Annotated in this window: 53 protein-coding genes (2 of these 53 cut by a window edge); 31 read left to right on the top strand and 22 right to left on the bottom strand. The window is 47.8% G+C overall.

Features of this window, described 5'->3' with window-relative positions; genetic code table 11:
* Both E1919_RS16845 and E1919_RS16840 read left to right on the top strand, forming a co-directional pair.
* On the top strand, positions 1-375 hold the 3' portion of the coding sequence (locus E1919_RS16845; protein WP_162054572.1) for an amidohydrolase family protein. Its footprint begins 459 nt before the window's first position; 375 of the gene's 834 nt are visible here — the last part of the coding sequence; its start codon lies off the left edge, out of view; the stop codon is at positions 373-375.
* Between the two features lie 14 nt (positions 376-389).
* Positions 390-1,178 (top strand): L-fucose dehydrogenase, encoded by a 789-nt coding sequence (locus E1919_RS16840; protein ID WP_162054571.1) that lies wholly within the window; start codon positions 390-392, stop codon positions 1,176-1,178.
* A 270-nt stretch (positions 1,179-1,448) separates the two neighbouring features.
* Here E1919_RS16840 and E1919_RS16835 read toward each other — a convergent pair whose 3' ends face one another.
* Positions 1,449-3,218 carry an SLC13 family permease gene (locus tag E1919_RS16835; RefSeq protein WP_162054570.1) on the bottom strand — a complete coding sequence of 590 codons (1,770 nt, stop codon included), beginning with the start codon at positions 3,216-3,218 and terminating at the stop codon, positions 1,449-1,451.
* Between the two features lie 373 nt (positions 3,219-3,591).
* Here E1919_RS16835 and E1919_RS16830 point away from each other — a divergent pair, with 373 nt between their 5' ends.
* The gene (locus tag E1919_RS16830; RefSeq protein WP_162054569.1) at positions 3,592-4,308 is read left to right on the top strand and encodes an FkbM family methyltransferase; all 717 of its coding nucleotides are present in this window, start codon (positions 3,592-3,594) and stop codon (positions 4,306-4,308) included.
* Between the two features lie 182 nt (positions 4,309-4,490).
* On the opposite strand, the gene E1919_RS16825 is transcribed toward E1919_RS16830, so the two are convergent.
* Both E1919_RS16825 and E1919_RS16820 read right to left on the bottom strand, forming a co-directional pair.
* A complete protein-coding gene (locus E1919_RS16825; protein WP_162054568.1) occupies positions 4,491-4,982 on the bottom strand; it encodes a DUF2231 domain-containing protein in 492 nt (163 codons plus the stop codon).
* A 1-nt stretch (position 4,983) separates the two neighbouring features.
* Positions 4,984-5,301, bottom strand: a complete 318-nt coding sequence (locus tag E1919_RS16820; RefSeq protein WP_162054567.1) for a hypothetical protein — start codon at positions 5,299-5,301, stop codon at positions 4,984-4,986.
* Positions 5,302-5,652: 351 nt separating this feature from the next.
* Here E1919_RS16820 and E1919_RS16815 point away from each other — a divergent pair, with 351 nt between their 5' ends.
* The 5 genes from E1919_RS16815 to E1919_RS16795 all read left to right on the top strand — a co-directional run bounded on the left by E1919_RS16815 (position 5,653) and on the right by E1919_RS16795 (position 13,224).
* Positions 5,653-6,756, top strand: a complete 1,104-nt coding sequence (locus E1919_RS16815; protein ID WP_162054566.1) for a DUF4856 domain-containing protein — start codon at positions 5,653-5,655, stop codon at positions 6,754-6,756.
* A gap of 93 nt (positions 6,757-6,849) precedes the next feature.
* The gene (locus E1919_RS16810; protein WP_162054565.1) at positions 6,850-7,962 is read left to right on the top strand and encodes an imelysin family protein; all 1,113 of its coding nucleotides are present in this window, start codon (positions 6,850-6,852) and stop codon (positions 7,960-7,962) included.
* 149 nt (positions 7,963-8,111) lie between these two features.
* Complete coding sequence (locus E1919_RS16805) at positions 8,112-9,485, top strand: HTTM domain-containing protein (RefSeq protein ID WP_162054564.1); 1,374 nt, start codon at positions 8,112-8,114, stop codon at positions 9,483-9,485.
* Between the two features lie 6 nt (positions 9,486-9,491).
* Positions 9,492-11,903 (top strand): TonB-dependent receptor, encoded by a 2,412-nt coding sequence (locus E1919_RS16800; protein ID WP_162054563.1) that lies wholly within the window; start codon positions 9,492-9,494, stop codon positions 11,901-11,903.
* A gap of 196 nt (positions 11,904-12,099) precedes the next feature.
* Positions 12,100-13,224, top strand: coding sequence for a sugar phosphate isomerase/epimerase family protein (locus E1919_RS16795; protein ID WP_162054562.1), 1,125 nt, complete (start codon positions 12,100-12,102; stop codon positions 13,222-13,224).
* A 385-nt stretch (positions 13,225-13,609) separates the two neighbouring features.
* On the opposite strand, the gene E1919_RS16790 is transcribed toward E1919_RS16795, so the two are convergent.
* The 4 genes from E1919_RS16790 to E1919_RS16770 all read right to left on the bottom strand — a co-directional run bounded on the left by E1919_RS16790 (position 13,610) and on the right by E1919_RS16770 (position 19,088).
* The gene (locus E1919_RS16790) at positions 13,610-15,037 is read right to left on the bottom strand and encodes a Gfo/Idh/MocA family protein (RefSeq protein WP_162054561.1); all 1,428 of its coding nucleotides are present in this window, start codon (positions 15,035-15,037) and stop codon (positions 13,610-13,612) included.
* A 301-nt stretch (positions 15,038-15,338) separates the two neighbouring features.
* The gene (locus tag E1919_RS16785; protein WP_162054560.1) at positions 15,339-15,989 is read right to left on the bottom strand and encodes a carbohydrate-binding family 9-like protein; all 651 of its coding nucleotides are present in this window, start codon (positions 15,987-15,989) and stop codon (positions 15,339-15,341) included.
* 11 nt (positions 15,990-16,000) lie between these two features.
* Entirely contained in the window at positions 16,001-18,073 is a 2,073-nt protein-coding gene (locus E1919_RS27350; RefSeq protein WP_202915926.1) for a phosphotransferase, read from the bottom strand.
* A 253-nt stretch (positions 18,074-18,326) separates the two neighbouring features.
* Entirely contained in the window at positions 18,327-19,088 is a 762-nt protein-coding gene (locus tag E1919_RS16770) for a DUF2490 domain-containing protein (protein WP_162054559.1), read from the bottom strand.
* Positions 19,089-19,358: 270 nt separating this feature from the next.
* On the opposite strand from E1919_RS16770, the gene thrA reads away from it, so the two are divergent.
* Entirely contained in the window at positions 19,359-21,755 is a 2,397-nt protein-coding gene (thrA, locus tag E1919_RS16765; protein WP_162054558.1) for a bifunctional aspartate kinase/homoserine dehydrogenase I, read from the top strand.
* Positions 21,756-21,912: 157 nt separating this feature from the next.
* Here the strand turns inward: thrA and E1919_RS16760 are convergent, their stop codons facing one another.
* On the bottom strand, positions 21,913-22,116 hold the full coding sequence (locus E1919_RS16760; RefSeq protein ID WP_162054557.1) for a hypothetical protein: 204 nt from the start codon (positions 22,114-22,116) through the stop codon (positions 21,913-21,915).
* 313 nt (positions 22,117-22,429) lie between these two features.
* On the opposite strand from E1919_RS16760, the gene E1919_RS16755 reads away from it, so the two are divergent.
* Both E1919_RS16755 and E1919_RS16750 read left to right on the top strand, forming a co-directional pair.
* The gene (locus tag E1919_RS16755; protein WP_162054556.1) at positions 22,430-24,265 is read left to right on the top strand and encodes a sulfatase-like hydrolase/transferase; all 1,836 of its coding nucleotides are present in this window, start codon (positions 22,430-22,432) and stop codon (positions 24,263-24,265) included.
* Positions 24,266-24,845: 580 nt separating this feature from the next.
* A complete protein-coding gene (locus tag E1919_RS16750) occupies positions 24,846-25,295 on the top strand; it encodes a hypothetical protein (RefSeq protein WP_237144539.1) in 450 nt (149 codons plus the stop codon).
* Positions 25,296-25,387: 92 nt separating this feature from the next.
* Here E1919_RS16750 and E1919_RS16745 read toward each other — a convergent pair whose 3' ends face one another.
* From E1919_RS16745 to E1919_RS16710, 8 genes are all read right to left on the bottom strand, one after another.
* A complete protein-coding gene (locus E1919_RS16745) occupies positions 25,388-26,638 on the bottom strand; it encodes a hypothetical protein (RefSeq protein ID WP_162054555.1) in 1,251 nt (416 codons plus the stop codon).
* Positions 26,639-27,223: 585 nt separating this feature from the next.
* Positions 27,224-28,294: an alpha/beta hydrolase gene (locus tag E1919_RS16740; RefSeq protein ID WP_162054554.1), complete on the bottom strand. Its 1,071-nt coding sequence runs from the start codon at positions 28,292-28,294 to the stop codon at positions 27,224-27,226.
* Between the two features lie 258 nt (positions 28,295-28,552).
* Complete coding sequence (locus E1919_RS16735; RefSeq protein ID WP_162054553.1) at positions 28,553-28,717, bottom strand: hypothetical protein; 165 nt, start codon at positions 28,715-28,717, stop codon at positions 28,553-28,555.
* 93 nt (positions 28,718-28,810) lie between these two features.
* A complete protein-coding gene (locus E1919_RS16730) occupies positions 28,811-29,446 on the bottom strand; it encodes an intradiol ring-cleavage dioxygenase (protein WP_162054552.1) in 636 nt (211 codons plus the stop codon).
* Positions 29,447-29,534: 88 nt separating this feature from the next.
* Positions 29,535-29,681 carry a LytTR family DNA-binding domain-containing protein gene (locus E1919_RS28110; RefSeq protein WP_162054582.1) on the bottom strand — a complete coding sequence of 49 codons (147 nt, stop codon included), beginning with the start codon at positions 29,679-29,681 and terminating at the stop codon, positions 29,535-29,537.
* A gap of 493 nt (positions 29,682-30,174) precedes the next feature.
* Positions 30,175-31,683, bottom strand: a complete 1,509-nt coding sequence (locus E1919_RS16720; protein WP_162054551.1) for an RNA-binding domain-containing protein — start codon at positions 31,681-31,683, stop codon at positions 30,175-30,177.
* Between the two features lie 77 nt (positions 31,684-31,760).
* The gene (locus E1919_RS16715) at positions 31,761-33,146 is read right to left on the bottom strand and encodes a phage integrase SAM-like domain-containing protein (protein ID WP_162054550.1); all 1,386 of its coding nucleotides are present in this window, start codon (positions 33,144-33,146) and stop codon (positions 31,761-31,763) included.
* Positions 33,147-33,337: 191 nt separating this feature from the next.
* Positions 33,338-33,766: a helix-turn-helix domain-containing protein gene (locus tag E1919_RS16710; RefSeq protein WP_162054549.1), complete on the bottom strand. Its 429-nt coding sequence runs from the start codon at positions 33,764-33,766 to the stop codon at positions 33,338-33,340.
* A 139-nt stretch (positions 33,767-33,905) separates the two neighbouring features.
* On the opposite strand from E1919_RS16710, the gene E1919_RS16705 reads away from it, so the two are divergent.
* The 7 genes from E1919_RS16705 (at position 33,906) to E1919_RS16675 (ending at position 37,345) form a co-directional block, all read left to right on the top strand.
* A complete protein-coding gene (locus E1919_RS16705) occupies positions 33,906-34,250 on the top strand; it encodes a hypothetical protein (protein WP_162054548.1) in 345 nt (114 codons plus the stop codon).
* Positions 34,251-34,318: 68 nt separating this feature from the next.
* Positions 34,319-34,660, top strand: a complete 342-nt coding sequence (locus E1919_RS16700) for a hypothetical protein (protein ID WP_162054547.1) — start codon at positions 34,319-34,321, stop codon at positions 34,658-34,660.
* 24 nt (positions 34,661-34,684) lie between these two features.
* The gene (locus tag E1919_RS16695) at positions 34,685-34,948 is read left to right on the top strand and encodes a hypothetical protein (protein ID WP_162054546.1); all 264 of its coding nucleotides are present in this window, start codon (positions 34,685-34,687) and stop codon (positions 34,946-34,948) included.
* Positions 34,949-35,028: 80 nt separating this feature from the next.
* The gene (locus E1919_RS16690; protein WP_162054545.1) at positions 35,029-36,309 is read left to right on the top strand and encodes a hypothetical protein; all 1,281 of its coding nucleotides are present in this window, start codon (positions 35,029-35,031) and stop codon (positions 36,307-36,309) included.
* 40 nt (positions 36,310-36,349) lie between these two features.
* Positions 36,350-36,625 (top strand): hypothetical protein, encoded by a 276-nt coding sequence (locus E1919_RS16685; RefSeq protein WP_162054544.1) that lies wholly within the window; start codon positions 36,350-36,352, stop codon positions 36,623-36,625.
* On the top strand, positions 36,622-36,966 hold the full coding sequence (locus tag E1919_RS16680) for a hypothetical protein (protein ID WP_162054543.1): 345 nt from the start codon (positions 36,622-36,624) through the stop codon (positions 36,964-36,966). Before E1919_RS16685 ends, E1919_RS16680 begins: the two co-directional genes overlap by 4 nt.
* A gap of 13 nt (positions 36,967-36,979) precedes the next feature.
* Positions 36,980-37,345, top strand: coding sequence for a hypothetical protein (locus tag E1919_RS16675; protein WP_162054542.1), 366 nt, complete (start codon positions 36,980-36,982; stop codon positions 37,343-37,345).
* A 402-nt stretch (positions 37,346-37,747) separates the two neighbouring features.
* Here E1919_RS16675 and E1919_RS16670 read toward each other — a convergent pair whose 3' ends face one another.
* From E1919_RS16670 to E1919_RS16655, 4 genes are read right to left on the bottom strand one after another with little or no spacing between them, the layout of a single operon-like run.
* The gene (locus tag E1919_RS16670; protein WP_162054541.1) at positions 37,748-40,846 is read right to left on the bottom strand and encodes an HsdR family type I site-specific deoxyribonuclease; all 3,099 of its coding nucleotides are present in this window, start codon (positions 40,844-40,846) and stop codon (positions 37,748-37,750) included.
* A 27-nt stretch (positions 40,847-40,873) separates the two neighbouring features.
* Positions 40,874-42,001 carry an AAA family ATPase gene (locus E1919_RS16665; RefSeq protein WP_162054540.1) on the bottom strand — a complete coding sequence of 376 codons (1,128 nt, stop codon included), beginning with the start codon at positions 41,999-42,001 and terminating at the stop codon, positions 40,874-40,876.
* Between the two features lies 1 nt (position 42,002).
* Positions 42,003-43,253 (bottom strand): restriction endonuclease subunit S, encoded by a 1,251-nt coding sequence (locus E1919_RS16660; RefSeq protein ID WP_202915925.1) that lies wholly within the window; start codon positions 43,251-43,253, stop codon positions 42,003-42,005.
* Positions 43,250-44,797: a type I restriction-modification system subunit M gene (locus E1919_RS16655; RefSeq protein ID WP_162054539.1), complete on the bottom strand. Its 1,548-nt coding sequence runs from the start codon at positions 44,795-44,797 to the stop codon at positions 43,250-43,252. Before E1919_RS16655 ends, E1919_RS16660 begins: the two co-directional genes overlap by 4 nt.
* Positions 44,798-45,446: 649 nt before the next feature.
* On the opposite strand from E1919_RS16655, the gene E1919_RS16650 reads away from it, so the two are divergent.
* From E1919_RS16650 to E1919_RS16640, 3 genes are all read left to right on the top strand, one after another.
* Positions 45,447-46,265, top strand: a complete 819-nt coding sequence (locus E1919_RS16650; RefSeq protein ID WP_237144537.1) for a tyrosine-type recombinase/integrase — start codon at positions 45,447-45,449, stop codon at positions 46,263-46,265.
* A complete protein-coding gene (locus E1919_RS16645; RefSeq protein ID WP_162054538.1) occupies positions 46,265-47,407 on the top strand; it encodes an IS91 family transposase in 1,143 nt (380 codons plus the stop codon). The genes E1919_RS16650 and E1919_RS16645 overlap by 1 nt, the downstream gene beginning before the upstream one ends.
* A gap of 389 nt (positions 47,408-47,796) precedes the next feature.
* Entirely contained in the window at positions 47,797-48,423 is a 627-nt protein-coding gene (locus tag E1919_RS16640; protein WP_162054537.1) for a recombinase family protein, read from the top strand.
* A 472-nt stretch (positions 48,424-48,895) separates the two neighbouring features.
* Here E1919_RS16640 and E1919_RS16635 read toward each other — a convergent pair whose 3' ends face one another.
* Together E1919_RS16635 and E1919_RS16630 are read right to left on the bottom strand one after the other, a co-directional pair.
* Positions 48,896-49,588, bottom strand: coding sequence for a flotillin-like FloA family protein (locus E1919_RS16635; RefSeq protein WP_162054536.1), 693 nt, complete (start codon positions 49,586-49,588; stop codon positions 48,896-48,898).
* A 50-nt stretch (positions 49,589-49,638) separates the two neighbouring features.
* The gene (locus E1919_RS16630) at positions 49,639-50,130 is read right to left on the bottom strand and encodes a hypothetical protein (RefSeq protein WP_162054535.1); all 492 of its coding nucleotides are present in this window, start codon (positions 50,128-50,130) and stop codon (positions 49,639-49,641) included.
* Between the two features lie 796 nt (positions 50,131-50,926).
* On the opposite strand from E1919_RS16630, the gene E1919_RS16625 reads away from it, so the two are divergent.
* The 10 genes from E1919_RS16625 to E1919_RS16580 all read left to right on the top strand — a co-directional run.
* Positions 50,927-51,076, top strand: coding sequence for a hypothetical protein (locus tag E1919_RS16625; RefSeq protein WP_162054534.1), 150 nt, complete (start codon positions 50,927-50,929; stop codon positions 51,074-51,076).
* A complete protein-coding gene (locus tag E1919_RS16620; protein ID WP_162054533.1) occupies positions 51,073-51,564 on the top strand; it encodes a hypothetical protein in 492 nt (163 codons plus the stop codon). The genes E1919_RS16625 and E1919_RS16620 overlap by 4 nt, the downstream gene beginning before the upstream one ends.
* Before the next feature lie 3 nt (positions 51,565-51,567).
* Positions 51,568-52,536 carry a lytic transglycosylase domain-containing protein gene (locus tag E1919_RS16615; protein WP_202915924.1) on the top strand — a complete coding sequence of 323 codons (969 nt, stop codon included), beginning with the start codon at positions 51,568-51,570 and terminating at the stop codon, positions 52,534-52,536.
* 3 nt (positions 52,537-52,539) lie between these two features.
* On the top strand, positions 52,540-54,267 hold the full coding sequence (locus E1919_RS16610) for a transglutaminase-like domain-containing protein (protein WP_162054532.1): 1,728 nt from the start codon (positions 52,540-52,542) through the stop codon (positions 54,265-54,267).
* Positions 54,268-54,315: 48 nt separating this feature from the next.
* Complete coding sequence (locus E1919_RS16605) at positions 54,316-54,885, top strand: hypothetical protein (protein ID WP_162054531.1); 570 nt, start codon at positions 54,316-54,318, stop codon at positions 54,883-54,885.
* A 64-nt stretch (positions 54,886-54,949) separates the two neighbouring features.
* A complete protein-coding gene (locus E1919_RS16600) occupies positions 54,950-55,399 on the top strand; it encodes a hypothetical protein (RefSeq protein ID WP_162054530.1) in 450 nt (149 codons plus the stop codon).
* 101 nt (positions 55,400-55,500) lie between these two features.
* Positions 55,501-56,106, top strand: a complete 606-nt coding sequence (locus tag E1919_RS16595) for a hypothetical protein (RefSeq protein ID WP_162054529.1) — start codon at positions 55,501-55,503, stop codon at positions 56,104-56,106.
* A gap of 95 nt (positions 56,107-56,201) precedes the next feature.
* Positions 56,202-56,564 carry a hypothetical protein gene (locus E1919_RS16590; RefSeq protein ID WP_162054528.1) on the top strand — a complete coding sequence of 121 codons (363 nt, stop codon included), beginning with the start codon at positions 56,202-56,204 and terminating at the stop codon, positions 56,562-56,564.
* A 3-nt stretch (positions 56,565-56,567) separates the two neighbouring features.
* The gene (locus E1919_RS16585; RefSeq protein WP_162054527.1) at positions 56,568-56,891 is read left to right on the top strand and encodes a hypothetical protein; all 324 of its coding nucleotides are present in this window, start codon (positions 56,568-56,570) and stop codon (positions 56,889-56,891) included.
* A gap of 2 nt (positions 56,892-56,893) precedes the next feature.
* A protein-coding gene (locus E1919_RS16580) for a hypothetical protein (protein ID WP_162054526.1) crosses the window boundary here: on the top strand, positions 56,894-57,671 show its 5' portion. 86 nt of this gene lie beyond the right edge of the window; the window shows 778 of its 864 coding nt (coding positions 1-778); the start codon lies at positions 56,894-56,896; the stop codon falls past the right edge of the window.

Raw genomic sequence — 57,671 nt, 5'->3', positions numbered from 1 at the left:
GCCTTCCCTGAGCAGCCTTTCGTAACAGACCACCTGGCCAAACCGAACATCAAAAGCCAGGAGATGGAAACCTGGGCAAGTGATATGAAGGCCATAGCAGCGCATGAGAACGTGCACTGCAAATTGTCCGGTATGGTAACAGAAGCCGACTGGCGCCACTGGAAGAAAGAGGACTTCAGCCCCTACCTGGATGTGGTGACAGAAGCTTTCGGCACGAACAGAATCATGTACGGCTCTGACTGGCCGGTTTGCCTGGTGGCAGCAAGGTATGAAGATGTGCTGAGCATCGTAGAAGACTATTTCTTGGCATTCAGCCACACGGAGCAGGCTGCTTTCTTCGGCGGGAACGCCAGCCGTTTTTATAAGCTTTCTTAAAAGGAAACAGTAACATGGATTTAGGACTGAAAGACAAGGTAATCATCGTATCGGGTGGCGCGAAAGGCATTGGCCACGGCATTGTTTCTGTGCTGGCCGCAGAGGGAGCCATACCAGTGATAATAGGCAGAGACGAACAGGACAACAAAAGTGTAGTAGCCGAAATAGAAGCACAGGGAGGAAAAGCTTTTCAGGTAGTGGCAGAGCTGTCGAAGCCGGAGGAATGCGAAAAGGCAGCCAGGTTGACAATGGAGCAGTTTGGCAGGATAGAAGGGCTGGTGAACAACGCCGGCTTCAACGACGGTGTTGGGCTGGAGCATGGTAGTTACGAAAAGTTTATGGCCTCGCTGCACAACAACTTAACGCACTATTACCTGCTGGCCCACTATGCCCTGCCAGCCCTGAAGGAGTCGAAGGGAGCTATCGTGAACATCAGCTCCAAAACAGCGGAAACAGGGCAGGGGGGCACTTCCGCTTATGCTGCGGCCAACGGCGGGCGCAACGCCCTGACCCGGGAGTGGGCCGTGGAACTGGCCAAGTACAGCATCCGGGTAAACGCTATCATTGTGGCCGAAAGCTGGACCTCCGCCTATGAGAAATGGATAAAAACACTGCCAAACCCCGAGGAGAAGCTAACAGAAATCAAAAGCCGGATACCACTGGAAAACAGAATGACCACTCCCGAAGAAATTGCCAACACAACTGCTTTCCTGCTGTCTGAGCGCTCCAGCCATACCACCGGCCAACTCATACATGTAGACGGCGGCTACGTGCACTTAGACCGAGCCATGGCGAACGCTTAAAATATTCAAAAGAATATCATTATCAACTTGTGGGCAATGCAATGTCGTCAACTTAAGGAGAAACAGTAGCTAGACTGTCATTTCGAACATTCTTGAGGCGCGAGCCGAAAAGAGCCAGCGAAGCAGTGAGAAATCTGGGTTGTTTCATGGCCCCGCAATATTTCTGATTTCTCACTGCGTTCGAAATGACAAAATAAATCATAATTTGACGACATTGCTTAAGCATCAATACACCTGCTATCATAGAATTCTAACTTCTGAAACTGCTGCTTAAGGTGGCCAGAAATACATAATAAGCGGAACGCCTAGCAGCACCATGCCAATCGTAATAGGTAGACCCATTTTCCAGTAGTCGCTGAATTTATACCCTCCCGGCCCCATCACCAGCGTATTAGACTGGTGCCCGATAGGTGTGAGAAAGGCACAGGAAGCAGCTACAGCGATGGCCATCAGGAAAGGGTCTGCCGAAACTCCCAGTTCACGCGCGATATTAATACTAATGGGAGCCATCAGTACGACGGTGGCGGCGTTGTTGATAACGTTGGACAATATGATGGTAATCGTCATCATAACACCCAGCAGCAACCAGATGGGGTGGCGGTCGCCTAGGTTCAGGATCTGGTTTGTGACCATATCGGCACTTCCGCTTGTTTCAAATGCCACGCCTACCGGTATCATGGCAGCCAGCAAAACAATCACCGGCCAGTCTATGCTGGTGTACATGTCTCTTAAAGGGAGTATGCCTGACAGTACCATCGCAACCGCGGCAATCATAAAAGCAATCTGGACCGGCAGCACGCCAAGCACCACGGTTACAATGGCTGCCACAAAAATGCTCAAGGCGAAAAGCATCTTCCGGGGCTTTCCTATGGTGAGGCCTCTTTGGGCAAGAGGGAGGCACTGCATGGCGGTAATGGCATCGTTAATGTTAACGGTTCTTCCCTGCAGCAGCAGCACATCCCCTATCTTAAAATGAGTTTTCCCGATTCGCTGCCATATTTGTTTCTCACGCCGTGCAACCGCCAGCAGGTTTATACTGTAACGGGTGCGCATGTTCAGACTGGCAGCGGTCTGCCCGATGAGGGGTGAATCCGCCATGACAATGGCTTCTGCGGTATGGATATCCTCTGATCCTTTAGCTTCTTTCCGGATAGGCTTCCCCCCGGTAAGCTGTGCGCCTGTGTTATCTATAAATACCCGGAGATCCTCCGTGCCTGCTTCCAGTATCAGTATGTCGTCCGGCTTTATTTCCTCAGAAGGAGAAGGAGCATGTATCCGGATGCCCTTCCTGACCAGGCCCAAAGCCAACACCTCTGTGTCCGCCACCCGGTTCATTTCTGCAATGGTTTTGCCGTTGAGCCGGGAGTCTTCTGTTACTTTTACCTCTGTAATGTAGTTCTCTATCTGAAACAGATTATTGGAGGAAGTTTGGGTTTTCCTTTTGGGCAGCAGCCTCCAACCCAGCAGCGTGATGAATAGGAGGCCTACCAAAGCCAGGGAGAACCCCACCGGGGCAAAATCGAACATGCCGAAGCGCTCCCCGGCAACATCAGCCCTGAATGTGGCGATAATGATGTTAGGAGGAGTACCAATAAGTGTCACCATACCGCCCAAAATAGAGGCGAAGGCAATAGGCATTAGAATAAAGGAGGGCGGGTTGCCATGTTTTCTGGCCATGTGCAGCGCCACCGGCATGAGAATAGCCAGAGCCCCGATGTTATTCATAAATGCAGAGGCAATGGCGACGATGAAGGAGAGGGTTACAACCTGAAGCATGAGGTTGGTGCCAAGCTTCGCCAGCAGACGGCCCACTATATCAATCAGCCCCGAGTGCTGCAGCGCCTGACTGATAACGAGCACCGCCGCAACTGTGATAACAGCCGGATGGCTGAAACCTGTGAAAGCTTCTTCAGCCGGTATTATGCCCGCGATAATCAGTGCGAACAGGGCGAGGAGCGCTACAATGTCATAGCGCAGTTTCTCCCATACAAAAAGCACCAGCGCTGTGCCAAGGGTAAGAAAAACGAGAATTTGTTCCATGAATTAAAGTTCAGGCGCTTATGACAGCCAACTAGCTGCGTAATCTACAGAGGCTAACGCATGTTCATGGCATTATACCATGAACATGCGTCTGTCGGATCTTTTAATTATTTCCGATGTGCCTTATACTACTCCTGCTACAGGCTTCACGTCTCTTCTCTCAGCCTGACAGGAGCCTGCTGTACTTAAATAAAGCTTTTTTTCTTGTCATAAAAAAGCACAGGAGCGGCAGCCTGGCACAAGGGGGCGCAGTAACTTCTTTATTTTCGTAGATATATTTTACTATATTGCTTGATTAAAAACATTGATCGCACAGGTTGTAAACACAACAAGCATAAGTTTTAATTTAATTTTTTGCCTTTACCCATCATAAATGAACATTTTAGGAAAAATACGTATGGTTTCCCGTTTCTGGCGTTATCGTCGCAGAACCGAGAAAGAGTCCGTGAGGTTTTTATTGGATCAGGATTTAGCAGGCACCACTGTTCTGGATATTGGTGCAAACAGGGGCATCTATACCTATTGGATGTCCAAACAGGTGGGCGACCTTGGTCGTGTTATTTCTTTTGAGCCCCAGCCTGAGCTAGGCGATTTTCTGTTGGATCTTAAAAAGTCGTTTAAGCTGGAAAATGTAGTAATCGAAAACAAAGGACTGTCTGATAAAGAAGGCAAGTTTGATATTTTCAGAGGGTTCGTTGGGTCAGGAGGCGCCAGACTCGCACAAAAAGGAGAAGAACTCCCGGAAAATAGCGATCTTCACAAAGTAGAAGTAGAGGTAACAACCCTTGATACTTTTTTTCAAGGCAAAGAATTGAAAAACCTGGCGTTTATAAAGTGTGATGTGGAAGGCCATGAACTATCGGTTTTTAAAGGGGGAGAGAAGACCCTGAGAAAACACATGCCCACAATACTGTTCGAATGTGGGCATGAGGAAGCGCAGGCCGGAGAAATATTTTCATTCTTAACGAACATGGGCTACAAAGGCTTTTTCATCATCGACGGAAAGAAGATTGATTACAAAGAGTTTGATAAACACCCTTACCGGAAGCCAACTGAAAGCCTGCGGAATTATATGTTTGTGAAAAAGTAAAAGAGAGCGGGAGGACAAACAGGAGGAAGCACACTTGCTACGGCAACTTAGCCAAAGGGAGGTGCTACAAATAAAGATGTCGGGTTAAAGTAGTGCACAACATCAGTTAAAATTAACACAGAAAAGCCCCTGCTGTTCATGCAGGGGCTTTTCTGTGTTGTAAACTAAATCTGTCTTCTGGCTCAGAAACCGGCGCAATCGCTTGACGGTACATTTACGCCACCTGCCTGCTCGTATACCACAGTGGCACCCAGGTGGCTGGTGTATATCAGGAAACCCTCCCCCACTACCATCAGCAGCACAACTACTGCCTGCAGCCATTTCACTTTTACCTTTACCAGGTTTAAGCGGAGGCTGAGTTCCAAGGCAGTGGCTGCGGAAAAGAGGTAAGCAAGGTTGTATGCCGCTATCTCGTGCCTTTTCAGCACCGTTGGGTCGCACAGCTTTCTGGATACAAGTCCATCGGCCATATCACCTGTGTAAATGCTAACCCAGGCCATCAGGCAACCAGCATATAGCAAATAAGCGCCGGCCCTGTGCCAGAAATGGGCCTGGCTGCCCTTCAGAAACAGAGCTGCTAACTTGGAAAAAGTAGCCAGCAGCAGCAGCGAGATAGGAAAATGTAGGGTAAGCGGGTGCCACATCTCCGTTCGCCAGAAGGTGGTTTCAAACATGTTATTCCAGGATTCTTACCGCGATTGGCTCCAGTCTTTGTCCTACCTTTTCAACTTCAACCTCTACCTGCTGGCCTTCCTGCAGCTGGTCGAACGCCACGGTCTCACCATTTCTTGTTAAGGTGGTGTTTTCATTGAAATACAACTCCAGGCGCTGGTCATCGGCTGTTTTTACATAAATCTCTGTTTTCTCCGGCTCTACTTCATCCACAGTGCCCAGGTAGGTGCCTGACTCTACCGCATCCGTGCTTTCCTCGCAGGAATACAGGAAAGGAACCATGAACAAAAAGAGAATTGCAATTAGTTTTACGCTTTTCATAGTGTTTTTAATTAAAGTATGAGTTTTGTCAAATATAATTAAAAACGCAGAAGGGGGCATAACAGGTTCTTACTTAAAAAAGCAGCGGAAATGATTTATACAACCTTCCTTGACTCGTGTGTTTGCCTCTCTCCAGGTATTTTCTATCCTGACTATTGATAATAGCTTGTTTGCTAGCATGATATAAATTGAAGGGTGTTAGCTCCCGTTTCTAATCTTTGTTATCACACCTAAAAAAAGTTCCGGCTTATTTAAAATTATTTTAAATAAGCCTTGCCTGTTATACCTGTTGCGGTTAGCTTTGCACATCTATTTATAATAAGTCTAAATAAAAACTGACTACATAAAGAAATGATGTTCAATTCCTCTACATTCCGAACCTTCACGCTTGCAGTTGCAGCCTGTGTTGCTTTTTCTTCCTGCTCCGACGAAAAAGAAGACGATCCTTCTTATAATGTTCCGCAAACTTACAACTTTGAGAATGTAAGCTATACTGGCCAGACGCAGCGCATACAAATGCTGGATGAACTGGACGCTTACATCAAAACAGGCCATGACGGTGATGTGCTGAATGCACAGAAGATGAAGGACATGTATGCAAATGCCAACAATCCTTTTGCTGACGCCAGTCTTAATGCAGCAACCTCTAAGCAGCTGAAGAACAAAACTATACTGACAGCCCAGCCTGTGTTTGAAGCCTTGTTCGATGACGTGGCCGCTGCCAGCCTTTCTTCAGGCATTCCGGCTTTAGAAGGTCTTCCAGGCTTGCTTACTACAGCAGATGGAAGCAAAAGCTACCTGGTTAACGGAGACGGGTTGGAGTATGCACAAGTGATACAGAAAGGATTGATGGGCGCTGTTTTCTTCAATCAAGCTGTTGAAAGCTATCTGTCTGCCGAGAAAATAGGTCCTGCTGTGGATAACACTACCGTAACGGCAGGCGAAGGAACAAAGATGGAACACCATTGGGATGAGGCTTTCGGTTACTTCGGTGCACCGGTTGATTTCCCCGCAAATACCACAGGCACCAAATACTGGGCCAACTACAGCAACAAGGTAGATGCTGCGCTGGGCAGCAACAAAGCCCTGATGGATGCCTTCATCAAAGGACGCGCAGCCATTTCTGCCAAAGACATGGAGGGTAAAGACGAAGCAGCCGCAACCGTCCGCACCGAGTGGGAGCGTTTAGTAGCTGCCGCTACCATTCTTGAACTGAATGCAGCCAAGGCTAATATCGCCGACCAGGCTAAGAAGAGCCACTACCTGTCTGAGGCTATCGGCTTTGCGATGGGCCTGCAGTACATAACAGCACCAAAATTATCAGCTGCCCAATACCAGCAGGTAATGGACGCTATCGGTACCAACCTTTACGAAACAACTGCCGACGATATAAACGTAGCCATCAATATAATTAGCACTGCTTATGGCATGGATAACATCAAAGGGCAGCTATAGTACCTTAAAATATTATTGTTAGTTTTTGAAAGTGCAGCAGCTGCGGAAATGCCAATCCTCAGATGCTGCCTTTCGCATTTAAAAATACACCACATGATAGTGTTTAAGAAATATACAGTAATGGCTATTGCCTGCCTCGCCGTGCTGAGCAGCTGTGGCTCTGATAATGAAGGTGGCCCTGCAACAGAGTACGACCGCCAGGCGATGGTGGCCCACTATGCCGACAATTTGATTGTGCCCGCCTTTAGAGTGTTTAATAACAAGACAGAAGCCATGGTTGCCGCTGTCAATGCTTTTGTGGCAACGCCCACAACCGGCACACTGGTCACTGCCCGCACCGCTTACCAGGATGCCTATATAGCCCTGCAGGATGTGAGTGTGTATGAGTTCGGCCCGGCAGAGGAACAGTTGCTGCGCGCAAACCTCAATATATACCCTACCTCCGCTGCTGAGATAGAAAATAATGTCATGTCAGGCACCTACGACTTGCAAGCCGCTGCCAATCTCGATACCAAAGGCTTTCCGGCCCTGGATTATCTCCTGTATGGTGCCGGTTCTGAGGCTGCCATAGTGGAGCAACATACCTCCGGTGCCCATGCCGCAAATCGTAAAAAGTACCTGCAGGATGTCAGCAGTCTGGTTCACCAGCGTGCCAATGCCGTTTATACCGGCTGGACCAGCGGCAACTATGCGGATACCTTTAAAAATGCACAAGGTACAGCCGTGGGAAGCGCAGTGGGTAACCTCGTGAACCAGTTGAACTTTGACATCGACGTGACCAAGCGCGCCAAAGTAGGATTCCCGAGCGGCAGGTTTTCAGTGGGAGAAGCGCTGCCGGAGAAGGTGGAAGCTTACTACAGCCAGACATCACTGGAGTTACTGAAACAGGCTATTCGTGCTGAGAAGGCCACTTTTATGGGAATGACAGCAAACGGCACCAATGGGCCGGGACTGGACGATTACCTGGACCATGTGGAGGCACCTTATGGAGAAGGCATGCTTTCTGATGCCATTGAGGCGCAGTTTGATGCTGCTCTCGCTGCCGCAAACGCCGTGCAGGGACCATTATCAGAAGCGGTTACCACGCAGCCGCAGGCCGTGACAAAGGTCTACGACGAGCTGCAGAAGCTCATCGTGCTCACCAAAACTGATATGCCATCCGCACTGGGTGTTGCCATCAACTACACCGACAGCGACGGCGACTGATATCTTTTCAATTTAATTGCTGTCATCTCGACGACAGGAGAGATCTTAGCTACTTCATGCTCTTCCAGTCAGATTTCTCACTAGCGTTCAAAATGACATATCCTGGACTGCCTTATTAAAAAGCCTTAAGTTCAAAAGCGACAGTTTATATGCTCCAGAAGCTAAAGCCGTATCTCACCGCACCAGTATCCGCAGCACCGCTGGCAGTATTCCGCGTTATTTTTGGCGGAATGATGCTGGCCAGTATCCTGCGTTTTATCTGGAAAGGATGGGTGACGGAGCTGTATGTGCTGCCGAAGGTATACTTTCCCTACTACGGATTTGAGTGGGTGCAGCCACTGGGCGAAACAGGTATGTATGCCCTCTTTTCCGTGATGGCAGTGGCCGCCTTGGGAATAATGGTTGGGCTGTTCTACCGCCTGTCGGCGCTGCTGTTCTTTCTCAGCTTCACTTACGTTGAGCTAATCGACAAAACCAACTACCTCAACCACTACTACTTTGTGAGCATTGTGGCGCTGCTGCTGGTGCTGGTGCCGGCGCACCGGCATTTCTCGCTGGATGTGCTGCGCAGGCCGCACACCTGGGTGAGCCATGTGCCGCGCTGGGCTGTGCTGATTTTCAAGCTGCAGATGGGGCTGGTGTACTTTTATGCAGGTATCGCCAAGCTAAACCCCGACTGGTTGCTGGAGGCCATGCCATTGCGCTACTGGTTGCCTGCCCACACGCACCTGCCGCTCATTGGTCCGCTGCTCGACGAAGTGTGGGTGGCCTTTCTGTTTTGCTGGTTTGGTGCTTTCTACGATCTGACTATTCCTTTTTTCCTGAGTTGGCGCAGGAGCAGGGTGTTGGCTTACCTCACAGTCGTGGTATTTCATATGCTTACGGCGGTGCTGTTCCAGATAGGCATGTTCCCTTATATCATGATGGTGAGCACACTCATTTTCTTTTCCGAAGGCTTTCATGAGCGCCTGCTGGGCTGGTTCCGGGGGGTGGCTAAAGTACATATGCCTGCTGCTCCTGCCTATGCGAGGGTGGGGGCGCAGCCACTGCTTTTAAACCTGCTGGCGTTATATTTTGTCGTGCAGGTGCTAGTGCCCTGGCGCTTTGTACTGTACCCCGGCCCACTCTTCTGGACCGAACAGGGCTACCGCTTTTCCTGGCGCGTGATGCTGATGGAGAAAGCCGGAACAGCCTTTTTTTATGTGCGCGACCCTAAGACGGGCTATGAAGTGGAAATCAACAATCGCGATTATCTGACCATTACCCAGGAGAAGCAGATGGCCATGCAGCCCGACATGCTGCTGCAGTACGCCCACATGCTGCAGCAGGACTTTGCCGCCCGCGGTATCCCTGACACGCAGGTGCGTGCCGAGGTGTATGTCAGTATGAATGGCCGTGGCAGCCGGCTTTTTATCGACCCGACTGTTAATTTAGCGGCCGAAAAAGAGAGCTTCCTGCCGAAACCCTGGATTTTACCTTTAGACGAAGTGGCTCTTCCGCAACAGGCGGTCGGGCAGAAATAGATGAACATGCGCATCACGCTAACTATCGCTCTGGTGCTTTGCAGCTGTCTGGCTGCACTGGCACAAACATACTCCATCACTGGTAAGGTTACCAGTACTGCCACGCAGCAAGCCGTGCCACAGGCCGAGGTGTTGCTAACGAACACTGGTTCTTTGTTTAAGGCCAATGCACAAGGAAACTACACCATCCCAAAACTGGCTCCCGGCACTTACACTTTAACAGCCTACAGCGTAGGTTGGGGTTCGGCTACACAGCAGGTAACTATCAGCAACAGCAACATTGCGCTAAATTTTACGCTGAAGCCGCTGGAAGGGCAGTTGCGGGAGGTAAACGTAAAGGGGGAGCGGGAGAAAACGTTCGGCATCACCCGCCTGAACTCTGTGGAGGGTGCCGCTATTTATGAAGGTAAAAAGAGTGAAGTGGTGGTAATTAGCGACATAACCGCAAATAAAGCTACCAACAACAGCCGCCAGGTATTTGCCAAGGTAGCAGGCCTTAACATCTGGGAGAGCGATGGCGCCGGCTTGCAACTCGGCATCGGAGGGCGTGGCCTCAGCCCGAACCGCACTTCCAACTTTAACACCCGCCAGAACGGCTACGATATTTCGGCTGATGCCCTCGGCTACCCTGAAAGTTACTATACCCCGCCTATTGAGGCGCTGGACCGGATTGAGGTGGTGCGCGGTGCGGCCTCGCTGCAGTATGGCACGCAGTTCGGCGGCATGATCAATTTTGTGATGAAGGAAGGGCCGGAGGACAAGCCGTTTGAGCTGACAACCCGCCAAACGGTTGGCTCATGGGGGCTGCTGAACACCTTTAACAGTATCGGCGGTACCAAAGGTAAGCTGCACTACTATGGCTTTTACCAGTATAAGCGCGGCGATGGCTGGCGCGAAAACGCTGGTTTTGATGCCCACACGGCCTTTGGTTCACTCCATTATAAACCGAATGAAAAGCTGGAGATAGGCTTCGATTATACCTACATGGATTACCTGGCGCAGCAGCCAGGCGGCCTCACAGACCAAGCCTTTGAACAGGACGCACGGCAGTCTATACGCGACCGCAACTGGTTTAAAGTAAACTGGAACCTGATGGCCTTAACATTAGATTACCGCCTGGGCGAGCGCACAAAACTGAACATCCGTAACTTTGGGCTTCTGGCACAGCGCGATGCCCTGGGCTTTATGGGCAAGATCAGCCGGCCGGATGATATTACCCAACCGCGCACGCTGCTGCAGGACCAGTTTAACAACTTCGGCAACGAAACACGCCTCATCCACCGCTACGACTTGGGCAACTCCTTCTCTACCTTGCTGGTGGGCGCCCGTTACTACCGCGGCTTCACTGACCAGAAACAGGGCGATGGCTCCACTGCCGCAGACGCCGATTTCCGGTTTTACTCTGAAACGGGTGCGCCTAATGCTTCCAGCTACGATTACCTCAGCCGCAATATCGCTTTCTTTGCCGAGAATATCTTTAACATCACACCCAAACTCAGCTTAACTCCCGGTGTGCGTTACGAGTGGATTAACACTAACGCCGATGGTAGCTACCGCGATGTGGTGCCTGATCAGGCTGGTAATATTATCCGGGATCAGGTGGTGCCGGAAGATCGGGAAAATTCACGCAATGTGCTGCTCATGGGCCTTGGCCTGAGCTACAAGCCAAGCGAGCAGATGGAGGTATACGCCAACTTCTCACAAAACTACCGCGCCATCAACTTCAACGACATGCGCGTGATCAACCCGAACCAGCTTGTGGACCAGAACCTGAAAGACGAGTCCGGTTACAGCACTGACTTGGGCTTCCGGGGCAACATCAGCGGCATTCTGAACTATGACGCCAGCTTTTTTTACCTGGCGTATGAAAACCGCATCAACTTCCGGAACATACCAGGAACCACCAACCGCATCCGCACCAATGTGGGAGACTCGCGCAACCTGGGTCTGGAAACTTTCATAGAGGCGGACCTGCTGAAGTTATACTATGGCAAAGAACACCCGACTAGTCTCTCTGCCTTTTCTAACATTACGCTGGTAAACACGAAGTACAGCAGCCCACTGACGGATATAGATGGCAATGATGTGGAGCTGGCGCCGCCTGTTATTGCGAAGTTGGGTCTCTCTTTTAAACGCAACAATTTTAAGCTGGCTTACCAGTACGCTTATACGGCCGAGCAGTATACCGATGCACCAAACTCACTGCTGGAGCCAACGGCTGTAGTAGGGGTTATACCTGCCTACTGGGTTATGGACCTCTCCGGTAGCTACACCTACAAGCGCTTTACCCTGGAAACCGGCATCAACAACCTATCTGACAACCGCTACTTTACGCGCCGCGCCACAGGTTATCCAGGCCCGGGTATTATCCCATCAGATGCCCGCAACTACTACGTCACGCTGCAGTTTCAGCTGTAGGTGATAGTTGGTAGTGAAATTACAGCTTCATAATTATATGGTTCCTGATCCGGCTGTGCCCCACTCCCAATTTGGAGGAAGGAGAAGAATCTGCTAATTTGAGGAAGCAGGCGATATGTGCTTACAGGATGTATTTCCTGAATATGTTGTCACCTCAGAAACGATGTAGCAAATACTTTAAACCCATTCTGAACAAATGAACAACCAGATCTGGATAATGACCTCAGCGTTTGATAAGCTGAGCCTGGATGATGTAATTATAAAGGCGCAGGAAGCAGGTGTGCAGGGGTTGGATGTGTGCGTGTTCCGCAGAGACGGCACCCGCGACGACTTTGTGGCGACCCACCTAGATTACGAGAACTTCGGCCTTGATGACGCCAAAAAACTGCTTGACAAGTTTAACGGCGCCCGATTGCAATTTTCCATAGGCGCTTTTGATAATCTGATTGGCGGTGATTCGGAGCAGCGCGTGAAGAATCAAAACCATTTGCTTCGGCTCATCCGGATGGCTCACCTGCTGGGCGGCGATGCGAATGATGTGAAGGTCGGTACCTTTGTGGGCTACAACCATGAACTGGGTAACCAGGAGTATGGCTTTCAGAAGAACCTGGAGGAGTATGCCCGCATTTTTGCTCCCATCATTAAATATGCCGAGGACCTGGGCGTAACCGTGCTGTATGAGAACTGCCCGATGGAAGGCTGGCGCTCCCCAGGCTACACCGGTACCTTCAATAACCTACCTGGCGTGCTGGCTGCCCGCAAACTGATGTACGAGCTGATACCGAGCAAAGCCCACGGTGAAATCTATGACCCCTCGCATGATGTGTGGCAGCACGTGGACCCCAGCGAGGTAATTCAACACACAGATATGGTGCGCCTGCACCGCATTCACGTAAAGGCGACCCGCAGGGGCAACAATGTGCACTGGGGTAACATGTACCCGATGCAGCTGGTGGATAAGGATTTGGCGAAACGTGCCGGCGTGCCTATCTGCAGCAATGAGTGGGACCGCCATAATTACGAGGCCATGCTACCCGGCTTCGGCGGCTCCGACAGCATGGACTGGCGGGCTTTTGTGAACACACTGAAGGAGCAAGGTTTTACCGGTCCTTTTGAAATCGAGAACGAAGCAGCTTTGTCGAAAGGCACCGGTAACATGGGCGCCATCATGCAGGGCTTCAAAGCCACTACTTTAAACTTGGCGCCTATGTTGTGGGAACTCACCGAAGCGGGATATCAGTATAATGCTGGAGGCTTCCGCGAACTGAAGCAGGCGGCTTCAAAAGACGTTCCGGTAGTAACAATGGAAGTGCTTTCATGAAATTGTTATTGCTGATGTAAGTCGTAACAACAATTCTGTTCGGTATGAAGTGGTGCTGCTTAATGCCTGCCATTTATGGAATTAAAAGAAGTAAAAACAGCACTGAAAAGACATAACTCGATATGTTATTAAATATATGTAAATATTTATATTGTTAATTTTGTTTATCAAACTTACAATCTTAACTTAGAGCATTAAGTTTGTTTTCATAGCTTGGAAAGGCACTCTATTTTATAGGGTGCTTTTTTATTTTACGGGGTTAACTACTTCGCCTGGTCCTAAATTTTATTTGATGAGGTTTTACAAGCTGATGCATGACTGCGTGTTAGGGGCAGGTTGCGACCACCCCTAACAGAGATTGGAAAAAAATTACTGCCTTGCCGGCTTATGCTTTTACTGTTGTAGTGCCTCCTCCGCGCAGAGATATGTCTACAGGTGTATTTCTTTCCCAGGCACCGGAAGTAAAGTCAGGCACATCAATAGAAGTAGAACGGTTGGCGACAGACCACTCACTTAGAGGGGCAACAGCACTCCACAAAGCGGCATCATACACGTCCTGATCCAGAGGCAGGCCGTTACGCAGGATGTCGATTAGGCGCCAGTCCATCAGGAAGTCCATACCACCATGGCCCCCGATTTGTTTCGCCATATTTCCCAGCTTCCTTGTTATCTCAGGCGTATATTTTTCTTCCAGCGCTTTCAGTTCTTCCGGCGATACCCAACCTTCGTGGGAGGTGGCAATCCTGGCTGGTGAAGGCCACTTTCTGGCCGTGGCTTTTGTGCCGCTTACCAGATGGATTCTGGAGTAGGGCCTTGGTGACGACACATCATGCTGCACCATAATCGTCCTGCCTTTTTTTGTGCGGATGGTGGTCGTGTTCATGTTCCCACGGTATGCATGGGCCACGTATGGCTGATAGAAATTGTCTTTGGCGGCCAGTTCACGGGCTGTTTCTGCCATTGTAAAATCATTGCTGGAAACAGAAACGAGGTAATCCATCTGGTCGCCCCGGTTAATGTTCATCACCTGGCATATGGGGCCCAGGCCGTGGGTGGGGTAGAGGTTTCCGTTCCGGGTGTTTTCCTTCAGGCGCCACATGTCCTGGTAACCGTCTTTTGAGAAATTGAGATCTACGAGGTTATGAATATACGCGCCTTCGCCATGTACAATCTCTCCGAAGAAGCCCTGCCGTGCCATGTTCAGCGTCAGCAGCTCAAAGAAGTCGTAGCAGCAGTTCTCCAGCATCATACAGTGTTTGCGGGTGCGCTCAGAAGTCTCCACCAGTTGCCAGCACTCTTCCAGCGTTGTGGCAGCGGGTACTTCTACTGCGACATGTTTGCCCTGCTCCATGGCATACACAGCCATGGGCGTGTGCAGGTGCCAGGGCGTGGCAATGTATACGAGGTCAATATCTTCCCTTTCGCAAAGTGCCTTCCATGCTTCTTCACTACCAGAATAGGTAGCCGGTTGATGCGAGGTGCCTGCCAGCTTTTGCTGCACGGCTTCTACCTGCTCCGGCCTTAAATCACACAGGGCTTTTATGTCTACATGCGCAATATGATTCATTCTGGTCACAGCACCCGGTCCCCTCATCCCAAGGCCAATAAAACCTATCCTGACAGTATCCAGTTTTGGAGCAGCATAGCCGCTCATGTTAAACTGCTGCCGGTGCGGATTTTGCGAAGCTACCCGTATCTGGTCCAGGTTCGACGGGCTGTTAGAAGTGGCACAGCCGCTTACCAAGCCGGCTCCAGCCACACTGAGGCCAGCCAGACCTGTTCGTTTCAGGAATTCTCTGCGGTTCGTACTCATGGGCTCTATCGGGTTATTTGTAGGGGTCGGATGAGGGCCTTGCAGGAACAGACTTCTGCTGTTTCTTCTGTTAAGATAGCTTAAGTTGCGGGATAATAAAAGAGGTTGCTGAAATCCTCTTTCTGTCATTTCGAACAGGGTGAGAAATCTGTGTTATTTCATGAACCCGCAATGGTTCAGATTTCTAACCCAGTTCGATAGACAGCCGAGCTCTGGTTTTTGCCACCTTACGACGTTGAAAGGTTGGGGAAAGCGGTAGATAATTTACCAGCTGTAGTACTACCGTACAACCTGAAAATCCTTACTCGAAATCCAACTGCCCGAAGAACTCCGGTAAATGAAAGTCTGGTGCTGGAGCATCAATCTCACTCCAAGCTAAAAAATGAGGCTCCGGAAGTTCATCGCCGCATTTATAAAAGTTTGTTCGGCTTTTTACTCCCTGCAGCGAAGAGTACCTGTGGTTGGTGAATACTCCTATTGGTATCATCAGTGTGAGTTGCCAGGTATAGGAGGGGAACACCAAAGTGGATGAGGCGCTTTGTATAACAGCCAGGTGCTTTATCTGCGTAATAACATCCACTGGCAGTAGCTGCCGGTCGTTGCGCCCGTTGCCGTAGCCCAGCAGGCAGGTGCCAAGACAGTTAAATTCAAGGTTATAGTAGTACTTGTCTTTATCGAAGGCAACGAAAAACTCGACGCAGCTATCTTGGTAGACTGGTTCATTTGGCTTTAGGCAAACGGCACGAAGTGCACTTTCACTCACATAGTATTTCAGGAAAAGGCAATCTGAGTGATGGGCGATGGCAAACGTAACCTCTGGCTTTGTAGCAGAGACAGGCCATAGGTGGTGGCCAACAGCGTTTTTCTCAAGCGTATCAAGGAAATCTGAAATATCGGTTAGCGAACTGTGCTTGTCAATAGCTGCTGTGTGGGGAACTCTAATTTGCTTCATACGATGGCGCGTTATCTCCTTATTTCCTGCTTACTGGCGTTGGCAATATCCTGAATGGTGCTTTGGAGTAAATCATACTGCTCTTCTAACTTTTGCACCAGCCTGAATTGTGCCCGCGACCGCTGTATGTTGTGCCCCGGGAAGTTGATTTTATAGTAGGTATCCCCGTCAATGTAGTCTGTCAGGAAGCGCAGGCCCATAATGAAGGGCAGCAGCAGGCAACCCATGGCAAGCGAGCGGATTTCAGTATTCGTTAAGAAGCCCGCAGTTTCTTTCAGAAATCCTCTCGTGAAGGCTTCGAACAGGTCCATGTTCACGCTTATCTTTTCAATGTCTTTTTCATCTTCAGAGGCGGTGTTCACAGTGGTGCGGATGGCATCACCGAAATCATAGGCTACATAGCCGGGCATCACGGTGTCCAGGTCAATCACGCATTGCGCCTCATCCTGTTCGTTGAGTAGCACGTTGTTGAACTTTGTGTCGTTGTGGGTTATCCGTAGCGGGAGTTCCCCCGCCTGTCCCAGTTTCAGGATAGAGGTCATCACTTCTGCACGCGCCTCCACAAAGGCGATTTCATCTGGAACTTCTTTTACTCTGTTTTCCGGGTTGCGGGCAATGGCTTCCCGGAAGAGCCGGAGCCGGTAAGCAATGTTGTGAAAGTCGGGAATGGTTTCGTGCAGCAGGTTCGCATCCATATCTGCCAGCAAAGCCTGAAACGTACCAAAGGCTTTGCCTCCCTCATAAGCCTGCTGCGCTGTGTGTACAATATCATAGCTGCGGGTATGCGGCAGGAATTCATACATGCGCCAGTAATTTCCAGCGGCATCCTGGTAAAAGAGTTGGCCATCTTTCAGCGGGACCAGGCGAAGCACTTCTGTATCAGGGTTGGCACCGGGTATAGCTGCCAGCTTTTTGCGGAGGTGGGTGGTGACCAGCTGTATGTTCCCCATCAGGGCAGGTACGTTTTTGAAAACCTGGTGATTGACGCGCTGTAGCAGGTAGTCAGGACTTACAGGCTGTTTGTTGACTACATGAAAGGTGTCGTGGATGTACCCAGAACCGTGTGGTTTTATATCGGCTGCCTCTCCTTTTATCGCAAACTGTTCTGCAATCAGGTGTAAATTATATGCTGCCTCTTTTCCTGGTGCCATCTTGTTTTGGAGGTTATGCTGTGGTTGTGGCCATAAGTTTTCCGGATAAACCCCGGCAGAGATTAAGGTATGAATATTCCTGATAACTACCGCTTTATCATCAGGATAGGTTACACCGAACCATTTCTCAGAAGAAAGCAGCACCTTCACCTGTGCCTCTCTCGATTGCACAAGGGAGTTCAGCACATCCGGAAGGTAAAACTCCGCTTTCAGGTCGTGGGGGTGTGTTGTCAGGAACTCTTTAAAGTACGTTTCAAAATAGGGAAACACATCCGGTGTAAAGCCTATCAGGTTCATAGAAACCATCTCTTCCCCGATAAACAGCACTTCCTGCTCATCCGTAGTGCGGGCTACTATGCCTTTGCCTGATTGGACAAGATGCGTTTGCTCTGTTACGCTAACCAGATTATCACTGTCATCTATTTCGCAGATGCCCCTTGAAACAGCACCATGCGGCGACAAGGTGTTTTTCAGCTGAAACCCTACCAACCCGTACTGGCGGTCCGGCGGTGTGGCTTTCAGGAAATCGGCCATCAGTTGGAAAGACTGCCTTCCATAAAAATCATCGCCGTTTATAATTGCGAAGGGCTCTTTTATGATAGAGGCTGCTGTCCAGACGGCGTGACCAGTTCCCCATGGTTTTTCCCGGTTGTCAGGTAAAGTAAAACCAGCAGGAAGTGCGTGTAAATCCTGTAACACATGCTCCACTGTTATACTGCCGCCGTACTTTCGCGCAGTTGCTTTTCTGAATTCTGCTTCAATGGATTTCCGGATAACAAATACCACCTTTCCAAAGCCAGCTTTTGCAGCGTCGTATACCGAGTAATCCAGTATTGTTTCGCCGTGAGGTCCGAATGGCTCCAGCTGCTTTAAGCTGCCATACCGGGTTGCCATTCCTGCCGCCAGTATTAGAAGTGTAGGTTTATTTTTCAAAACAACAAGCTGTGTTTTTAGATTATCTCAAACCTACTAACTACGGCACAGGACAAGCAGGCAAGAAAAAAGATTATAAATCGCTTTTATACAACAAGTCCCAGCGGAGCGATCTGTGAAAATGATGAACAGGCCGCTCCGCTGGAGCTAAGGATATCTAAGAATGATGAGGCTATCAACAAGTCGTCCCGCTGGGACTTCAAAGAAAGATTACATGGGTGTGCAGGATAGCGTTAACTTAACTATACTATAGCTACTCCTGTTCGGCGAAGTTCAGGGTGTGGAAAAAGCTGACCTGTAAGGTATGGTTATGCTCGAAAACCACTCCATTTGCTTTTTGCACAATCTGGTTCAGGTAACCGAGTTCCAGCGTAGCGCTATTGCTTATTTTATAGCCTATCGCTGCGTAAGCCCTGTTCTGGTCGAAAATGTTCTTCCTGGCGTTTTCGCCGAAGCCAACAAACACTTCATCATATACTGCCAGAAAGGGCTCCTTTGCTTCAAGTGTCGGTCCGGCTAATGGTAATGTTGCCTTCAGAAAATAGCGGGCACGGTTCAGGTACGTATAGTCAGTTGTTTCTGCGCCACGTATCCAGCGCTGCTCCAGGCGGTAGCGGTGCACCAGCCCAAGCCGGGCAATGTTGCTTTTATGCTGTAGCTGCTGGTAAATGCGGTGCTCCGGGAAGGTGCCTGCCGCCGGATAATCACCGTAAGGGTGTGTTTCTATAAAGCCGTATCCCAGGGTGAACATGGCATTCGGCGTGAGGTCATAATTTATACCTGTCCGGATGAGCAGTTGCTGCGGGTCTTTGATGATGTTGTGCCTTCGTAACTGAACCTCTGCATGAATGCCCCATTTATCTGAAACCTTATGGTCTCCGAAATACATGAACCAGCCATTGTTGTTGTAATCTTTAATGCGCTGATCGCTTTGCGCCTGAGCTGTATTTGAAAACAGACCGGGAGCCAGCAAAAGCGCCCATGACAATAAAATAAGTGTGAGTTTTGATTTCATGATGGTAAGATGGCACCTAAAAACCTAAACTTCAAATTGACTTTTAAAACTGTTGTTCTTTGGAGGGTATGAAAGGTGGAGAAATTAACCCTGAATATATTAAATGCCGGACGCTTCTTGTTCCGTAGATGAGGACTTGCAACCACTCAATTTAACATACTTTCTTCTTGTTTTACAGGTAAAACAATGGGAATTTGCCATGTAGAATATGACAGCAGGTTTTAAGAAGGGCAGTGAGCCAGAGAACCTATCGAAAAAAAGATTGAAAGAATGAAGGTGTTAAAATTTGGGGGTAAGTCGTTAAGCAATGGCGGGCCTATCGGAAGTGTTATCAACATCATAAAGAAAGAGGCCAGTGCAGCGGCTATTGCAGTGGTTGTTTCTGCAAGAGGCCAAAGCACCGACATGCTGCTGGACCTTTACGCAAAGGCTGTGAAAGGCGAGGACTTCGAGCAGGAGCTAAGCGGGTTTATGAATTTGCAGCACATTCACGGCATCGATCTGGACCCTTATTATGAGGAGCTGAAAGTCGTGCTCCAGGCGCTACGGCTAATCGGTGAGGAAAGCGTGCGGACAAGAGACAAGGTGCTTGCCTTTGGGGAGGTCATAAGCGCTCAAACAGTAGCTGGCATTTTGAGAAAAGAAGGCCTAGAAGCCGTTTTTGCTGATGCACGGAAGCTGATCAACGTTACAGTTGATTCTAATGAAACGACTGTTGATTTCTTAAGCTCAGAGAAAAATACAAAGGCGTTCTTTCAGTCACTGAAGCCTAACCAGATACCAGTAATTACAGGGTTTATCGCCTCTGACTCGGAAGGCAAAACTGTTACTTTAGGAAGAAATGGGAGTAATTACACGGCAACTCTGATTGCCAGTTTTATTAAGGCAACAGAGGTGCAGAACTGGACCGATGTGGATGGCGTGTATACGGCCAGCCCAAAATATGTGAAGAGCGCGCAGCGGATTCCGCACCTGAGCTACCGGGAGGCCAACGAACTGGCGAATTTCGGGGCGAACGTGCTTCATTCCAAAACAATCCTGCCACTGATGGAAAGTGGCATACCGCTAAGGGTTTTCAACAGTTTCGCACCAGAGTCGGAGGGTACACTGATTGATGAGAAAGGAGCAGGCAAGGGAATTAAAGCGGTGTCCACCATCGAAGAGGTGTCGCTGGTAAGCCTGGAGGGACGCGGGCTGCTGGGTAAGGTGGGCATAGATGCCCGGATTTTCAGTGCCCTCAGCAGCAGGAGCATCAGCGTACGTCTTATCTCGCAGGCATCCTCTGAAAGAGGAATCGGTTTTGTGGTTAATAAAGAAGATGCCGCCACTGCACAGGAGGTTCTCAGCGCAGAATTCCACGATGAACTGCTAAGCGGGGATATTTCCCGCATCCAGATCGACAGCGACAAGGCCATTATCGCCATTGTTGGCAGGCATAATTACGCCCTCGAGAAAGCCATCTATGGCCTGAGAAGAAACAGGATATGGATGTACCTTATCAGCAACAGCATCAACGGCGAGCATATCTCTTTAGTGGTTGACAACAAGTCGCTGAAGAAAGCGGTGAACGTGGTGCACAACCAGGTTTTTGGAGCCATCAAAACCCTTAATTTGTTTGCTTTCGGAAAAGGCACGGTAGGAGGTAAGCTGCTGGACCAGATTATCGAAACAGGGGACGAGGTGGTAAAGCGCCGGAATCTGAAAATCAACATTGTGGGCGTGGCCGACTCAAAGAAGATGATTTTCAACGAAGATGGCCTGGGCAGCAACTGGAAGCAGGAGTTGGGACACAGCCAGGAGGAACGCGATTTTGGCGTCATCATCCACCGTCTGAAGGAATCTGGGCTGGAGAACATCGTGGTCGCAGACAATACCTCCTCGCAGGAGCTTACAGAGCAGTATCCTGAAATAGTCAACAGTGGCTTCGACATTGTGGCGTCTAACAAAAAGGCCAATTCCATCTCTTACGACTTCTACCAAAGCCTCCGGAATAACCTGAAGAAAAGAGGGAAGTTGTTTTACTATGAAACCAACGTAGGCGCAGGCCTGCCCCTGATAGATACCATCAAGCATCTGCACAACTCAGCAGACAAGATTAAGCGCATAAGAGGCGTGTTCAGCGGCTCGCTCAGCTATATCTTCAACAACTATTCCGTGGAGGATAAAGCCTTTTCAACGGTACTCGCGGAAGCAAAAGAAAAAGGACTGACGGAGCCGGACCCAAGAGAAGACCTGAGCGGAACAGACGTGGCCCGGAAGCTGATTATACTTGCCCGGGAAATAGGATTGCAGTCAGAACTGGAGGATGTTTCCATCGAAAGCCTCGTGCCAGAGTTTGCTTCCAACGCAAAAGACTACTCAGAATTCTTGTCTAAGATAGAAGAAATAGATGCGTATTTTGCCCAAATCAAAAGCAGCCTCAAAGTAAACGAAGTACTGCGCTTCACAGGTGACCTGGAGGTAGACGAGAACAAGCTAACAGTGTCTCTGGTGAAGGCAGACAAAAATTCTCCGTTGGGCAGCATCAAAAATGCTGATTCTATCTTTGAGATATTTACCGAAAGCTACGGTACCCAGCCTATTGTCATCCAGGGCGCAGGAGCCGGTGCTGAGGTAACAGCAAGAGGTGTTTATTCTGATTTGTTAAGGATTGGGGGGCAGTATTGATGTTTGTCAACAAGTAATGCTTTTTTGTCAAAAGGCTACAGGTATTGAACGGTGGAAAGGCAGAAATTTAGTCTTGCCATCGTTCATTATATAATAGGTTGACAATGTCAAAAGTGATATAAAGCTTTGACACCCTATTAGCAATGCTACCTGCTTCTTACAATGCATTCCTCAGCTTCAGGGAAAATATATCATCTAGGACAAGCAGATGCATTAAACAGAACTTCTCATAGCACCAGCGCTCCAGCAGCGGCAATTCCTCCTGCTCGAGTACTTTAAGGCCTTTTATCAATTCTTTCTCAAACAACGTTCTGTCGAAGCTCACTTTCAACAGAATTGTCTTTACGTATTCCAGCGTCATCCTTAGTGAATAATTTACTGCAAAATTACTCTCAGTATATTAGGTCAATAGAAAGAACATATTACATTATCATGAAGTTAACTCTTGCTTTACCTACTCTCAAGCAAGTAACGTCTGTGCACTTTTTGTAAATATTTTATAAATTACTGTGTACAACTGGCCGCGCCATGTCCGAATGGGGACATAGCAAAAACTAAAAGGTCTTAGTTTTTCCAAGTTAAAAAGGGAGCTTTTTATAAAAAGGAGGCAATAGTTTTATTAAGCACTACCTCCTGCTTTAAGCAGATTCAAAATGTTTAACCCCCTTACGCTTATGCTGAGAAATCCTCTTTTCCTAATCGCTGTTCTCCTGTTCGCTATCCTTTTAGGCGTAGGCAAGGTGGCAAAGGCGCAAAGCCAGCCAAATATTCTTTGGATCGTCAGCGAAGACAACAGCCCGTTGATAGGAGCCTATGGCGACTCCTTCGCCACCACTCCTCACATAGACAAACTGGCTAGGGAGGGAGTTCTCTACCAGAACGCATTTGCAAGCGCTCCCGTCTGCGCCCCGGCCCGCTCTACACTGATCACCGGCATGTACGGCAACTCTATGGGAACAGAAAATATGCGTAGTACCTACCCCATCCCCAGCTTCATTAAGTTCTTTCCCCGTTACCTGCGCGAGGCTGGCTACTACACCTCTAATAACGCCAAGAAAGACTACAACACTGTCGACCAGCCCGAGGCTTGGGATGAGTCAGGCAATATGGCTACCTACAAAAACCGCAAATCCGGGCAGCCTTTCTTCGCCGTCTTCAACTTGGAGGTCTCCCACGAGAGTTCGCTCCATCAGCCCATCGATAGGCTCAAGCACGACCCGGAGAAGGTGCCAATCCCTCCGTACCATCCCCGCACCCCGGAGTTGAAGCATGACTGGGCCCAATACTATGATAAAGTGGAAGCAATGGACGCGCAGGTGGGAAAACTGCTGCAGGAGTTGGAAGAGGCTGGGCTGGCGGAAAGCACCATCGTGTTCTACTACAGTGACCACGGGGGTGTTCTGGGGCGAAGTAAGCGATTCATGTACGAGTCAGGCTTATATATCCCCTTGATTATCCGTTTCCCAAAGCAGTATGAGGACCTGGCTCCAGGCAAGCCAAACTCCAGGACTGACCGTATCGTTACTTTTGTAGACTTTGCGCCGACTGTGCTGAGCCTGGCTGGTGTGCCTGCTCCGGCCCACATACAGGGGAAAGCGTTCCTGGGGCAGCAGCAGGTGGCCCCGCGGGAGTACGCCTATGCTTTCCGGGGAAGGATGGACGAGCGGTTTGACCTGGTGCGCTCGGTGCGGGACAAGAAGTACCGCTACATCCGCAATTATATGCCCCATAAAGTTTATGCCCAGCACATCTCCTACTTGTGGCAGGCTCCTTCCATGCGGTCCTGGGAAACAGCCTACCGTGCCGGGCAACTGAACGAAACCCAATCCAGGTTCTGGGAACCGAAGCCGACCGAGGAACTATATGATGTAGAGGCTGACCCGCACAATGTACACAACCTTGCAGGGCAACCCCAGTACGAAGAAGTGCTGGAGCGGCTGCGGGAGGCTAACCGGCAGTGGTTGCGCGAAAGCCGGGACGTGGGTTTCATCCCAGAGCCGATAATGATCGAGATATCAAAGACAACTACTTTGTTTGAGTATGCCCGTAGCGGAAAGTACCCGCTTGAAGAGGTGATAGAGACGGCGGAGTTAGCCTCCTCCCGGGATTCACGTTCTCTGATGCCTCTCATCCAAAGGTTCAATAACAAAGAACCGGCTGTGCGATACTGGGCGGCCACGGGCTGTACAGTTTTAGGCAAGGAGGCGGCCCCCGCCAAACAAGCTCTGCGGAAGCTAACGATGGACCCAGAGGCAAGTGTGCGAATTGCTGCAGCCGAGGCGTTGTACCAACTAGGTGAGAAAGAGAGGGCAATTAATGTGTTAAAGGATGCTCTGAAGAGTGATAATGTGATGGTGCGTGTACAGGCGCTGAACGTGCTGGAGAATATGAATGAAGATGCAACAGAGGTGCTTGCCGCCGTAAGGGAGCTGATTCAGAAGAATCCTCAGGACAAGGACTACGACTCACGGGCGGCAGAGTGGTTGATTAGCAAGCTTGGAAACAGGTGAGGATAGTATGCTTGGTATCTATTTCCTGACCTTGACCCTCATCAGAGCCACATAAGCAATTTCGTCTTTGCCAATGAGGTAGTCACACAGCAGGGTGTAGAATTTGGTGCCTGCGTGCTGCTCATACCAAGTTCCTGACAATATAAAAGAAGAACATCGCAACAGCGGCAATAACTATCAGAATTGCTTGGCAGAGAGCAGCGCTTTGCCAAATAAAGTGCGGCAGACGCCTAAAGGCGCTGTTAAACCGTGCCGGGGCTTGAGGGGCGGTCTCCTTTTTAAAACCTGTCTATCTCTTGGATGGAAGATACGAAGAGCCTTAAAAAATCAGTATATGTCTCATGATACTATAGGTGTTTATTGCTTAACATGTTTATTAATAACACGTTACAGGTTTAGCTATTACAGGGCTGGTGTAACCTCCGCCACAGGGGCGGATGGAGGTTGCGGAATAACAGTTGTGGGTGAAGAGTTAACTGCAGCTCTCACAACAATGCTATGAAGAAGCAGCCGGAAGAGTAGCCAGTCGTTACTGAAAAGCCTCGAACGGAGGCAGGCAAAAACAAACTTATCTATCAGTATGCTAACACATGATATCGGGACAAAGCAGCGCCTGTTACAGGAGTGCAAAAGGAAGCTTGACGTGCAGGTTCAGGCCGCAAGAGAAGCGATGGAAAACGCGCAGCAAAGCGCAATTGAATCAGAGGGAGGCATGGAGGACCTTCGGGAAATCTGCCAGACCCAGCGGGATATGTATGCCCGCCAGCTTGATGAGCTGTTGGCTGTCATGGTGCTACTTCAGGGGATTAACGCCACGAAGGTGAACCGTGAGGTGTCGCCGGGGGCGGTGGTGCGTACCGAGCTACACAGCTATTTTATAGGGATCAGTCTCTGCGAAGTAAGAGTAGACGGGGAGTCATACTTTGCCGTCTCCGCCATGTCGCCGCTCTATAAAGCGATGGCGGGTAAAACGGAGGGACAGACCTTCAGTTTTCGGAACAGGGAATATAGTATACTGCAGGTCTACTAGAGGTGTAGAAAGCGAGACTGAATAGCCAAGAACTTCCTGTGTGGCCAAAGACAGCTAAAGCATACCCATGGCAAGTAATCGAATATTTAGTTTTAAAAGTACTTACTAATTTCCCGGTATTGCTTTAACTCTCTTTTTCGATAAGCTTCTGGATTGTTAAGATAGTCATGCATAGTCTGGTGAGTGTAGCCTTTTGCATTTAGGGTGGAGAGTTGTACGAGAGAAAAAGTTGACAGATCCTTTCCTTTTAGAGTTTCAGCACCAAGGCCTTCTAAGAAGCTCTTAGCTTTAAATGCCGTCTCCTCGGGAGAGAGCATTATATGCCATACAGTGTTGAGGCTCTGGGAATACCCAAGTATTTTGTAGGCGCTCGGCTTGTCTTCCCCGAACATTATCTGGAAGTTACCGAACTCATTCCTGGTAACGGTAAAGCCAGATTCGGCCAGGAAGCCCATATCCGCAGGAATAGATGTTCCGAAATTGCGGTACAAATGGGAATAACCCTCAGCGTCTGTGTATCTATAGGTTGTTTGAAATTCCTCCATGCCAACTGGGGGAAACAGCAAATCATAATCATGGGCACCGTTTCCATAATAGAGCATTGTCCACTTGCTGTATTCACCGGCATTAGTGTACCCGTACACTTCCGAATAAGCATTCTTAACGCCTGCTGGTTTGTTATACACATGCTTTGCGGCTGTGGCAGCCCCTGAAAAGTCAATATCGGTTTCCGGAGATGTCACTTCCGCATAAATGTACTTGCCCAGTTCCGGCAGAAGCAGGTAAGTCAAATCCGTCGGGAATCTCCTGTTATACTGGACTCTCAGGATCCGACTGTTTCCATTGTATTCAGCCCCCCATCCTCCTGTTTGCTTTCCAGAAAATATTATCTCGGTATTGGTGTAAGGAGGGACGTTACTATAGTTCACATAGGATTGCTCTGGCTCATTTTTTGCCGATTCTTCAACGCGTTCGTCGATGTGCCAGTTGTCCGGGTTAACCTGAACGTAGGTTCTGATTTCGGTACGCTGTCTAATCGGTTCGACGTACATCGTCGTGATATTTAATTTTGTGTCATTGGACTTTACTTTAAGTTCATGGTGTACTCTGGCTGCAATCAGAGTATCTATCAGCACCTTTCCATCCTTTTGTGACACGATCAGTTCAAATTCCTCCGTTCCTTCCGGATGAGGGTCAAACCTGAAGTTAAAACTGTTTTCTTTCGCTTCAGGTTGAGGTGCTGGCTCAGCATCTTTTTCTTTGTCGCAGGCGGAGGAAAAAAGCAGAAGGAGGGAAAGGGCAGCAGTAAGACCGGATAACCGAGATGAGGGAAGTGTTTTCATTCTTGTGTTTATTTCATATATGTCGTTAAAAATATATAAATAAACCAATATAACCACCAGTAAAAGTAGCTATATTGTCTCTCTTTCATTTGCACACATCCTATATGAGCCTCACCATGTATTGTGTCATGCGCTCCAACTCCTGTACAACTGAGGCTCTTTATATATCATGTCTGTAAATCAAAAAATCGGCACAGCCGCTACTAGGACTTCTATACACCAACTGCCTGTCACAGGATGGAAGGGCACAGTTTTCTAATCCGGCGGAATCCTTCCTGGCTCCTCCTAAGCCGCCAAGGCGCAGCAACAAGTGTAATAAAAGCCTCAGAGAACTCTTGCGAATAACAAAAATCAGGATGAAGAGACAACATCAACTTTAGGTAGGACTAGCAACAATCGGTCAACCCCTTTCAGGATGAGGCATCCCGTCCAATTTAGGTTTCCTTACCAGCCCAGCCTTGGTAAGGGAGACGAAAAGGGCAGCCTCATAAACAGCGGTAGCTGCTTTACCAAAAGATAAAGCAGCTACCGCTGTTTATGAGGAACTGTCATTTACTGCGCACTCTGTTCTACAGAGCCTTAGCCTTACTCCATGAAGGCGTCTTTCAGTCGCATGGCAGCAAACCTCTGCGCCGCCACGGCCTCCTCCAGCAGTGCGTTCATTCCGAAGAACTCATGCGTTACGCCTTCATAAACCCGGCGCTCTACTGGTACGCCTGCTGCTGCTAGCCGATCTGCCAGGACGCCTCCTTCATAACGAAGGGGGTCGATTTCGGCATTGATGATGGTTGTAGGCGGCAACCCGCTCAGGTCGGCTTCCACCAGCGAAATCAGCGGATGTACCTCTGTTTGCCAGTCAGGCACATACAGGTTGAAGAACCAGCGCATCAGGGCCTTGTTGAGGAACAGGGCGTTCTCATACAGCTCATAAGTTGGAGACTCAACATTACCGTCTGCGATAGGGTAGATGGACACAATGTGCTCCGGCACTTGTACTCCTCTTTCTCTGGCCATAATTGCCACAGCCACCGCCAGGTTTCCTCCTGCGCTTTCGCCGGCAGTGGCCACCATGGCTGGGTTTCCTCCAATCTCCGAGGCGTGCTCGCGCGCCCATTGGTAAGCGGCAAAAGCGTCTTCATGCGCAGCCGGGAACATATGCTCAGGGGCCTGGCGGTAAGCCACTGATATGACAATGGCTCCGGTTCTCTCAGCAAGCGCACTGGCAGATGCTTCATAGGTGTCTAGGTTAGTAATCACCCAGCCCCCGCCATGGTAATACACGATGACAGGGTAAGGCCCTGTGCCGCTGCGCGGGGTATAAGTGCGTACCAGCAGCTGCTGGCCTGTTCCGTTTGGTATCGTCATGTGGTTGATGTTCACGTTAGCTGGCTTCAGGATAATTTTATTTTCCCGGAGCAGATCTACATAGGCATCTTTAAAGGTAGGCTCTTCTCGCGCCTGCTCTGCCGTCAGCATAGGGTAAGGCACCACGTTATAACTTTGGAATTGCTCAATAACGGCCAGCATCTGCGGGTCTATGTCCGGGCCCCACTCCGGGTTCGGACCCTTGGGCTGAATCTTGTCGGCTCTGTCTACAGGGTCCTTGTCAGGTAGCACATCTTCGATATAGTCACAGCTGAATAAGAAAAGAGCCATGAACAGCACCGAAAATACCTTGGCGCTCCTTGCTGATAGTTTAAGAAGGGTACTGGCACAGAGCACTTCCTTCCTTGTGATAAGTTGTGTTTCATAGATATAAAATTTAGGTTAAATAAGTGCTTGTAGAGCCTCGACAGAGAGCGGAAAGCAGTAATGGGGAGAGGTATTGAGACTTGAGAAATTGCACGCGTAAATACTTAAAAGATACTTATTTAGTTTCTGCCCCTAAAAGGGAGGTGAGGGCATGAAAGTCTTTTAGAGCGGCACTTTAGATGAAGTCATTCCTGCTTCTGTTGAAGTATTTACGGGGCCATCCACACTTAGTTCATTAAAAGTGAACGAGAAGCGTGTGACGTGCCCAAAGCTAGATTTTTTCTCATCCGCAACACTTTTGTTATACTTGTACATCCAGTCGATCATGGCTGCGAATTCCTCGGTGTCCCAGGGAGCAGGAGCAGGGCTGTCAGTTCTTCCCCACAGGCAGAAAGCATTAGCAGTAAAACTATAAGTCTTCTAATTTCTATAACCCGGCACATTCCTGCCAAGAATAAAATCACGTTCACCGACTAACAGATCGCCTTCCCTCCTGAGACGCAGAATCCCGGAGCTTCCACCTACAGGTGCCTCAGGCGAGAGCTGCACCGGGGTAAGCAATGTATCTCCTTCAAAAAGGTATTCGTCAACCCAATAATATCTGCCGTTTGGTTCGAGTAGGATAGGATGAATGTGAGCGGCATCGCTGCGGCTGGGGTAGGTGCCGGGTTTCATCGTATAAAAGGTGTACCTGCCGTCTTTGCCCGTTTTAACCCATCCCCGGATGTAGCCGTGCCGCTTCGACCAGTCTTTTTCGCCTCCTTTGGTAGGGTAAACTCCTTCTGCGTTGGTTTGGTAAACGTAGAGGATAACGTCTTCTGCCGGGGTGAGCACATCTGGTTGGTAGATAATACCTGTCACTTTGATTTTTGTAGCGGCCGCCTCAAAACCAGGAAGCGTATCGACCGGGCTCAACGGTTCCTCGCCATATTCAAAAATGGCTTCACAACCCTCGCAGTTGCCTATGAGCTGGTGTTTGTTGGTTTGTGCGCAGGAACAGCCCGCCACACCCACCAAGAAAAATACAATCAGATAAAATGCTTTCCGTGTGTTCATCTTCCCTTTTTTTAATGAAGTACGGAAGTCCCTGGGAAGATGAAAACCGGTTTTGGCTAAGATGAGTTAAACACATGCTAAGGTGTGTTCAGGCCACCAGTTCTTTAAAAGCAGGATAGTAGTTTCGGCTCATTCTCACCACTTCGCCATTTTTCAAAGTTACATCATAGTCGCCGTTAGACCTGGATCTGATGTGCTCTACCTGTGCTGTATTGACGATAGTGGAACGGTGTATCTTGAATGGTGCACCAGTAGGACTACGACTTCGTTTTTAAAGCTATTGCGAATTGCCCTGACTGTTTTTGGGCTGATGAAATAACTGAGCTAAGAGAAAAGGAAAAGCTAAGACCTAAAAGCAAGAGATGTGCGCGCAAACTGCGCGCACATAAAAAAGCCACTTACCAGTTTTACCTGTAAGTGGCTTTTTTTGTTGTGGTCGCGAAGGGACTATTTCGAGGGTATCAACTACAAACACATAACAACAAAATAGTTAGAATAAAGCAATCAGAGCACTTTCTGTTTCAGTTGTTTTGAGTTGGCAGTGTCTCTTTGTAGGAAAACTGCTCCCAAAATCTGCTCCCACTTTTCCGGCTGCCGATCCGCTTTAGGAGCAACATTGATGTACATGCTTTACATCCTTGACCATCCTTGACATATCCTTGACCATCCTTGACTTTTATCGCTATGCAATGATAGCTTCTCTTTCCCAAACTAGGAATGTTAGTGTCCTATAGCTGCTGCAATAAGGCTTCACCTTCGTCTGTTGTTTGATATTTCTGGTTTTTACTGCTAGGTTTATCAGGAATAGTTAGTCGTAAGATGTTTGACTGTAATAGAGGTAAAACATATTTCCTGTAACTAGCTGCACCTGTATTAGTGCCGATATAACTCAATATCTCAGACCTACTGTGAGGAATCCTACAGAGGGTAAGGATTTGTTTCGTGATAGCTGTATCGCTCAGTTCAACATCAGGTATAGCCGGTAAAGGGGAGAAGCTTTCATGAATTGGAAGTGTGACCAGGAAATAGTTTCTAGCCTCATCAGTTTCGAATACAGGATTAGGAGAGCCATTTACGCGCATTGTTCTCCTGATTTTAGGAATGCCAGTGCCTCTTCCTTCCGTTAACCTCAATTCTTTAAGGAAGTCTCCGATTCTTCTGTTTCGGTAGCTTCTGGCTACAATCCTGTCTTTCTTCAAATCTTCATTATCCACTGGAGGTACTGGCCCAGGGAAAGAGAGAACTTCAATTTTATCTAACCTGATGTTTACCTCTATAGGGTCATGAAGCTCGTAGCTGCGATGAAAAACAGCATTTGCCAGTGCCTCTTCAATAGCAGCGAACGGGTAATTGTAGAAACGCTGCGCTTCAGCCTGATGGGGGACTTTTCTTACTCTTTCGGCAATAACAGTGTTCTGTATAAACTGCAGGGCGCTCCGAAGCTGAACATGGACAGGGCCCTCAAAAATCCGCTCCTCCAACTCATCTCCTATAGGGTCAAAGTACCGCACTACATCAATTCTGGCGCCTCTGAAGATGCTGGTTGGGTGGTCGTTAAACAGAAGAAGCCCGACATTGACAGGTCGAAGATACTCCGGGGAGCCTTTTATAAGCTGCAACTGCTGGCACAGTTCCGGAAAAGGGATACTGCTTGCCCTATGGTAAAGTTCACTGCCGACTTCTTTCAAGAAAGACTGGATTAAAGGGAGCCTTAAATCCTCTATGGAAGCCGAATGGTTTATCCTATCATCGAACGGAATGCGGTTAGCAAGCTCGTACAACTGGCGTTCTTCATCAGGAGTCGCTCTGACAGAGCTAGAGCCCTTCCTGATATAATGATTGTAAACAGGGTTGGAGACAATGTTTTTAGGACATTTATAGGGCCTGTTGTCGCCGCCGGTTGCCCACAGAACCAGAATATGTTTTCCCTGGAATAACTCAACCGAAGATACAGGAAAATAGGAGGGAACAATTCTGTTGCTGATTTCAAGCAATTTTTTCTGGCAGGAATCTACCTGCTCAGGTAGCAGCCCTCTAGGAGGTAGAACGGGCATGCCATTTTGCTCCGTAATTCCAATGATGATGTATCCGCCTCCCAGGTTGTGAAAATCATTGGCAAAAGCACAGAGTGAGTGCATGATGTCTTCCGGATTCCACGACTCCTTGTACTCAATTCGCTCACTCTCTACAGTAGTTGCGTTAACTAAGTCGTTTATATTAATAGGGAGGCCTGGCATAAGGGTCTATCATTCTGGTTAAGGCAGTAAAGATAATAATAGTTTAAAGCAGATGGAGAAGGGGTTACCTCGGCAAACTACGAGGCCAAAGCCGATTTCTGCTTAAAGATATTCACCAACTCCTGTTCGTTCACGCCCAGATAACGGTTAAAGGATGTCTCGGTTTTATGCCCGGTGGCCTGCATCACAATGGAACGCGGCACACCTTGGTACACCTTAAGTGTAGCAAAAGTCTTTCGACCGATCTTGGTGGTCAGCACAATCCGGTCTACGCTGGCTAGCTTCTGTACTGTCTTTAGGTGATAATTAATCTTCGGGCACTTTGGGAATATCTGTATACCGCTGCTGCGGTACTTATTTACAATGGCCACTGGTTCAAATATGCTATCGTCAAAGAACGGAATATAGCTGATATTACCAGTTTTCTGGCTGCCGGTAATAATTAACTCTCCTTTTAAATCGGAGAAATTTAGACTTTGGGCATCCGATATACGCAAGGCCGTGTAGCAGCACATCAAGAACAGATCCCTTGCTAGCTCTACCTGCTGCAGGTAATTTTCAAAAGCTTCCTGGCCTAGTGCTTCACTTAATTTGTTGGAGTAGGTGTAGTATAATCTGGTGCGGAGCTCCTTTGACTCAAAGTCAAGAGCTTTAATAGCGTGCAGCTCCTCGAGGTACAGGAAATCCACGCCAGTATATCGGGCGGGAGCGGAGAAGCGCACATACTTCGGATTGATTGGCAGATCTTCGTCATGTTCCTCGCTCCAGGTGAGAAACTGCTTTAACCGGCGCACATGCTTGCCAAAGTTGTTAACACCCTGTTCCAAAACATCCAGCATATACGCCCTGAACTCAGCATAGAAATACTTATCCATGCCTTCGAAGGTGATAAGCTGGCCACGGTGGGCCTCGAAAGCTCGGAAGCGCTTCAGCGTGGAGTTTAACCCCTTGATGGTATTAGGAGACATCTTGCGGCCGCTGGCCTCCACAATCCGCTCTTTTTCCTCCTCAATCCAAAGGGCCATTAGCTCCAGGAACGTCTGCAGCGGCTTCGGGGCAGCTTCGGGTTGTACTGAAGCCTTCTGATGCTTCTCGTAAGCTTCCTGTATCATCATGTTCGTAAATACGTCCTGTGTGCTGGATATGCCACTGTCTACGATACTGGTGAATACCTGCTCAAAAAGGGCTTTATAAGAAGCATTATCTAAGGCAAAACGATTCTTCTCCGACACCTGATATATAAAATCTAGCGTCTTCTCTATGTTGTCGAGCTTCTGGTTGATGACGGAGGCAAAAGGCTGGCGACTCTTTACCCGCTGTTTTTCCTCATCCCAGCCCTCAGGATAAGGGGTCTTCTCGCCAGTAGAAAGCTGGAGCCGCTTGTTGTGGTAATGCACCGCTACTCTGATGGGGCCATAGCCGTCTTTGACGCGGTCTGTTCTTACGTAGCGGTTTATTTCCATAATGTCTTATTGAAAGAGTGTTTGAAACAAAGCTTAGGTTTTTACCACTTACTATGGCTTAACGTTGATCTGCTAATTGAACAAGAGGTGTAATTATGCATCATCAAACACATCGGCTTCACCTTCTACAGAGCTAATGTTTTCTCTTATTGCCATTGCTTTATAAATTCGGGGTTATTCTTACTATAGTTTTAATCTTGCTTCCGTCCCCTCAACAACTCAATAATCTCATCTTTCAGCACAAGTTTCTCCTCCAGGCTAACTTTTTCGGCTTTGCATAGTTCTAATTCGTGCTGAATTCTTTCTACATTAATAGCCGAACTTGCCACTCCTACGCCCTCATTCCCGGAGGACATTATTTTTTGTTTGATATGGTTACCAGCAGCATTGCCAACTCCTCTTTGATAATTCCCGCTAGAGAAGTCTGGTTCTTCATCTAAAAAATAGCTGTAAGGCAGATGCAATATGTTTGCAATTTTTACTAGGTAGCGACTTTCTATAGAATCTCGTTTATAAATTTTATAGAGATTAGCCAAACTCATTTCAGCATGGGCTGCTACCTGTTCTTGAGTTAATCCGGCCTCCTCAATAGCTCGTTTAATTCTTTCTCCAACTATCATCTATAAAAAAATTTTTAATTGACTATCAGTTATTTATAATTAATTATAAAAAATTTATCTAATAGTAATTGATTAAAGTAAAATACTATCGTATAATTGTATTGTATTTTAGTCTAAGATAAATATAAACCTATAAGATATGTTAAACCGCAAAGAAAAATCTGTCAGTTCAGGTTTAACCGTGGTTAAGTCTGCAGGCCCTAAGTTTAACATCAAGCTCCGTTACGAAGACCTGAACGACAGCCAAAAGAAGCTGCTCCGGAAGCAATTCCAGGAGGAGTTTGGCGGCAATGTCCAGACCTTCTACAACCGCTTGTCGAGTGAAAAACCCACAGCCGATGAAATCGTGTTTTTTGCTAGCATTTTCGAGTGCAAGATTCAGGAATTATATAGCCGCCAGCCACCCGTTCAGCCGAGTATCTATGAGTTGGTGCGGAAGGCTAGAGGCATAAGGCCCGGTAAACAGGCTGGGTTAGACGTTTAGCAGGCTAATGTTTAGACTATAGCCGTTTTTATAAAAGAATTCTATTGGTACCATAAGCCACAGAAAGTATGGCACATGCAATTGAGATATTAACGTCAGCAGATTTAGAAGGCTTCAAGAGTGAGATATTCGGCAAGTTGGAGGAGTTGCGCCCGGTTCTGGAGAACGCCATGGATCGCTACCTCAAAATAGCAGAGATCATTGAGTTTACCGGCCATGGCGACAGCACCATCCGCAACTGGATAAAGTATGGCAAGCGCGACCGCTTCGGTAAAGTATACAAGCTACAGGCCGAGGAGTTTGCTCCAGGCGATTACCGGGTCCTGCGCAGTAAGCTGATCGAATACGGCAAGATAAAAGAGTGTGCGGCTGTGCTTCCGGAGCGCAAGAAGAAAAGAAAAGCCGCCTAATTGCCTTAACTATACTTTCATAACATGGTACCTCAGACCTTTATAACGGCAAACGAGACTTATCACCAGTCTAAGCTGCGCCTATACACAGGAATGCTGAAGCTCTGCAACCAGGAGCTTAATCTACTGCAGGAAGAGTTAGCGGAAGGTCATATAGAGCAGCGCTGCTACGATAGCGCTGTGGCTGCCATTGACCATGACCGGCAGCACCTTCAGGTAAGTATTGCCGCCCTCTCAGTCACAAATGTGCCATGGAGAGGGCAGCAATACCTGGGAAATTTTAACTAACGATACAGGGTCTGCAACAGGGGCTGGTACCGACGTCAATCAACACCAGCCCCGCAACCTTCTAACCCGCTTTGTACGAAATGCTTTTAAAAAAGATTAATCAAAAGCAGGCCCTGCTTGCGTGGCACCTGTTTGTCGAAAAAAAGAACGCGGAGCAACCACTTGTAGAGCGAAAGCGCAAACACAGCGACGGCTCAGAGCAAATCTTCTTCACCAGGACAAAATTAATACCGGGTAACGTAAAGGACACCGGCACCCGCATCATCCTTGACTACATCCAGGCGTATGAGCACTCTATTCGCTTCGGCTTTGCGCCGGAGCACGAAAGTGACCTACCAAGCCTGTTTACAAACAATTCTAAACTTTCCGATATGCGCAGCTTCTCGGAGCGCACCATGCGTAACCACATCTCCCGGCTGCGCAAGCTAGGTCTTATCAGCGGTTATCAGTTTCACGGCACGTTTCATGATTTCGAACTGTGGATAGCTCCGGAAATCATTTTTGCCGATCAGAACCAGTGCAAAAAGGCACAGCCCAATACGTTCCAATGCACAAATTTTCCGCTTAATGTATCATTTGAAACTACTGGAAACTTAGAAAAGAAATCTACTACTGTGGATAAAGGAGTTGCTGCGCAACCGGGTGCCATGCCTATCGGCGATGGCCAAAATTGCAACGCTGGCAACACGAATACTGGCAACACAGGGCCGCAACGAGCCGGTAAACGTGTTAAAGAGCGGCTGGAAAGGCCCTTAGCTGCCAAAAACCATGCTACAGGAGCTGGGGGCGCGGGAACAATGGCAAAACCCGCTCTAAACCCGGTATTTCTATCTTTTGTCGAAAGCTTCTGGCAGTACGCCAAAGCTATGCTTTACCCTGGCTACGATTTCGATGAGACCCATAACAAACTGGCTAAGAATTCTATTTGGTTTGGAGTGTACGGTAGTTTCAGGACTGATTTCAGCGAGAAAGAATGGGAGAGTTACCATGCCGAGTGTATGAAGCGCATCGATCTGGCAGAAGCTTATTACCGCAAGCGCCCGGACAAGTACCCGCCTATGCCTTACGCGGAATTTGTAAGTGGCAGCGGGTACTTTGACCGCGAGAATAAACGCGGATTCTGTAAAACCCACGACTGGCTGGTGAAGCAGGACACTTGGAGCCATCAGCGTAAGGTATCTGATGCCCTGCGTCGGGCACGCGCCGACTTCTGGCTGTACAAAGAGGGAAAAGCCCTTAAGCGTATTCAAGAGAAGTCGCCTATGCAGCTCTTTAAATACCATAAGAATCGAATGAGCAAGCTAGGCAAGGACGCGCTACAGAAGTTTTATAAGCAGCATGCACCTGTTCAGGAGAGCTAAATATATTGGCTATCAATCATTTACTACATAACCGTTACTTATGAACAAAACTACTATCCACAAGCGAAGTCCTAAAGGCGAAAGCTTCGCCCAAAAGGCCCTGACAAAGATGATTATTTACTTTTCTGACGGGAACAACCGCACCTTTCACTCCAGGGATTACAGAATGAAGCACACTGCTCCGGACAAAGACTTAGGCATCTCGAGGCTGAAGAAATATGCGCTCGGCAACAAGCAGTTTATTGATACGGCACTCATCTACGACAACAAATCTGGGGAGCAACTCTTCAAATTCAGGGACGGCTACTGGCAATGAGGCAGATTCTGATCAACCAGGAGATAGTGCTTCACCGCTTCGAAATTATGGCGCTGCTGTCTGAGTTGTTGAAGTTTCTCCATAAACCTGTAGACCAAGAGAATAAACTGCAGCCGCTGGAGGTGCTGGCGTTCCCATACCTCGAAAGCCTTGCCAAAAGACTGGCAAGACGCATGGTAGGCAGCCCGCAAAAAGGAATATATAAGGTCAAACTGTCAGCTCATGAAATCATAGCCGTGCAAGCTTTGATCCGGCTGTACCCTCCAGAACTTTACAATACATTCAGCCTGATCAACTGCAAAGCCCTGAATTATGACCAGGTAATAAATTTTCACATCTAACCTCACACCACTCATGAAAGAACAAAAATCAACCAAACAGTACTTCGCAATTGTTGCGTTCGAAGTAACTCCTACTACAGCGGCAAAATTGAACATGCTACCGTTTCACTTTAGCCAAGCCGGGACTGTCACAAAACTCTCAGAATTTGATAGCGTTTCGGCTCAGGTGTTGAAAGCGCTTGACGTGCTAACCGTCTTAACACCTACGGCAGCGGTCAAAGAACTGCTAACAATCATCCATCACTACGATGGCAAGAATCAGATTAACTGGGGCAATACCTTAACTGTGCTGGAGCGGAGGCTGCAGTATCTAAACTATAAGGAATCTTTTATCGCTGATTTCATGAATCAGCTCCAATTTACACTTGCTCCAAGTTAGTTGTTAAGCAATAAGTGAAGGAGCCGGAGAAGATGACTAATACCTATACTCAGGTGATGCCGGCGGCTGCACTAGTCGAACGTTTAAATATGAAGGGAATCATATGGCAACGGATCACGGGTATGCAAAGTGCTTGTGTTGCGCCTGCGGCAGACATATTGCATACCCGCTGTTATGTTCAAAGCTCTATCTTCATCGCCGAAACCCAGGACGGGTGAAGTGAAGGTTCTTCCCTTTTTTGTTTTAATTTAATATGTAGCATCTATAATAACCTGTAGGCTGTGATTGAAGCTTCCCGTGAGTTGCTTAAATGGGAATTGCACATAAACCCGATATATTCTCGGAGCGCTTTGTATAGATAAACAACCGCTTAAAAAACGTTAACACCTTATAATCCTTAAATCAAACCTTCCCGCCTACTCCTTTATATTTCTCAACAAAAGCAGCAATCTTTTGGAAAACACCTTGTTTTTTGGTTAAGTATTGCGGGTTAAGCGGGCTCATTTTGGGAAGGATGGTATTTAACTCAGTGCCATTTTCACTGGCATATTCCCTTTTTAACGATGTAGTGATATAACGCTTAGCTGCTTCTGCATGGAGACTTTCAGCACTAATCAATTCTTCTGCTTCACGTTGTTGTTCAGCTTGAGCGAAGGTAAAGAAAGCATCAATAATGCTGGGCTTATCGATAATTTTGTCCAAGTTAGTTTGGTTAATAAAATCAACCAACAAAGTTTCTTTAGCACGGTTGCCAAGGCTAGCACGAATTAAACGACGTGCTTCTTCAACCAATGTCGCTTTATCTTTAATCTTTTTATTGTGTTCAAAAATCAATTCCAGAATGTAATCCAGATTAATCTCTTGTGATTTTAGCAGGTCTACCTCAAATACCACATCATCCCAATCAATAGTAGAAGCGTCTTTTTCGTTGGCGGACTTTTCACGGCGAAGCCAATCGCGAATATCATTATACGTTGAACGGTAATCTTGAATAATGCGCTCGGCTGGCATCTTAATAGCTTGCATAGCGGCTAAGTCGTCATCCTTCAAATAGTGCTTAGCTTTAAACTCCTCTACAGCTTTAAGATCGGTCATATCCAAGCTTTGCAAGGCTTTTAAACCAGCAAATTCGTCAAAGTTTTGCAGCACATTCTCGACACGCAAATATTCACCAAATAATTTAGCGAAGTCTTTTTTATCTTTTTCTTTAAAAATTTCATCGGGATTGGGGAAACGTTGTTTTAACTCCGCCACAACGTCCAAATAGCCGCGCCGTGCTTCACCTGTTGCTACATCGGCAAAGCCTTCCATGTATTCTTTGTAACTTTTTTCCAGCACGACGTTTTTGGTGTTCTTATCACCAAATAAAGTAATTGCTTCAACTGTCGCTTGTTCTAAGTCGCGGAAGGTGACGATATTGCCAAACCTCTTGGTAGCATCATAAATACGATTAGTGCGTGAGTAAGCCTGTATTAGTCCGTGGTAGCGAAGGTTTTTATCCACGAATAAGGTGTTCAAAGTGGGCGCATCAAAGCCTGTTAAAAACATGCCCACTACAATTAGCAAATCAACTTCTTGGTTTTTGACCCGTTTGGCAAGATCACGGTAATAGTTTTGAAAAGCTTTGCTATCAACGCCGAAATTGGTTTTAAACATCGCGTTATAGTCATCAATTGCCGCTTTTAGAAACTCTTTAGAGCTGGTATCCATTGCCGTGGGTTCAAAGCTTTCATCAGGAATATCCCCTACGGCATCTTGTTCTTCATTGGCCGTAAAAGAGAAGATAGTGGCAATGTTAAGAGGCTGGTTACTGTCTTTCTGAAAATTCTTAAACGATTCATAGTACAGCTTGGCAGCATCTACACTACTCACGGCAAACATGGCATTAAAACCTTTGCCATTGGCTTGTAAGCGATGCGTTTTTTGCTTGAAGTTGTTTAAGATGTACTGAGAAATTTCATGAATACGGTCGGGATGCAATAAAGCTTGTTTGTTTTCTGCAGCCGTTAGTTTCTTCTCGTCCTGTTCAGTTTCAATCGTCTTAAACTGTGGGCGCACATCGTTGTAGTCCACTTTAAACTTTAATACTTTTTCATCGCGAATAGCATCGGTAATCACATAAGAATGCAACTCACGCCCAAACACGCTAGCAGTAGTTTCTGCGCCTAAGGCGTTTTGAGGGAAGATAGGTGTACCCGTAAAGCCAAACTGGTAAAACTTTTTAAATTTCTTATTTAAATTTTTTTGTGTTTCGCCGAATTGCGAACGGTGCGCCTCATCAAAAATAAATAACACTTGCTTGTTATAGATGGGCAAGTCGCCTTCACTTTTCATTAACTTATTTAGTTTTTGAATAGTGGTAACAATGATCTTATTGTCGTCTTTATCAAGGTTACGCTTTAGCCCTGCGGTGCTGTCTGAACCATTAACGCTATCAGGCGAAAAGCGCTGATACTCTTTCATGGTTTGATAATCGAGGTCTTTACGGTCAACCACAAAAAAAACTTTATCAATAAAATCCAACTCGGTAGCCAAGCGTGCCGCTTTAAAGCTGGTTAAGGTCTTGCCCGAACCTGTGGTATGCCAAATATAGCCGCCGCTTTCGGTGGTGCTCCAGTTTTTTGATTGATAAGCGCTGTTTATTTTCCACAAAATGCGCTCTGTCGCGGCAATTTGGTAGGGACGCATCACTAGTAAGGTATCGCTAACGTCAAACACCGAATAATGTATCAGCACATTTAGCAAGGTGTTTTTTTGAAAAAACGTAGCAGTAAAATCCTTTAAGTCTTTTATCAAAGTGTTATCTGACTTCGCCCAATTCATGGTGAAATCAAAACTATTTTTATCTCGCTTGGTGGTATTGGCAAAATAACGACTATCCGTGCCGTTAGAAATTACGAAAAGCTGCAAATATTTAAACAGTGAACTGTCGGAATTAAAACTTTCCTTACTATAACGGTGTACTTGATTGAAAGCTTCACGAATCGCCACACCGCGTTTTTTTAGCTCGATTTGCACTAATGGCAGACCATTCACTAAAATGGTTACATCGTACCGATTGGCCTGCGTGCCTTTATGTTCAAACTGATTAATTACCTGCACTTTATTGCGGGCAATGTTTTTCTTATTTAAGAGGTAAATATTTTGGATGTGCCCATCATCAAAGACAAAATCGTGGATATAGTCTTTATGTATTTTACGTGTTTTTTCGATTCTGTTATCGCTGGGCTTATCTAAATACTCCACCACGAAACGCAACCATTCCCCATCTAAAAACCGCAGATTATTCAGAGCTTGCAACTGCGCACGCACATTAGCCAGCATTTTTTCGGGGGTGTTTATTTCGGGCAGATATTCATAGCCTTGGTTTTCTAAATCGGAGATAAAATCACGTTCTAAATCATATTCGCTCTGATAGGCTTCAGTTACCTCTGAATGTTTGATATATTGATCCAGAACGATGAAATTATTTGATTCTGCAATGACATTATATTCTTTCATTTATATACCTTCGAATAATATCTTTTTTTAGCTATTGCGCTGTTTAAACCGATAATTTTGACTCGTTTCTCTCACTAAGAATTCCAAAACACGCTTATCATTTTCTGTCAGATCAATTGTTTCTTCACCTGCATGTTTTGAGTGACTTGAGATATTTATAATTCGTGCCTCATAGGGATTTGGTCTTCCATCGTCGCCTGGAGGTAACAGTTCAGTCCAATCTTGATAACCCAGAAATGTCGAGGTTTTTTCTAAAATATTTCTGAGAAAATTAAAGTGATACTTATTCAACAGCCCCGTCACAATGGCTTTTTCAAGCTCGGCTTTGAGATAAAGATGATACGAAAACGGTGAATCATGGGGTTGTGGTACTAATTCATATTCACCATCTTCATATTTTTTTAGAAGATATTTTTTAAATCTATCTTGTTTGAACTCATTGTGGAGCACATTATAAAAAAGGGGGTTATGTGTAGTGATGATAAATTTAACTGTAGATTGACTAGATTTAATCAAACGCGCTAAATCTGCGGCCAATTCAATCAAATGATTTTCATCTAATGAACTGATCGGATCATCAATAAATACATACTCCAACTGATTAAACTGATTTGTTTCACGCTCGCCTGGTTCAGCTACATTTAGCACTTCAATTACCTGTTCAAGCAGGCTATAAAATACACTCCAAATAAAATTACTTTCCTCACCTTTTGAAATCTTGATATTCTCAGACCGTTCATTATTGCCACGTTCAAAAGAGAATGTGACTTCAGAAAAATCCTCACTAAAATGAGGGGTTAATTTTTCATCAGTGTAATGCTGAAAATTAGCAACAATATTTCGGTCTTGACCTTGATCTTGAAGTACCCATTGAGTAAAAGAGTTAGGTTGGATTTTTAATTTTGGCTCCGTATCAAGATGTAAATCATTATCCCAATAGAACAAGTCTTCGGTAAATGCATTGTAATAAAAGATTTTTGGGCCATATGGCTCAGTTTGTTCTATATCTTCATCGCTATCGGTTTTTGGTGCAATTAACTGTTTAAACTCACGTGATAACCGGGTTTTACCCGAGCCATTAAAAGCATAAATCAATTGAACTTTTTTATTGGCAGCATTGAGTTCCTGCGCAATTTCTGTTAACGAAAGTCCCATTTTATGCCTCTATTTCTACTTTTAAAAAACTTAACAGCAAATCGCGATAATACTCATATTGTTGTTGACGTAATCTAATTTCGCGCGGTAAGCATTCATTGATTGAGTTGGTTAATGCATTGAATTTATCCAAGTTAGAAACGATGCGCTCTTGTTCTGCGAGTGGGGGGATAGGGATATTAATTTTTGCCATATCAGTTGCTGACACATCAATAACTTTAGTCCCTTTTGCATATTTTCTCTTTTGGTTTGTAAATGCAGTTGTTTGAGTAAAATAGGCAAAATACTTCCCTAAAATAATTTTGCTTGGTTTAAAGATTGTCGCATGTCCACCAGTAACTGCTTGTACCTCACCGAGATAAACCATTGCCTTACCAACATCTTCTAAGTTTTCACTTGTATTTGTTATGACAACATCACCAGTATCAACTTTTCTTAAAGTTTTAGCCAATTCAGGTGAAACAAAGGATTTAGTTTCTGTCGCACATATGCCGTAATAAGTATAGATCTGTCCATAGTGAATAGCAGGCACACCCGTTTCAGTAAAGTCTTTCTTCTGTAATCCATTACCACGAATCAACTCGCCAACTTCTCCTAATGATTTCCAATCGACTTTGCCTTCTTTAAAGGTTAATAGTTGGTCGCGATAAAAGTTGTATTGTTTTTTTCGAGTTGAGAGCTCAGTTTTAAGCTCAACTTTAAGGTGAGTTATATCCGTTGTGAACTCGTCCAAAATGCGAACAATTTCAGCTTGTGTATCCAGAGGTGGTATGGGGATTTTAGCTTTGCTTAAGCCATTCGCATTTATCGCAGAAATTTTTCCCGAAGAGATACGTTTTTTTATTTGTTCATGGAAAAACTTGGTTCTTAAAAAATACGATACATACTTAGGATTTAATGTGCTTTTATAGGAAAAACAAGCATCGTGAATAACAACATTTGTATCTCCCAGCCAAGCTGTGCCTATCCCAATATCTTCAATAGTTTCGCCTGCTGCAACAATAATAACATCGCCGTGATTAGCAACTCTTAATTTCGAAGCTAAATCTTTATCAATAAATGATTTAGCCTCTTTTGCCCAAATGTTGTAATGCGTATACATTTCTCCATAATGAATACAAGGAAAGCCTTCTGATATTATATCAGTTTTTACAAATCTTTTTCCTCTTACAAACTCACCAACTTCTCCCAAGGTTTTCCATTCAACCTCAACACCTTTAAGCACTTTATTCATAATTCTCGTATCACTCATGCTTCAATCTCCGCAATTAGGGTGTTAATCTCGGCACGTAAATGGTCAATCTTCACTACAGTATTTTTAAGCTCTGCATTCAGCTTAGCAATATCAATCACTTCGCGGGTATCTTCGGGTACTACATAAGAGCTAACCGATAGGTTGTAGGCGTTGGCGGATATCAAATCGTGTTCTACAGATAGGGCAAAATATGGAACATCGTCTTTATTGTCGAAGGTTTCCATAATTTGCTCTATGTGTCTATCGGTGAGTACGTTGTTTTTGGTTTCTTTTCTATAATAATTGCTGGTACTGGCGTCGATAAATTGAATTTTGTTGTCTGTTTTGTGTTTAGAAAGCACCAGGATATTGACAGCAATGGAGGTCCCAAAAAATAAGTTAGGTGCTAATGCAATCACAGTTTCGACGTAGTTGTTATCCACTAAATATTTGCGGATTTTCTGCTCGGCACCACCACGGTAAAAAATACCTGGGAAGCAGACAATAGCTGCGCGGCCTTTGCTAGATAAATAACTCAGCGCATGCAGCACAAAGGCAAAGTCGGCTTTGGACTTGGGCGCTAACACGCCTGCGGGGGCAAAGCGTTCATCATTGATAAGGGTTGGGTCATCGCTGCCAATCCAGTTCACCGAATAGGGCGGGTTAGACACAATGGCATCAAAGGGTTTTTCATCGCCAAAATGCGGATCTAACAGGGTGTTGCCTAGCGCAATATTGAACTTGTCGTAGTTAATGTTATGCAAAAACATATTCATACGCGCAAGGTTATAGGTGGTGTGATTAATTTCCTGTCCAAAAAAACCTTCTTCAATGATATGGGCATCAAAGTGTTTTTTGGCTTGTAATAATAACGAACCTGAACCTGCTGCTGGGTCATAAATTTTATTGACGGTTTTTTGTTTGTGCATCGCCAGTTGTGCAATAAGCTTTGACACGTTTTGCGGGGTAAAAAATTCGCCTCCGGATTTACCGGCATTGGCGGCATAGTTAGAAATTAAGAACTCGTAGGCATCGCCAAACAGGTCAATTTGGTTTTCATGAAACTTGCCAAAACCAAGCCCCGCCACACCTTTTAGTACTGCAGCTAAGCGTATGTTTTTTTCGGTAACGGTGTTGCCTAGACGGTTACTAGTGGTATCAAAATCGGCAAATAAGCCTTTAATATCCAGTTCGGATGGGTAGCCACTAGCCGAGCTTTCAATGTCGTAAAATATATTGGCTAAATCGGTGTTCAGACTGTCGTTCTTATTGGCATTCGCGGCAATGTTTACAAACAGCTGGCTGGGGTAGATGAAATAACCTTTGGTTTTGATGGCATCGTCTTTGATTTCTGCAGTGATAACATCATCAGAGAGCGCGGCATAATTTACGCTTTCATCACCGCCTTCAATGTAACTGGCAAAGTTCTCGCTAATAAATCGGTAGAACAATGTACCTAATACATACTGTTTAAAATCCCAGCCATCGACTGAGCCACGAACCTCATTCGCAATTTGCCAAATTTGGCGTTGTAGTTCTGCCCGTTGTTGGATACTTGTCATTGTAAAATTCCTGTTTAAATTCAATTTAAATATACGTTAGCTCATTACCGGCTTAGCGTTATAATGAACAAAGATACTCGAATCTAATCACTTATTTTAAGCGGAATGGCCTTATGCTTTACAAGTAAAATTCCATTACCAAGGGGAGGGTGGCAAATGAGTGCCGGAGGGTGTGGGGCTTGGCGTTCGCCTTTATACTTGCCTTGGCAACACAGGCCTGAAGACATTGTGTGTGCTGTCCACGGTGCACGATAATACCGTAAGGGAAAGAAAGCGTATCAGAATAATCCCCTCTGAAACTCACTACATAAAAAGCCTGTTTAAGCAGCTACTTTGCCTGGTGCCTTACTATAAAAGTGTATCGCGAAAACCAAATGATTTAATAAGCACAGGCTTAAGAATGACTAAAGACCAGGAAAAAATCTACAGAAACAGTTTCGTTCTGTTATTCCTCATTCTCTGCTGCTGCACAATGTTGCACTAAACCTTCGGTAGATGTTTTAAAAAGCAGCCGGATAAGAGTTACCTTTTGATTCACATTTAACTCTTACATAAAGATGAAAAAAAAGAGCCTACTCTCATCCAGACTGCCTGCTCTAATGTAGCGGGATTCACTGAGCTTTACGAGAAGTTCTCCAAAAAAATCACCGTGGCCGGACGCGGCCAGAGCACCCTGAAAAACTACAGCCACCACCTGGCCAAGGTGGCTCTGCACTTTAACTGCCTGCCCACCCGGCTCGACCCCGACCAGCTCAACGACTACCTCTACCTGGTCAAGCAGGAGCACAACACCCCCTCCAACTCCTACTTCAAGTTCACCGTCTACGCCCTGCGGTATGTCTTCCGCATGGAGGGCCTCAAGGACAAGCGAATCGAGCTGCCTACCCTGCGGCGCGATCGCAAGCTGCCCGTCGTACTGAGCAAACCCGAGGTTCGGAAACTGCTCTGCGCGCCCAAACTCCTCAAGCACCGCGTGCTCATCGCCACCCTCTACGGCTGCGGGCTGCGCTGCGCCGAGGCCTGCAACCTCCGCCTCTCAGACCTGGACTTTGACCGGCAGATGCTGCACGTGCGTCAGGGCAAGGGGGGCAAAGACCGCTACGTGCCCCTGAGTGAGCACCTGGTGCGCGGCCTTCAGACCTACATCCAGGCCGAGTGCCCCCAGACCTGGCTCTTCAACGGCCAGGTGCAGGAAAGCGAGGAGGGGCTCCGTGACAGGCGCTACAACACCGCTGGCGTGCAGTGGGTGGTGCGCTCGGCCCGCCAGGCGGCCGGTATCCACAAGCAGGTCACCCCGCACACCCTGCGCCACACCTTCGCCACCCACCTGCTCGAGGACGGCCTGGACATCGTCTCCATCAAGGACCTGCTGGGCCACGCCTGCATTGACACGACCATGGTCTACCTGCACGTGGCCCAGAGCGGAAGGAGAAAGCCCTTCTCGCCGCTCGACACCCTCTACCTGTAGTGCGCCCACGACACGAGGTGGCCCAGGTGCTCAGGACCCATTGGCAACAGGTGGAGTCCTGTACCGCCATCAACTCCTGGCAGCTGCGCACGCTCTCTGCCATCATGCGCTGCCGCACTGCTGACATGGGTGGGCACGTGGACGCCTGCACCGGCTGCGGCCAGGTCCGCCTCAGCTACAACTCCTGCCGCAACCGCCACTGCCCCAAGTGCCAGGGCAGAAAGCGGGAGGAGTGGATACAGGCAAGGGAGGCGGAGCTTCTGCCCGTGCCCTACTTCCACGTGGTTTTCACCCTGCCCGGCACCCTCCACCAGCTGGCCCTGCATAGCCCCCGCATCATCTACGACACCCTCTTTGAGGCGGCCTGGAAGACGCTGCTCACCTTCGCTACCGATTCCAAGCACCTGGGTGCCCGCCCCGGTATGGTGGCCGTTCTCCACACCTGGGGCCAGACCCTCTCCCTGCACCCCCACCTGCACTGCATCGTACCCGGAGGCGGGCTCACGGAGCGGGGCAAGTGGAGGTCGGCAAGAGGCAAGGGCAAGTACCTCTTCCCGGTAAAGGCCATGAGCCGGGTGTTCCGGGCAAAGTACGTGCAGGGTCTGAAGGAAAGGCTGCCGGAAACAGGCAGGGAGCTGGTGAACGCGCTGTTCAAAAAGGAGTGGGTGGTCTACGCCAAGCGCCCCTTCTCCGGGCCGGAGAGCGTGGTGGAGTACCTGGGACGCTACACCCACAAGATCGCCATCTCCAACCACAGGATAAAGGATGTGGGCGAGCGGACGGTGAGTTTCGCCTACAAGGACTACCGGCAGGGAGCCCGCAAGCTGGAGATGCAACTGGAGGGGATGGAGTTCATCCGCCGCTTGGCCCTGCACATCCTGCCAAAGGGCTTTGTCAGGATACGCCACTACGGCATACTCAGCGGCACTGTCAAGGCTGCGGCAATACCTGCCATCAGAGAGCAGCTGCCACAGGAAAAGAAACCGAAAGCGAAGGTCCGCCAGACAGAGGAGTACAACCCGCTCCTGTGCCCCTGCTGCAACAAAGAGACGATGGTCACCCTGCAGGTGCTGCCCAAGCGGGGGCCGCCGCAGGGCATCAGGACAGGCAGGCAGTACAGGGAATACGAGAAGGGACTATAAAAAAAGCCACCGGAAAGGCGGCCTGGCGCAGCTATGCCCATAGCAGAGTAAAAGACATGAAAAAAGCGGGGCACCTCTTTGGAAAACAGCAAAGAGCACCTCTTTATACCTCTTCAGGCTCACATCCGTTGAGCTGGCCGGCTACCAGACAGCCCCAGACAAGTAGCGCAGGCAAACATCTTCCGACTTAAAACCCATAACGCATCGCACGGTTAGTGCAACCACGGCTTCATTGTCGGCACTCCGTACCCAACGAAGCCTTAGTTGTTAGCAGTACATTTTAGGGTAGAGTGGATTGGGTAAACATTTGTAGCCCTCACAACCGGTATCGGGTTAATCGCTTTCGCTTCAACATTAGCAGCGCTGCCGGATAAATATTTTGAAGATAAATGACACCAGTAGCAGTTTTTGTAAGAGTATCGAAAGGTGGCCAAGACTTCGCCAGGCAGGTAGCGGATCTGCAAGCGTACAGTGAGCAGCAAGGCTACATTGTAATCGAGACCATATCTGAAAAGATAAGTGGCGCTAAGAAAAACGAGCACCGGAAAGCTATACAACGGCTACTGGAGCTAGCTGAATCAGGAGCCATACAAAAGGTTCTGGTAACGGAAATCTCCAGGTTAGGCCGCAATACTCTGGAAGGCCTGAAAGTGCTGGAGCGGCTAAAGAACCTAGGGGTAGCAGTGTACCTGCTGAACCGCAACATCGAAAGTCTTTCTCCAGGAGGTAAGCAGGACCCTATAGCTAAACTGTTCTTCACAATTATGCTGGAGTTTGCCGAATGGGAGCGTGAGACAATGATAGAACGCATACATTCTGGACTGGATGAAGCCAGGAGAAAGGGTAAAACCTTGGGAAGGAAGAAAGGAACAGTTAAGACAAATGAGCAGTTTCTGCAAGATCATACTTCTGTCATCAAACAACTAAAGGCTGGTAAAAGCATTCGGGATGTAGCGGCTATTTGTGGTGTAGGCACAGCAACCGTTCAAAAGGTAAAGAAAGCAATGGCTGTATAGCTATTTATCGCTCACTCACTGCACCTCGTTTTGCCTTAGTTCTAAATATCAGAATAGAAATTTTTCAAGTGCCTATTGGAAGCCTAAAACATATAGGTTTTTATATATATTTCTTGAGCCACTTTTGTTATATTTAGCCCTCATACTATAATACTTTTTTTTGGTGAGAGTAATGGCAATTACGCGGATTCCTACTTATAATAAGTCAAGGCTTGCTGATCTCTATGGTATCAATGTAAAAGCCTTGAATTCCTGGTTTCAGGATGAGGATTTTCTCAAAGAATTTGGCAAATATAGGGGAAAAGTATTTAATCCTAGACAGGTCAGGGTAATCGTAAAGCATTTTGGACCCTTCCAAGGGTATCAGCTACCAGTAGACTTAAGGTAGAAGATAATCAATATTAGTTGCTCGGTTATAGATATTGGCTGATAACGGATTTGGACAGGCTAAGAGCGAGGCGTCAGCCGAGCATTAAGCCTGTGCTGTGTTACCTCCAGTTTTTCTTATTTCAATTTTTTGACCAACTAAAACACCTTCCAACTCGCTTTCCCAAAAGCTTATCGGCAATATGTTCTGGCGAATAAATGATTCTGTTTTGAATACATCTGTTTCTTCCCAACTGCTTAAAAACATGCTCAGTTTGTTTTTTATCTTCGGAGCCAGGTTCTCATTCAAATCTTCTATCCAAACTGAATTGGGAAATACATACTTATAATTCGCTCTATATCTTATCGTTATCTTGCCGTTTGACAAATCCTTAATTTCAATTGAACTTTCAATATCAGAGTTTTTAATTTCATACTTCAAATCTTTACCAGCTAAATCAATAGCAGATAGTGTAGCAAAATCCACATCTTTCTGTCTCTTTTGTAATTCGAGGATTCCTCTTCTTACATTTTCTAAGTTTCCGCCAGCCAAGTAATGATTTACTAACTTTTCTATTTGGACTTGCTTTAAATCCAGTATTCCTTTCGCACCTACCAGAAAGTCTTTTTTTATGCAAAAGCCATTTTGAACAATTAATGCTTCGTCCTTAGTTAATTCGAGACCAAATGATTTAGCCCTGTATTTTGCAAAATAGATTGGAAATTGCTTCACTAACCATAAGCCCCCTCCAAAGAATGTCAGTAGTATGAGAACTAATAATATAAAGTCTGTATTCATCGACTCTTTCGTTCTTTGAATTTGAGGTAACGGTTGGGCTAATGCACGTTTTAATGTGCATTAGGTGGTGTTGGGCTAAGCTTTTTTTTGAATATCTTTTTCTTTGTGTACAGAAGATAAGGTTCATCTTTCCTGGGAATAAATTCACTCTCTTCCAATGTAACAAGTCTTTCATCCTCAAGCTCAAGAATATCGAAAACATTATATTTCCTTCTCAATGTGCCTTGCTCAATAGTTGTAGTATCAGGTATTAGGACTACCGTTTTCAATCCTCTTTTAGGATTGAAATGAACAAAATACTTTCCTTCATATTCCCCTCCTACATCGCCCTGCCACCATTTGAAGTCAAAATCTTCTTTGTTGATAAATCTTATTATTTCGGTTTGATTACCACTTTTTTGGATACCAATTCTAACAGTTGACACACTATCCAGTTCCCAAGTACCAATCAGGATATTTTGAGTTTTCAGAATCTCTTTATTTGGCGTATCACATCCTAATAGAATGAAAACAGAAAATATAAGTACTAAATGTTTTTTCAATTTATATCTCTAAGTTTTGCCCAACTACTGGATATGCGTGAACATACGGTTATCTGCACTATGTATGGAATAGGCTCCCTTCTCTTTTAGTTGGTCCGGAGCTCCCATGGAAGTTTTATGTTTTTCACTGAAATGTATCGCTTCATAAATTTAGAAAATTATATAGAACCTACATCTTCTTAGGATTTATATTATGCTTTGTAAGCTACGGAAGTTTACAAAGAATGATTTTTAATCGGCAAAACAACATTTGTATTCCTTCGCTGATGGCGTTATTGCCATAATACAATAGCATTTATACGCAATATTTGCTATCATCAAGTGTAGGTTTGCTAATAGTAAATAGCCTTTCAAATTTTATCTACACCAATGCCCTGCTAACTTAACGGGGCAACGGCTTGTGTTGCGCTCTTTGCAGACTGGAGAGTCGGAAAAATCCACAGAGGTCTTCAGAATCAAACCCTAAATTCCCTTTATCCCCTCTTAAGCAAGGTTACTGATAGATGTCTCCTTGAGCTCCCTAAAAGTCTACCAAAACAGCCTCAAACAGTCACTTTCCACTATAATCTGCCTTAGTTTTCGATAAGTTCCCGGGCTGGAAAAGCAGCAAACGGCTCCCCTTACATTTGGATCATCAACAACGAGAAAACAAAAGTAGAACGATGATTCGCTCCCTTTTTCAATGATTAACGAAGCAATGCCCCCAGGGATGAATGCCCTACTAGGTCTTACACTAAACCTGTTAACCTTCTGTGTCGGAACCATATTCTCCCTGAGCCAAATACCGGATACCGCGATGGCTATAATCTCTATACCTGGTTCCCTGGAGGTGGCCTTTTACGGCGCCCTGGGCGGTATTGCTTCAATCACTGCCAAGTACGCAGTCGAGATATGTATCAAAGTCCTTTCCCACTACTGGGAGAAGCATAAAAACCCGAACCAATGAACGCATTAGCCGTGGTAGGCACTCTGGCTGCCCTGTACTTTATACTGGACTTCATCAGCGGCACCAGGTCCGCTGTTGATGGCCTGAAGGTTTACGTCACGCACCCTTCCAGGCTCCGCATAAGCGGCGGGATGATTCTACTGGACGTGATGGTGAACATTGACAACAATTCGTCTCACTCGCTGCCGATACAGGCCCTGCAGGTGTCTGCCTTCAGCAAGACAGGCAATGCCTGGACAGAGTTCGCCAGCTCATCCCCAACGCTTTCCAACATCGTCATCAAGCCGTTTGCCACGACACGTTTCCCTGTGCCCATGCAAACCTCTCTTTTCAATGCAGGCACAGAGCTCTACAACCTCCTGCTAAACAGGGGCTCAGGGCAGTTTAAATTCTCGGTTGCGCCTACTTTCATGGGCTTTCGGATACCCCCGGTTGAAACGGGCGTGTTTGAGTTCAACGCAGGGAGCTTTGTAGGGGAGAAGTCATAGGAAATGGCGAGAGGTGGACAAAAAGCGGCCATTTCCAGTGGACAGCGGGTGGACAGCCCACGTGGGCGGAAAGCGGGCAGTAAAGCCGCATCAAACAACGGTGAGCTGGCAAAGTGGCTGTTGGCCGGTGGCGCACTGGCTGCATTAGCCTACGCCACGCAGGATACCGACCCTCTGACCGCAGCGGCAAAGGAAAGCAGGACCATTCAGTTCGTATCAGCCTATGCGCTGAACGACAACGGCCACAACCGCTACAGCAACATGGCTGGATTAGGCGAGGCCGGTAACAAGAAGCTAAAAATCAGCACGGTGCCGGTCCCCATGGTGGACCATGCCCACTACACGACAACCATGCTGCCGATGATACAGAAGCAGCTGGAGGCAATTGACGCCAGGTACGGTGACACCATTTTCGCTGTGCAGGGCGTGACCAGGGTGCCCTATGACCTCATCAAGGCGATTATGTACATCGAAAGCGGTGGTGACCCGAAGGCCGTCTCCCATGCCGGTGCAGTAGGCCTCATGCAGCTTCTCCCAGACACAGCCACCATGGTCGTGGCCATGGAAAACATCAAAAAGCGGCTGAGTGACTATGAAAAGGACTGGATACGCGAGACGCTGGGCAGAAGGCTCGATGAGGGGATTCTGAAAATGCGCGACCTGGGCACCCCTGTAAATGCCCTGGGGATAGCGAAAAACAAGTTCGTGGTGAAGGATGACCTCTTTAAGCCGGAGTTCAACATTCTGCTGGGGGCACTTTTCCTGGGCATTCTCCTGGACGAGAGCAAAGAGGCCAGCGGACTTTACCGCGTGGACAAAGTGGTTGTCCGCTACAACATGGGCTACTTCGCCATGAAGAAGGGACGGGCAATGGTCGGATCCCCCAACCAGTTGGTGGCCATGCTGCCAAAGGAGCCAGCCTCCTACGTGAAAAAGCTTGTCGGGAAAAACGGTCTCCTGACCCTGGTATAAGCCATGCAAGCCAAACACAAGAGAAGCATACACTCCGGAAGGGAGTTTAACCGGTATTTTGACCTGAGCCGGCTGCAGCGCAGTGACCCTGTGCTGCTAAACAGGGGGGACGTGTTTGACACCATCCTGGAAATGGCCCGGATAGTGAAAAACACGCTCCCCGACACGAAGGGCATCGCCCCTGTACTGAAAGGCAGCACGCTGGAGCAGACGTGCCACAACATCTTCGACTTCGTGTACTCGCACATTCAGTACACGCTCGACAAGCCAGGCGTGGAGCAGCTGCGCAGGCCGCTGCGGTCCTGGGCAGACAGAGCCGCAGGCGTTGACTGTGACTGCTACAGCATCTTTATCTCCTCGATTCTGTCAAACCTGGGCATAGAGCACTATTTCCGGATGACAAAATACCAGGGGGACTGGCAGCACATCTACGTGGTTGTGCCCATGAAACCTGGAAAAGCCCCGGGCGCAAGGCACACCTACTACACTATTGACTGTGTGGTGGACAGCTTTGACCACGAAGTACCATTTAGCCAAAAACACGACAAGAAAATGAGCCAATTGCAATACCTCAACGGGTTAGGGAGTGTCACACCTGGTTTCGGTGCCGAGTTCATCGGCTTTGGCAACAGTGCCTTGTCCGGTTACCTGGGTGCAACTGACGCTGCCGTGGGCCTATATGCGGACTTCCTGGGCCGGCTGAAGCTTCACCTGCAGAACACGCTGACGCAGCTGAAGGCCAACCCGAAGGCCATGCCGAAGGGAGTCCTCCTGAGGCCCCAGCTGGAGAGCCTGCTCAGGGTTTGGGACGATGCGCCATCGCGTGATGCCTTGCTCGACAAACTGGAGAGGGAAGAGGCCTCCATAAGCACCCTCAGTGGACTGGGAGAGTTGGGGGGACTGTTCTCCAGCATCAAGAAAGGCATTCAGAACGCGACGAGCTGGGTGGGTGACAAGGTTTCCACTGCTGCCAAATCCGTCGCCAGTACCACAACGAAAGTTGTAAAAGCCGTGGGCACAGGCGTGCAGAACGCCGCAGCGTGGACCGGTGACAAAGCCGGTGACGCCTGGAGTGGTGTGAAGCAGGCCGCAGAATGGACATTTGACAAGGTGGTGCAGCTCAACCCGCTGACCGTGCTAATGCGAAACGGGCTCTTGCTTGCCTTCAAGATAAACCTCTTCCGCATGGCAGAGCGCCTGGGGTACGGCTACTGGAGTGAATCAGAGGCTGTTTCCAAAGGACTGGAGGTAAATGAATACCGCAAGCTGAAGGCAAAGCTGGATGATGTGCACAAGCTCTGGCGGGGCCTGCAAGGTGACGAGGATTCCCTTAAGAAGAACATCCTGCAGGGATGGAACCACGGCACCCAAAAGCATGGTGGCGTGCGTAGCCTGGGTGAGGCCGCCACAGCAGCCACAACCACCGCAGCAACCCCGCTTATCGTCAAAATAGTGGACTGGCTGAAGTCGGTTGACTGGGGCAGGCTCTTCTCCATGGTAAAAGGCGCGAAGCCCGATACCGACTTTGCCGCTGCCAACAACGTGCCTGCGGGCTTCGTGCTGCCAGCCAGCGAGCAGGAGTACTTAGCCAACCAGCAGCAATACGCCCAGTACACTACGTCCCCAACGGCGCCGAAACCGGAATCAGGTGGGGACAGCACGGCGCTCATACTAGGGGGGCTGCTTGTGGCAGGGCTGCTGCTGGCATCCTCCGGAGGCTCCAAAAAGTAGCCCCGTAACACAGCTTACACCCTGTAACACTTCTTCGAACATGAAAAAATGACTTCTTCCATTGGGCGTGTTTCTGCCCTTCAGATTGCCTATGACGTGCCCCTGCGTGAGGAGGCATCCTTTTCACCGGCTCCGGCGAGAGCCCCTCTGACTTACCCTGTTTCGTCTGCTGGCACCATGTCGTCCATGACAGAGGTGCTTCAAAGCAAGCACCTGCTTGACAAGGTGAGGTCACTGCAACCGGCCTCGCCGCCGATCGCCCCTAAAACAACTGTACCACAGCTAAAAACAGCAGTAATGCCTGTGAATCTTCCCTGCAACACCCATGCGTGTACCTCCCCTGCCAGCTCACCGAGCACGGTTCAGGCGATGACTGCGACACAACCGGCGGCTCCCTTACCGGCCCCGAAGCCGAAAGAGGCCGCTTTTCCCTGGTGGCTGCTTTTAATCGGTGCCGGCGTAGCCTTCAGCCTTAGCCAAAAGAAGGAAAGCAAAAGTGACCTTTCCGGAATTGGACGCGGAAACAGCGTGGGCAAAAAGCGGCCAGCGAAAGCCGCTGCCCATGGACAGAAAGCGGACAATAAGCGGACGGGCAAAGTGCTTAAAATGACCCTTTAAGCGGCTTCTCTTCCTTCAAACTCAACCTGTATTACTTCATAAACCCTCAATTTCCTTTTTTAACATGAAATTCAACTCTAAATCCGCACAAAGCAGTGCCACCAGCGCGGGCGCTGTAGTAGGAGGCACTATCCTGGGGCACACGGCCCTGAAAATGATCCGTGAGAAAGCCCCGGAGAAAATCGGCAAGCACGCCGCCTTGATCCTGACGGTGGCAGCCGTGGCAGCCCCGGCCCTTATCGCTGTCAAATCCAACGTGGTGGCCGATGTCATAACCGGAGTGGCCGTGGCCGGTGCCATATCCAGCATCAACGGCTTCTCCCAGGATGAGACAGGCGCCCTTGCCACCTCCGGCTTCAAGGGGATGCTTGCCAAGCACGTGCCGCAGCTGGGAAACATCGAGGCGATTTACACCGAGCCTGCGCAGACGCTGATGCTCGCCGGTGATTTCCAGAGGGCTTCCAGCTTCGCTGAGCCTTCTCAGAACGCCATGCAAATGCTGATGGCGGGCTAACTATTATACGCCAGCACCTTCTAGTTCAAATCCAAACCCCCGTGGCTGGTAGAGCCGACACAACTTTAACACCATTTCCAACTTTTAGCCAAATCTCTACAATGAGACAATCACTTTACTTAGTAGGCCAGGTGGCCGTTCTTGCCGCTTTAGGCTTAAACATCCAGGACGTGTCAGCGCTGGAGCGCTCTGGCCTGCAACTCAATAACGGGCACCAGTACCTCCGCCTCAACATCACCAACAAAGGCGGTATCGTGGAGCTGCTGGACACCAACACGCGCCAGGTAGACGGTGAGTCCACCTTCAACGGCATGACCCTGGAGGAAGGTGTCAACATTGCCCTGGAGAAGATCCGCTTCGGCTATGCCACGTCCGCCACTGCAGGCGGCGAGACGGACCCCACGCTGCTCAGGTACAGCAACCTGTATGACGATGTGCCAGCCGTGCTTGCAAATGCTGACCTGGTCATCACCCAGCAAGGTAAGGACATTCTGTCTGTGCCGGTTCGCAACCTGCTGGTAGGCTCGAAAAGCGAGAGGACTGCAGGCGCTGTCGATGCCTATGAGTCCGACGTTATTCGCGTGCTTCGCTCCAAGACCCCGGTCAAAATCTCCCTGAGGTTCCCGAAGGGCGCAAGCATCGGCAACGCAGCCAACCACTTCATCGAGCTTCACCTGATAGGTGCCGCCACAGCCCGCAAGGGTTAGCATTAGCCGACCCCAATTCTTAAGTGCCGCTCCTGCAAAGCGCATCCTGCAGGAGTGGTCTTATCAAATTATTAATCACCTTTTTTTATCAGAAAATGGCTAACCGTTCACAAACACATACAGTGATTATCCCTGCAGGCGCAACGGGAATCCGTGAAGAGCAAATCTTGCTTGACCAGGATTTTGAGCAATGCAAAGGCGTTGCTGTTTACGAAAACGCTGATGGTGGCATCCCTAACTACAAAATAGGCCTAAAGGATTCTGCTAGAACCTACCAGGAGCAAACACACAAAAACGATTGGATTATTAGCACAGAGGTAGCGCCAAAAGACCGCTACAAGCCGATGATTCTACCGACAAACGGCACAAAGCTGACTATCCGGACTGAATTGCCAGTAGCGGCAGTATCGGACGTGAGCTATGATATCGTCTTTCTTCTGGAAGGAAAAAGACAATAACGGATGGCAGCCACTATACAAACAGAAGAATACTTCTCCGAACCATTCCAGACAGACATAGACGGCTGCTTGAAGTTCACGGTGGAGAACAACAGTAATACATGGCTGCTTCTATCATTTGACAAGGGTGGCCACTGGATTAAGGTAAAAGCCGATTATGGCCGAGAGTTCGAGGCCGGTTCAGGTGAGACTTACGAGGGTGTGATGTATGCCAAGTTCGGGGAGTTATACACCGAGCCAGGTGAGCCAGCGCCAGCCGAAGACGTGGTACCATTTACGAACTGCGTGATAATAAAGAATGTGTGGAAGTGCCCAAACAATAACTAACAATGTCTGCAGGTGGATTAAGGCCTCTTTCCAGGGGCGGTAAAGGCAATAGCCTCATTAACATTGACGTGATCGGTAGAAATTTCGACTACCCTACGCAATTCAACCAAGAACACAAGTACAGAACGGCAAAGGATTTTGTCACAGCCTACCTTATCAAAGAGCTGCCTCCACTTGCTACCATTGCTGGACACTTCAGATTGAACGGCAGCGTTGCATTCGTGCCTTTCTCAACTATTGAGCGTGGTACCATTGTAGATGAAGTTCGCATAACTGCCAACGCAAGGAGCCAGGTAAACTCACCCGACCTTGCAGAGCTTAGTATCGGTGGTGGCGCATTACCGGCTCTTACTTCCTTCGGTGAGGGAGGAATAAGGGATTCAGGCGCTATTTACGCTTACGACACAGCCCTAGTGCTCAACACTCCAAAGAGTTACACAGCAAGGGCTAAAGACTTGAAAGATGTGCTGTCAACGCAGCCTTCCACTACCTGGGGCATTGGCGTGAAAGCATGGTACGGTAAGGGAGAGGCCACAGGAGCCGCCATTACCGAAGCCTGGGTACGCGCCAACCTGCAGAAGCACTCCAGCTTCAACGGGCACATGCCTTCTGTCACCGTCACACCAGGTTCAAACGACTACATCTATTACTTAGCACCGGTTGCCTGGGGACTGAAAGTGTTTGAGTTCCTGGGTTCTGACCAGACCAACCCCGAAAGCGCTACGAGGGTGCGAGTAAGGACCGACAATGAAATGCTGAACGGCATCACACAGGCAGAGG

Source organism: Pontibacter pamirensis, from assembly GCF_010015475.1.
Taxonomy (GTDB): domain Bacteria; phylum Bacteroidota; class Bacteroidia; order Cytophagales; family Hymenobacteraceae; genus Pontibacter; species Pontibacter pamirensis.
The sequence above is the reverse complement of the archived record's forward strand: the minus strand, read 5'-3'. Positions and strand labels throughout refer to the sequence as shown.

What these genes read in the sequence shown, in the direction of transcription:
- E1919_RS16795 (WP_162054562.1), top strand. Translation starts at nt 12,100, where the DNA reads ATGAACAACCAGATCTGGATAATGACCTCAGCGTTTGATAAGCTGAGC.
- E1919_RS16665 (WP_162054540.1), bottom strand. Translation starts at nt 42,001, where the DNA reads ATGGGACTTTCGTTAACAGAAATTGCGCAGGAACTCAATGCTGCCAAT.
- E1919_RS16635 (WP_162054536.1), bottom strand. Translation starts at nt 49,588, where the DNA reads ATGAATACAGACTTTATATTATTAGTTCTCATACTACTGACATTCTTT.
- E1919_RS16720 (WP_162054551.1), bottom strand. Translation starts at nt 31,683, where the DNA reads ATGCCAGGCCTCCCTATTAATATAAACGACTTAGTTAACGCAACTACT.
- E1919_RS16810 (WP_162054565.1), top strand. Translation starts at nt 6,850, where the DNA reads ATGATAGTGTTTAAGAAATATACAGTAATGGCTATTGCCTGCCTCGCC.
- E1919_RS16705 (WP_162054548.1), top strand. Translation starts at nt 33,906, where the DNA reads ATGTTAAACCGCAAAGAAAAATCTGTCAGTTCAGGTTTAACCGTGGTT.
- E1919_RS16610 (WP_162054532.1), top strand. Translation starts at nt 52,540, where the DNA reads ATGCAAGCCAAACACAAGAGAAGCATACACTCCGGAAGGGAGTTTAAC.
- E1919_RS16670 (WP_162054541.1), bottom strand. Translation starts at nt 40,846, where the DNA reads ATGAAAGAATATAATGTCATTGCAGAATCAAATAATTTCATCGTTCTG.
- E1919_RS16790 (WP_162054561.1), bottom strand. Translation starts at nt 15,037, where the DNA reads ATGAGTACGAACCGCAGAGAATTCCTGAAACGAACAGGTCTGGCTGGC.
- E1919_RS16615 (WP_202915924.1), top strand. Translation starts at nt 51,568, where the DNA reads ATGGCGAGAGGTGGACAAAAAGCGGCCATTTCCAGTGGACAGCGGGTG.
- E1919_RS16620 (WP_162054533.1), top strand. Translation starts at nt 51,073, where the DNA reads ATGAACGCATTAGCCGTGGTAGGCACTCTGGCTGCCCTGTACTTTATA.
- E1919_RS16695 (WP_162054546.1), top strand. Translation starts at nt 34,685, where the DNA reads ATGGTACCTCAGACCTTTATAACGGCAAACGAGACTTATCACCAGTCT.
- E1919_RS16740 (WP_162054554.1), bottom strand. Translation starts at nt 28,294, where the DNA reads ATGGCTCTTTTCTTATTCAGCTGTGACTATATCGAAGATGTGCTACCT.
- E1919_RS16710 (WP_162054549.1), bottom strand. Translation starts at nt 33,766, where the DNA reads ATGATAGTTGGAGAAAGAATTAAACGAGCTATTGAGGAGGCCGGATTA.
- E1919_RS16590 (WP_162054528.1), top strand. Translation starts at nt 56,202, where the DNA reads ATGGCTAACCGTTCACAAACACATACAGTGATTATCCCTGCAGGCGCA.
- E1919_RS16600 (WP_162054530.1), top strand. Translation starts at nt 54,950, where the DNA reads ATGAAATTCAACTCTAAATCCGCACAAAGCAGTGCCACCAGCGCGGGC.
- E1919_RS16830 (WP_162054569.1), top strand. Translation starts at nt 3,592, where the DNA reads ATGAACATTTTAGGAAAAATACGTATGGTTTCCCGTTTCTGGCGTTAT.
- E1919_RS16805 (WP_162054564.1), top strand. Translation starts at nt 8,112, where the DNA reads ATGCTCCAGAAGCTAAAGCCGTATCTCACCGCACCAGTATCCGCAGCA.
- E1919_RS16760 (WP_162054557.1), bottom strand. Translation starts at nt 22,116, where the DNA reads ATGACGCTGGAATACGTAAAGACAATTCTGTTGAAAGTGAGCTTCGAC.
- E1919_RS16730 (WP_162054552.1), bottom strand. Translation starts at nt 29,446, where the DNA reads ATGAACACACGGAAAGCATTTTATCTGATTGTATTTTTCTTGGTGGGT.
- E1919_RS16675 (WP_162054542.1), top strand. Translation starts at nt 36,980, where the DNA reads ATGAAAGAACAAAAATCAACCAAACAGTACTTCGCAATTGTTGCGTTC.
- E1919_RS16605 (WP_162054531.1), top strand. Translation starts at nt 54,316, where the DNA reads ATGACTTCTTCCATTGGGCGTGTTTCTGCCCTTCAGATTGCCTATGAC.
- E1919_RS16690 (WP_162054545.1), top strand. Translation starts at nt 35,029, where the DNA reads ATGCTTTTAAAAAAGATTAATCAAAAGCAGGCCCTGCTTGCGTGGCAC.
- E1919_RS16685 (WP_162054544.1), top strand. Translation starts at nt 36,350, where the DNA reads ATGAACAAAACTACTATCCACAAGCGAAGTCCTAAAGGCGAAAGCTTC.
- E1919_RS16595 (WP_162054529.1), top strand. Translation starts at nt 55,501, where the DNA reads ATGAGACAATCACTTTACTTAGTAGGCCAGGTGGCCGTTCTTGCCGCT.
- E1919_RS16640 (WP_162054537.1), top strand. Translation starts at nt 47,797, where the DNA reads ATGACACCAGTAGCAGTTTTTGTAAGAGTATCGAAAGGTGGCCAAGAC.
- E1919_RS16680 (WP_162054543.1), top strand. Translation starts at nt 36,622, where the DNA reads ATGAGGCAGATTCTGATCAACCAGGAGATAGTGCTTCACCGCTTCGAA.
- thrA (WP_162054558.1), top strand. Translation starts at nt 19,359, where the DNA reads ATGAAGGTGTTAAAATTTGGGGGTAAGTCGTTAAGCAATGGCGGGCCT.
- E1919_RS16770 (WP_162054559.1), bottom strand. Translation starts at nt 19,088, where the DNA reads ATGAAATCAAAACTCACACTTATTTTATTGTCATGGGCGCTTTTGCTG.
- E1919_RS16660 (WP_202915925.1), bottom strand. Translation starts at nt 43,253, where the DNA reads ATGAGTGATACGAGAATTATGAATAAAGTGCTTAAAGGTGTTGAGGTT.
- E1919_RS16815 (WP_162054566.1), top strand. Translation starts at nt 5,653, where the DNA reads ATGATGTTCAATTCCTCTACATTCCGAACCTTCACGCTTGCAGTTGCA.
- E1919_RS16755 (WP_162054556.1), top strand. Translation starts at nt 22,430, where the DNA reads ATGCTGAGAAATCCTCTTTTCCTAATCGCTGTTCTCCTGTTCGCTATC.
- E1919_RS16840 (WP_162054571.1), top strand. Translation starts at nt 390, where the DNA reads ATGGATTTAGGACTGAAAGACAAGGTAATCATCGTATCGGGTGGCGCG.
- E1919_RS16785 (WP_162054560.1), bottom strand. Translation starts at nt 15,989, where the DNA reads ATGAAGCAAATTAGAGTTCCCCACACAGCAGCTATTGACAAGCACAGT.
- E1919_RS16585 (WP_162054527.1), top strand. Translation starts at nt 56,568, where the DNA reads ATGGCAGCCACTATACAAACAGAAGAATACTTCTCCGAACCATTCCAG.
- E1919_RS16750 (WP_237144539.1), top strand. Translation starts at nt 24,846, where the DNA reads ATGCTAACACATGATATCGGGACAAAGCAGCGCCTGTTACAGGAGTGC.
- E1919_RS16800 (WP_162054563.1), top strand. Translation starts at nt 9,492, where the DNA reads ATGCGCATCACGCTAACTATCGCTCTGGTGCTTTGCAGCTGTCTGGCT.
- E1919_RS16625 (WP_162054534.1), top strand. Translation starts at nt 50,927, where the DNA reads ATGGCTATAATCTCTATACCTGGTTCCCTGGAGGTGGCCTTTTACGGC.
- E1919_RS16835 (WP_162054570.1), bottom strand. Translation starts at nt 3,218, where the DNA reads ATGGAACAAATTCTCGTTTTTCTTACCCTTGGCACAGCGCTGGTGCTT.
- E1919_RS16700 (WP_162054547.1), top strand. Translation starts at nt 34,319, where the DNA reads ATGGCACATGCAATTGAGATATTAACGTCAGCAGATTTAGAAGGCTTC.
- E1919_RS16825 (WP_162054568.1), bottom strand. Translation starts at nt 4,982, where the DNA reads ATGTTTGAAACCACCTTCTGGCGAACGGAGATGTGGCACCCGCTTACC.
- E1919_RS16820 (WP_162054567.1), bottom strand. Translation starts at nt 5,301, where the DNA reads ATGAAAAGCGTAAAACTAATTGCAATTCTCTTTTTGTTCATGGTTCCT.
- E1919_RS16715 (WP_162054550.1), bottom strand. Translation starts at nt 33,146, where the DNA reads ATGGAAATAAACCGCTACGTAAGAACAGACCGCGTCAAAGACGGCTAT.
- E1919_RS16655 (WP_162054539.1), bottom strand. Translation starts at nt 44,797, where the DNA reads ATGACAAGTATCCAACAACGGGCAGAACTACAACGCCAAATTTGGCAA.
- E1919_RS16735 (WP_162054553.1), bottom strand. Translation starts at nt 28,717, where the DNA reads ATGATCGACTGGATGTACAAGTATAACAAAAGTGTTGCGGATGAGAAA.
- E1919_RS16745 (WP_162054555.1), bottom strand. Translation starts at nt 26,638, where the DNA reads ATGAAAACACTTCCCTCATCTCGGTTATCCGGTCTTACTGCTGCCCTT.